The sequence below is a fragment of the Streptomyces lucensis JCM 4490 genome (assembly GCF_014650035.1).
Classification (GTDB): Bacteria; Actinomycetota; Actinomycetes; order Streptomycetales; family Streptomycetaceae; genus Streptomyces; species Streptomyces lucensis.
This window is the reverse complement of sequence record NZ_BMUE01000017.1, coordinates 1-57,671: the sequence shown is the minus strand read 5'-3', so window position 1 is coordinate 57,671 and position 57,671 is coordinate 1. Positions and strand designations below refer to the sequence as shown.

45 protein-coding genes, 1 pseudogene and 2 riboswitches (1 of these 48 running past the window's edge) are annotated in these 57,671 nt (G+C 71.6%); of the genes and pseudogenes, 28 read left to right on the top strand and 18 right to left on the bottom strand.

What is annotated here, in order from left to right; genetic code table 11:
• A protein-coding gene (locus IE177_RS29385) for an ABC transporter permease (protein WP_190018503.1) crosses the window boundary here: on the bottom strand, positions 1 to 447 show its beginning. 549 nt of this gene lie to the left of the window's left edge; the window shows 447 of its 996 coding nt (coding positions 1–447); it begins with the start codon at positions 445 to 447; the stop codon falls past the left edge of the window.
• A 506-nt stretch (positions 448 to 953) separates the two neighbouring features.
• Between IE177_RS29385 and IE177_RS29380 the strand changes: the two genes are divergently transcribed.
• Positions 954 to 1,499, top strand: a complete 546-nt coding sequence (locus IE177_RS29380) for a hypothetical protein (protein ID WP_190018502.1) — start codon at positions 954 to 956, stop codon at positions 1,497 to 1,499.
• A gap of 93 nt (positions 1,500 to 1,592) precedes the next feature.
• Here the strand turns inward: IE177_RS29380 and IE177_RS29375 are convergent, their stop codons facing one another.
• The 3 genes from IE177_RS29375 to IE177_RS29365 form a co-directional block, all read right to left on the bottom strand.
• Positions 1,593 to 2,360 (bottom strand): enhanced serine sensitivity protein SseB C-terminal domain-containing protein, encoded by a 768-nt coding sequence (locus IE177_RS29375; RefSeq protein ID WP_373305203.1) that lies wholly within the window; start codon positions 2,358 to 2,360, stop codon positions 1,593 to 1,595.
• A 211-nt stretch (positions 2,361 to 2,571) separates the two neighbouring features.
• Positions 2,572 to 3,363 (bottom strand): enhanced serine sensitivity protein SseB, encoded by a 792-nt coding sequence (locus IE177_RS29370; protein WP_190018500.1) that lies wholly within the window; start codon positions 3,361 to 3,363, stop codon positions 2,572 to 2,574.
• An 80-nt stretch (positions 3,364 to 3,443) separates the two neighbouring features.
• Complete coding sequence (locus IE177_RS29365; protein WP_190018499.1) at positions 3,444 to 4,112, bottom strand: AAA family ATPase; 669 nt, start codon at positions 4,110 to 4,112, stop codon at positions 3,444 to 3,446.
• Positions 4,113 to 4,290: 178 nt separating this feature from the next.
• Positions 4,291 to 4,383: riboswitch (glycine riboswitch) on the top strand.
• A riboswitch (glycine riboswitch) is annotated at positions 4,384 to 4,497 on the top strand.
• 43 nt (positions 4,498 to 4,540) lie between these two features.
• Here IE177_RS29365 and gcvT point away from each other — a divergent pair.
• From gcvT to IE177_RS29345, 4 genes are all read left to right on the top strand, one after another.
• Complete coding sequence (gene gcvT, locus IE177_RS29360; RefSeq protein WP_190018498.1) at positions 4,541 to 5,662, top strand: glycine cleavage system aminomethyltransferase GcvT; 1,122 nt, start codon at positions 4,541 to 4,543, stop codon at positions 5,660 to 5,662.
• A gap of 115 nt (positions 5,663 to 5,777) precedes the next feature.
• Positions 5,778 to 6,155 carry a glycine cleavage system protein GcvH gene (gene gcvH, locus IE177_RS29355; protein ID WP_190018497.1) on the top strand — a complete coding sequence of 126 codons (378 nt, stop codon included), beginning with the start codon at positions 5,778 to 5,780 and terminating at the stop codon, positions 6,153 to 6,155.
• A 14-nt stretch (positions 6,156 to 6,169) separates the two neighbouring features.
• Entirely contained in the window at positions 6,170 to 7,432 is a 1,263-nt protein-coding gene (gene glyA, locus IE177_RS29350; RefSeq protein ID WP_229816330.1) for a serine hydroxymethyltransferase, read from the top strand.
• 81 nt (positions 7,433 to 7,513) lie between these two features.
• Positions 7,514 to 8,881 carry an L-serine ammonia-lyase gene (locus tag IE177_RS29345; protein ID WP_190018496.1) on the top strand — a complete coding sequence of 456 codons (1,368 nt, stop codon included), beginning with the start codon at positions 7,514 to 7,516 and terminating at the stop codon, positions 8,879 to 8,881.
• A gap of 39 nt (positions 8,882 to 8,920) precedes the next feature.
• On the opposite strand, the gene IE177_RS29340 is transcribed toward IE177_RS29345, so the two are convergent.
• Positions 8,921 to 10,675 (bottom strand): M28 family metallopeptidase, encoded by a 1,755-nt coding sequence (locus tag IE177_RS29340; RefSeq protein WP_229816329.1) that lies wholly within the window; start codon positions 10,673 to 10,675, stop codon positions 8,921 to 8,923.
• Positions 10,676 to 11,123: 448 nt separating this feature from the next.
• Here IE177_RS29340 and IE177_RS29335 point away from each other — a divergent pair, with 448 nt between their 5' ends.
• The 3 genes from IE177_RS29335 to IE177_RS29325 all read left to right on the top strand — a co-directional run bounded on the left by IE177_RS29335 (position 11,124) and on the right by IE177_RS29325 (position 13,940).
• The gene (locus IE177_RS29335) at positions 11,124 to 12,131 is read left to right on the top strand and encodes a helix-turn-helix transcriptional regulator (RefSeq protein ID WP_190018495.1); all 1,008 of its coding nucleotides are present in this window, start codon (positions 11,124 to 11,126) and stop codon (positions 12,129 to 12,131) included.
• 122 nt (positions 12,132 to 12,253) lie between these two features.
• A complete protein-coding gene (locus tag IE177_RS29330; protein WP_190018494.1) occupies positions 12,254 to 13,285 on the top strand; it encodes a phosphatidylinositol-specific phospholipase C domain-containing protein in 1,032 nt (343 codons plus the stop codon).
• A 97-nt stretch (positions 13,286 to 13,382) separates the two neighbouring features.
• On the top strand, positions 13,383 to 13,940 hold the full coding sequence (locus IE177_RS29325) for a glycoside hydrolase family 25 protein (RefSeq protein WP_190018493.1): 558 nt from the start codon (positions 13,383 to 13,385) through the stop codon (positions 13,938 to 13,940).
• An 87-nt stretch (positions 13,941 to 14,027) separates the two neighbouring features.
• Here the strand turns inward: IE177_RS29325 and IE177_RS29320 are convergent, their stop codons facing one another.
• Complete coding sequence (locus IE177_RS29320; RefSeq protein WP_190018492.1) at positions 14,028 to 14,690, bottom strand: NADPH-dependent F420 reductase; 663 nt, start codon at positions 14,688 to 14,690, stop codon at positions 14,028 to 14,030.
• 207 nt (positions 14,691 to 14,897) lie between these two features.
• On the opposite strand from IE177_RS29320, the gene IE177_RS29315 reads away from it, so the two are divergent.
• A complete protein-coding gene (locus IE177_RS29315) occupies positions 14,898 to 15,686 on the top strand; it encodes an ABC transporter ATP-binding protein (protein WP_190018579.1) in 789 nt (262 codons plus the stop codon).
• Between the two features lie 63 nt (positions 15,687 to 15,749).
• Here the strand turns inward: IE177_RS29315 and IE177_RS29310 are convergent, their stop codons facing one another.
• Complete coding sequence (locus IE177_RS29310; RefSeq protein WP_190018578.1) at positions 15,750 to 15,962, bottom strand: EF-hand domain-containing protein; 213 nt, start codon at positions 15,960 to 15,962, stop codon at positions 15,750 to 15,752.
• Positions 15,963 to 16,134: 172 nt separating this feature from the next.
• Here IE177_RS29310 and IE177_RS29305 point away from each other — a divergent pair, with 172 nt between their 5' ends.
• Entirely contained in the window at positions 16,135 to 16,767 is a 633-nt protein-coding gene (locus tag IE177_RS29305) for a GNAT family N-acetyltransferase (protein WP_190018491.1), read from the top strand.
• Between the two features lie 6 nt (positions 16,768 to 16,773).
• Here IE177_RS29305 and IE177_RS29300 read toward each other — a convergent pair whose 3' ends face one another.
• From IE177_RS29300 to IE177_RS29275, 6 genes are all read right to left on the bottom strand, one after another.
• Positions 16,774 to 17,958: a YncE family protein gene (locus IE177_RS29300; RefSeq protein ID WP_190018490.1), complete on the bottom strand. Its 1,185-nt coding sequence runs from the start codon at positions 17,956 to 17,958 to the stop codon at positions 16,774 to 16,776.
• Positions 17,958 to 18,776, bottom strand: coding sequence for a polysaccharide deacetylase family protein (locus tag IE177_RS29295; RefSeq protein WP_190018489.1), 819 nt, complete (start codon positions 18,774 to 18,776; stop codon positions 17,958 to 17,960). The genes IE177_RS29300 and IE177_RS29295 overlap by 1 nt, the downstream gene beginning before the upstream one ends.
• A gap of 68 nt (positions 18,777 to 18,844) precedes the next feature.
• On the bottom strand, positions 18,845 to 19,366 hold the full coding sequence (locus IE177_RS29290) for an ATP-binding protein (protein ID WP_229816328.1): 522 nt from the start codon (positions 19,364 to 19,366) through the stop codon (positions 18,845 to 18,847).
• Positions 19,367 to 19,664: 298 nt separating this feature from the next.
• Entirely contained in the window at positions 19,665 to 20,432 is a 768-nt protein-coding gene (locus IE177_RS29285) for an enoyl-CoA hydratase/isomerase family protein (RefSeq protein ID WP_190018487.1), read from the bottom strand.
• A 244-nt stretch (positions 20,433 to 20,676) separates the two neighbouring features.
• A complete protein-coding gene (locus tag IE177_RS29280) occupies positions 20,677 to 21,915 on the bottom strand; it encodes a L,D-transpeptidase (RefSeq protein WP_190018486.1) in 1,239 nt (412 codons plus the stop codon).
• Positions 21,916 to 22,074: 159 nt separating this feature from the next.
• Complete coding sequence (locus IE177_RS29275) at positions 22,075 to 23,298, bottom strand: L,D-transpeptidase (RefSeq protein ID WP_229816327.1); 1,224 nt, start codon at positions 23,296 to 23,298, stop codon at positions 22,075 to 22,077.
• A gap of 199 nt (positions 23,299 to 23,497) precedes the next feature.
• Between IE177_RS29275 and glgX the strand changes: the two genes are divergently transcribed.
• The 5 genes and pseudogenes from glgX (at position 23,498) to IE177_RS29250 (ending at position 29,151) form a co-directional block, all read left to right on the top strand.
• Positions 23,498 to 25,741, top strand: a complete 2,244-nt coding sequence (glgX, locus tag IE177_RS29270) for a glycogen debranching protein GlgX (RefSeq protein ID WP_190018485.1) — start codon at positions 23,498 to 23,500, stop codon at positions 25,739 to 25,741.
• A 192-nt stretch (positions 25,742 to 25,933) separates the two neighbouring features.
• Positions 25,934 to 26,440 carry a SigE family RNA polymerase sigma factor gene (locus tag IE177_RS29265; RefSeq protein WP_190018484.1) on the top strand — a complete coding sequence of 169 codons (507 nt, stop codon included), beginning with the start codon at positions 25,934 to 25,936 and terminating at the stop codon, positions 26,438 to 26,440.
• An 11-nt stretch (positions 26,441 to 26,451) separates the two neighbouring features.
• Entirely contained in the window at positions 26,452 to 27,027 is a 576-nt protein-coding gene (locus tag IE177_RS29260) for a hypothetical protein (RefSeq protein ID WP_190018483.1), read from the top strand.
• Positions 27,028 to 27,133: 106 nt separating this feature from the next.
• Positions 27,134 to 27,883: pseudogene (locus IE177_RS29255) on the top strand (dolichyl-phosphate beta-glucosyltransferase); the annotation flags it as partial.
• Positions 27,884 to 27,933: 50 nt separating this feature from the next.
• On the top strand, positions 27,934 to 29,151 hold the full coding sequence (locus tag IE177_RS29250; RefSeq protein WP_373305202.1) for a putative hexosyltransferase: 1,218 nt from the start codon (positions 27,934 to 27,936) through the stop codon (positions 29,149 to 29,151).
• A gap of 33 nt (positions 29,152 to 29,184) precedes the next feature.
• Here IE177_RS29250 and IE177_RS29245 read toward each other — a convergent pair whose 3' ends face one another.
• Both IE177_RS29245 and IE177_RS29240 read right to left on the bottom strand, forming a co-directional pair.
• Entirely contained in the window at positions 29,185 to 31,044 is a 1,860-nt protein-coding gene (locus tag IE177_RS29245; protein WP_190018481.1) for an ABC transporter ATP-binding protein, read from the bottom strand.
• On the bottom strand, positions 31,041 to 32,882 hold the full coding sequence (locus tag IE177_RS29240; RefSeq protein WP_190018480.1) for an ABC transporter ATP-binding protein: 1,842 nt from the start codon (positions 32,880 to 32,882) through the stop codon (positions 31,041 to 31,043). Before IE177_RS29240 ends, IE177_RS29245 begins: the two co-directional genes overlap by 4 nt.
• A 268-nt stretch (positions 32,883 to 33,150) precedes the next feature.
• Between IE177_RS29240 and IE177_RS29235 the strand changes: the two genes are divergently transcribed.
• The 10 genes from IE177_RS29235 (at position 33,151) to IE177_RS29190 (ending at position 50,829) form a co-directional block, all read left to right on the top strand.
• Complete coding sequence (locus IE177_RS29235) at positions 33,151 to 34,899, top strand: ABC transporter ATP-binding protein (protein WP_190018575.1); 1,749 nt, start codon at positions 33,151 to 33,153, stop codon at positions 34,897 to 34,899.
• The gene (locus tag IE177_RS29230; protein WP_190018479.1) at positions 34,896 to 36,659 is read left to right on the top strand and encodes an ABC transporter ATP-binding protein; all 1,764 of its coding nucleotides are present in this window, start codon (positions 34,896 to 34,898) and stop codon (positions 36,657 to 36,659) included. The genes IE177_RS29235 and IE177_RS29230 overlap by 4 nt, the downstream gene beginning before the upstream one ends.
• A 287-nt stretch (positions 36,660 to 36,946) precedes the next feature.
• Positions 36,947 to 39,001 (top strand): M4 family metallopeptidase, encoded by a 2,055-nt coding sequence (locus IE177_RS29225; RefSeq protein WP_229816326.1) that lies wholly within the window; start codon positions 36,947 to 36,949, stop codon positions 38,999 to 39,001.
• A gap of 249 nt (positions 39,002 to 39,250) precedes the next feature.
• Positions 39,251 to 40,909 (top strand): M4 family metallopeptidase, encoded by a 1,659-nt coding sequence (locus tag IE177_RS29220; protein WP_190018477.1) that lies wholly within the window; start codon positions 39,251 to 39,253, stop codon positions 40,907 to 40,909.
• 332 nt (positions 40,910 to 41,241) lie between these two features.
• Positions 41,242 to 42,900 carry a M4 family metallopeptidase gene (locus IE177_RS29215; RefSeq protein WP_190018476.1) on the top strand — a complete coding sequence of 553 codons (1,659 nt, stop codon included), beginning with the start codon at positions 41,242 to 41,244 and terminating at the stop codon, positions 42,898 to 42,900.
• A 69-nt stretch (positions 42,901 to 42,969) separates the two neighbouring features.
• Positions 42,970 to 43,491 (top strand): DUF1990 domain-containing protein, encoded by a 522-nt coding sequence (locus tag IE177_RS29210; RefSeq protein WP_190018475.1) that lies wholly within the window; start codon positions 42,970 to 42,972, stop codon positions 43,489 to 43,491.
• A 74-nt stretch (positions 43,492 to 43,565) separates the two neighbouring features.
• Positions 43,566 to 44,828, top strand: a complete 1,263-nt coding sequence (locus IE177_RS29205; protein WP_190018474.1) for a DUF1266 domain-containing protein — start codon at positions 43,566 to 43,568, stop codon at positions 44,826 to 44,828.
• Positions 44,829 to 44,951: 123 nt separating this feature from the next.
• On the top strand, positions 44,952 to 45,458 hold the full coding sequence (locus tag IE177_RS29200; RefSeq protein WP_190018473.1) for a hypothetical protein: 507 nt from the start codon (positions 44,952 to 44,954) through the stop codon (positions 45,456 to 45,458).
• Positions 45,455 to 46,093, top strand: a complete 639-nt coding sequence (locus IE177_RS29195; RefSeq protein WP_190018472.1) for a hypothetical protein — start codon at positions 45,455 to 45,457, stop codon at positions 46,091 to 46,093. Before IE177_RS29200 ends, IE177_RS29195 begins: the two co-directional genes overlap by 4 nt.
• Positions 46,093 to 50,829: a putative T7SS-secreted protein gene (locus IE177_RS29190; RefSeq protein WP_190018471.1), complete on the top strand. Its 4,737-nt coding sequence runs from the start codon at positions 46,093 to 46,095 to the stop codon at positions 50,827 to 50,829. The genes IE177_RS29195 and IE177_RS29190 overlap by 1 nt, the downstream gene beginning before the upstream one ends.
• 556 nt (positions 50,830 to 51,385) lie before the next feature.
• On the opposite strand, the gene IE177_RS29185 is transcribed toward IE177_RS29190, so the two are convergent.
• Together IE177_RS29185 and IE177_RS29180 are read right to left on the bottom strand one after the other, a co-directional pair.
• Complete coding sequence (locus tag IE177_RS29185; protein ID WP_190018470.1) at positions 51,386 to 52,258, bottom strand: hypothetical protein; 873 nt, start codon at positions 52,256 to 52,258, stop codon at positions 51,386 to 51,388.
• A gap of 33 nt (positions 52,259 to 52,291) precedes the next feature.
• Positions 52,292 to 52,705, bottom strand: coding sequence for an ATP-binding protein (locus IE177_RS29180; protein ID WP_190018469.1), 414 nt, complete (start codon positions 52,703 to 52,705; stop codon positions 52,292 to 52,294).
• 205 nt (positions 52,706 to 52,910) lie between these two features.
• Between IE177_RS29180 and IE177_RS29175 the strand changes: the two genes are divergently transcribed.
• Together IE177_RS29175 and IE177_RS29170 are read left to right on the top strand one after the other, a co-directional pair.
• Complete coding sequence (locus tag IE177_RS29175; protein ID WP_190018468.1) at positions 52,911 to 53,762, top strand: helix-turn-helix domain-containing protein; 852 nt, start codon at positions 52,911 to 52,913, stop codon at positions 53,760 to 53,762.
• A gap of 8 nt (positions 53,763 to 53,770) precedes the next feature.
• Positions 53,771 to 53,980: a DUF397 domain-containing protein gene (locus IE177_RS29170; RefSeq protein WP_190018467.1), complete on the top strand. Its 210-nt coding sequence runs from the start codon at positions 53,771 to 53,773 to the stop codon at positions 53,978 to 53,980.
• A gap of 24 nt (positions 53,981 to 54,004) precedes the next feature.
• On the opposite strand, the gene glgP is transcribed toward IE177_RS29170, so the two are convergent.
• On the bottom strand, positions 54,005 to 56,623 hold the full coding sequence (gene glgP / locus IE177_RS29165) for an alpha-glucan family phosphorylase (protein WP_190018466.1): 2,619 nt from the start codon (positions 56,621 to 56,623) through the stop codon (positions 54,005 to 54,007).
• 337 nt (positions 56,624 to 56,960) lie between these two features.
• Here glgP and IE177_RS29160 point away from each other — a divergent pair.
• On the top strand, positions 56,961 to 57,671 hold a 711-nt coding region (locus IE177_RS29160), incomplete at its 3' end, for a maltotransferase domain-containing protein (RefSeq protein WP_190018465.1).

Below are 57,671 nucleotides of genomic sequence, written 5' to 3'. Positions count from 1 at the left end.
GCCGCCGAAGTAGCCCGCCATGATGCCGAACAGGGTGCCGAGGACGACGGCGACCACGGCCGCGAGGAAGGCCACCAGCAGGGAGATCCGGGCGCCGTAGACGATCCGGCTGAAGACGTCACGCCCCTTGTTGGGTTCGACGCCGAACAGGTAGTCACCGCTCACCCCGCCCCAGGAACCCTGCGGGAGGTTGGTCAGCGGGTCGAGCTTCTCCTGGTGGAAGTCGTTCGGCGGGTGGCCCAGCAGCGACACGATGAGCGGGGCGAATACCGCGACCAGCACCAGGAGGAGCACGGTGACTCCGCCCGCGAGCGCCACCTTGTCCTGCTTGAGACGGTGCCAGGCGATCTGCTTGAGAGACCGGCCCTCGATCTTCCTGCCGCCACCCGTCTCCGGCGGTGCGGTCGGGGCCGCGTCCGCGGTCGTGTCGTGCAATGGCGCCGTCATCTGGCAGGGACCCCTCTCAACCGGCGGTGGCCGGCCCACACTTGCCGCTGGTAGCGGTCTCAATCAGTCCTCGTACAAAGGGGCGAACCCCTTGGAGGGGGAGTCTTCAACGCCTTCGTGACCAGTCGCCAGACTTGACGATGAATGGATGCGCAACCGTGATCCAGGCTGGGGTTTTCCGTTATACGGACACGGAGTGGCGCCCGTCGTACGCCGACCGGTCCGCGATGTGACGCAGGTCACTGCATACGGGGGGCATGACCGCTTTGCGGTGCCGATCGGCAACTGTCCGCCCGACAACCCGGGGCAATCCGCAGGCGATTGAAAGATATTTGCTACAGCCAACGCCGACACTTGAGCCTCACTTGAGGTTACGGAGATCCGGCCGGTCAATTCCCGTGGCAGCACAGGATGTTGAAGCACTACGTTCCCGGTGTCCGACACCGGACGCCCAAGACTTCTTCACATCATGTGCGGTTGCTCGGGCACATTCGAACGGGGAAACCATGGCTGCACGCAGGAAGCTCACCGCGAGCGGCGCGGCGCTCGCCACGCTGGCCGGCTCGCTGACCATCGTCGCGATCTCGGCGGGCACCGCCTCGGCCGGCTGCCAGCCCGAGGGGGACGACCTCAAGCCGAAGTACGTGGCCGGCGCGGCCAAGAAGTCCAAGATCAAGACCGGCCTGGCCAGCGCGGCGGTCCAGGGCCCCGGCCAGGCCCGGTACCACGACACCAAGTCGGCCGCCACCACCGTGCAGGGCTCCGCCGAGGCCAGAGCGGAGGTCGGCAAGTGGATCGCCAAGGCCGAGGTCAAGGCCGGCGTGAAGCTCACCAAGAAGTGGTCCCACACGGAGGAGTGGGAGTACGTCCTCTACATCGACCGGGGCAAGACGCAGCGCATCCGCATGTGGCACCTCGCCAAGAAGCAGACGATCACCAAGTACATCTGGGACGTCGCCAAGTGCTCCAAGACGAAGGTGAAGTGGAAGCACACGATGGTCACCCCCATGAAGGGCAACTCCAACAACGTGTGGCTGCGCGAGAACGCGTGACAGAGCACGCCTGAGAACGGGGCCCCGAACCGGTGCGGGGCCCCGACCGGCGTCCCGTCCGCATGGGGCGGCCGGTGCGGGACGGCCGGTGGCTCAGTAGCCGCCCGGCACGGGCGGGTAGCCGTATCCGGCCGCCGGCGCCTGCGGCTGGGGCTGCGGCGGGGCCGCGTGCGCGTCGCGGTCGTAGAACGGGCGGGCGTTGGCCCGCAGCCACATCACCACCGGGTCGTAGTCGTCGCTCATCGCGACCGTCGACACCGGCAGCCCCTCCGGTACCGCTCCGACGGACTGCTGCATCATCGCGCGCACCGAGTCGACCGCGGCGGGTGAGGTGTCGTACACGTCCAGGCCGATGGCGAGGTACGGCTCCCCGAGCGCCGGCTGCACCCAGGCGCGGCGCAGGGAGCGCAGGGCCGGGGTGCGGTGGGCGTTCTGCGCGAGCAGGGCGTAGAACTGCGGGATCTCGATGCCGGGTTCGCTCAGGCGCAGCGGTCCGGCGGGCTGGCGGTCCAGGCCGGTGGCGATGCGGCGCAGGTCCAGCCAGGGGATGCCGACGCCGCCGCCGGGGGCGTGCGGGTTCAGCCAGAGGCCGTAGTGGTCGGGGTAGAGGGTGCGGGCGACGTCCAGTCCGTCGACGACCTCGTAGGAACGGTTCCAGCCGCTGGCCGACAGCTCCTGCGCGGAGGTCACACAGGGGGCGTAGTGGCAGCCGTCCACCTCCATGTCCCCGTACTGGGCGTCCGGGGAGCCGGCCTGGCCGCGCCACAGCAGCATCCAGATCTGGCCGGAGGAGGGGGTGGCCAGGGCGCGCAGCAGGGCCTCGTAGGCGTCGTAGCGGCCGGGGGTGACCTGGCGCAGCATGTGCTCGACGCTGCCGCTGTGGCTCGCGCTCACCTGTGGTACCGGCCCTTCTGGGAGTTCCCCTCGTTTGAGGACAGCTTAAGCGTCCACCGGCTCGAGGCCTCATGTTCGTGCGCGGGTGCGGCCGCGGGCGGGTTCTCGCGCAGTTCCCCGCGCCCCCTGGGCCGGCTGTCCTCGCGTCGGCTTCCGGGTGACCGTGTGCGTCGGTTCTCTAGTGACCGTGCTGGTAGAAGGGGCGGACGTTGTTCTTGAGCCAGTCGGAGACCGGGTCCTGGGCCACGTCCATGAGGACCAGGTTGACCGGCCACCGCACCGGGACCCGGCCGAGGGCGCGGCCCAGCGCCTCCAGGGGCAGGGCGCGCAGGTCGCCCTCCCACTGGGAGAGTTCCACGCCCACGAACATCACCGGGTCCGCCGTCTCGATGGCGGCCAGGCAGCGGCGGGCGGTGACGACGACGCCGGTCCCGGCGAACTCGGCGGAGGCGGCGGAGAGGAAGTCCACCGGGTCCTCCTGCCAGTCCGGCTCGAAGAGACGCACGCGTCCGCCGGTGCCGGGGCCGTCGAGCGGGGTGCGGCCCGCGCGGCACAGCTCGGCCACCGCCTCCGGCGGCAGCGGGATGCCGACCACGCCACCGGGGTTGACGGCCATGCCCGCCTGCGGGGGCAGCCCCTGGGCGAACTCCACGGCGGGGGCGATGGTGTACGACATGTGCGAACCGGTCGCCTGGCGCAGCTGCTCCTCGGAGCTGAACACCGGCACGTAGGCCTGGCCGTCGATGTCCATCGCCGGGAGGTCCAGCGGGCCGCTGTTCGGGCCGCCGCCGTTGGGCAGCGGTATCCACAGGAAGCTGCGGGCGAGGACCTCGACGATCCGGCCGCCCGCGGAGGGCACGCCGAGGGAGGCCGAGAGCACCTCCTCCAGCTCGTTGCCGGGCCAGCCGCCGTGCGGGTGGGGGTGCGCCTGTGCCGGGAGGTCCGCGGGAATGTCCGCCGGGATGTCCATCTGCCTACCGCCTGCTGGTAACCACTGCTGTGAGGATGAAGGCTAGCGGGTGGCGGGGACGGCGCACCCGGGTGACATGGTCAGCCGGTGAAGCCGACGCGGTTCAGGGTGTCCGCCGCGGCCCGGTCGAGCAGGACCGCCGAGCCGCAGCCGGCGGGCAGCTCACCCCGCTCGACCTCGCCGAGCAGGCGGGCGGTCGTACGCCGGTGGCGGCGGAAGGCGTAGCGGGAGACGCCACGGCCGCGTTCGCGCTGGCCGTCGCGGGCGGTCTCCGGCGAGACGTCGAGCAGCAGCAGCCGCAGGGTGCCGCCGCGGCGCCGGGCCTCGCGGGCCAGCCAGGCCCGCACCCACGGCTGGCTGCCGCAGTCGTGCACGACGACGCCCTCCGCGGTGCGCAGCGCGCGGCGCAGTGCGGCGTAGTGGGCGAGGCGGACCAGGGGGCGGTAGAGCGCGTAGGGCACGCGGGCCGGTACCCGGGCGTCCCAGCGGTCGCGCGTGTCCTGCGAGTCGACGCGGCGCCCGCGGACCACGCGCCGCATCAGCGTGGACTTGCCGCTGCCGGGCAGACCGGTGACCGCCACGACGTCGCGCGGGTCGAAGTCCAGCTCGCGGGGGGTGCGGCCGGCGCGCTCGCGCAGATCGCGGACGACCGGGGCGGGACGGTCCCCGCGGCGTCCACGGGCCTGAGCGGCGTGCTGCTCCGGCACCGCGATGCCGGTGTGGGCGGCGTAGGCCGTGGTCCTGTCCACCGTGATGGTCCTCCCCTGTGGCTCCGTCGTCCCTGTGCCCGCTGTACGTAAAGAGAAGGTAATGAGAAAGGGTAGGCGGTTCGTGCGCGTACGGCCACAGGCCGGTTACAGATGCGGGCCCTGACGGGCGGGGGTACGGCGTGCAATGATGTGCCCGTTCAACTGCATACCGGCCGTTTGAATCCGCGCGGGAGAGTCCCCAGCTCACTGGGGCGCCGAAGGAGCAAGTCCCTCCCTTGAATCTCTCAGGCACCGTTACCGCGCGGGCGAGGCACATCTGAAAAGCGGGCCGCTGTGTCAGTGGCTCCACCCAAGGTGCAAGCCGTGACCACTCCTCGTGGGGATCATGGCGAACCTCTCAGGTTCCGATGACAGATGGGGAGGAACGTTCCTCGCCTGTCATACGTGCCCTGGGAGACGACCGACCGATGAGCAGTACCGAACCCCTGCGCCACACCGCGCTCGACGCCGTGCATCGCTCGCTCGGCGCGACGATGACCGACTTCGCCGGCTGGGACATGCCGCTGCGTTACGGCTCCGAGCGTGACGAGCACCTCGCGGTGCGCACCAAGGCGGGCCTGTTCGACCTCTCCCACATGGGCGAGATCACCGTCACCGGCCCCGGTGCGGCCGCCCTGCTGAACTACGCCCTGGTCGGCAACATCGCCTCCGTCGGCGTCGGCCGCGCCCGCTACACCATGATCTGCCAGGCCGACGGCGGCATCCTGGACGACCTGATCGTCTACCGGCTCGCCGAGACGGAGTACATGGTCGTCGCCAACGCCTCCAACGCCCAGGTGGTGCTGGACGCGCTGACCGAGCGTGCCGCGGGCTTCGACGCCGAGGTGCGGGACGACCGGGACGCCTACGCGCTGATCGCGGTCCAGGGGCCCGAGTCCCCCGGCATCCTGAAGTCGCTCACCGACGCCGACCTGGACGGCCTGAAGTACTACGCGGGCCTGCCCGGCACGGTCGCCGGCGTCCCCGCGCTGATCGCGCGCACCGGCTACACCGGCGAGGACGGCTTCGAGCTGTTCGTGCGGCCGGAGCACGCCGTGGAGCTGTGGCAGGCGCTGACCAAGGCGGGCGAGGGCGCCGGCCTGGTGCCGTGCGGCCTGTCCTGCCGGGACACCCTGCGCCTGGAGGCGGGCATGCCGCTGTACGGGCACGAGCTGACCACCTCCCTGACCCCCTTCGACGCCGGGCTCGGCCGGGTGGTGAAGTTCGAGAAGGAGGGCGACTTCGTGGGGCGCGAGGCGCTCACCGAGGCCGCCGCACGGGCCGAGCAGAACCCGCCGCGCGTGCTCGTCGGCCTGGTCGCCGAGGGCCGCCGGGTGCCGCGTGCCGGGTACGCCGTCGTCGCGGGCGGCGCGGTGATCGGCGAGGTCACCTCGGGCGCCCCCTCCCCCACCCTGGGCAAGCCGATCGCCATGGCGTACGTCGACGCCGCGCACGCGGCGCCGGGCGCCGAGGGTGTCGGCGTGGACGTCCGGGGCAGTCACGAGCCGTACGAGGTCGTGGCGCTGCCGTTCTACCGGCGCCAGAAGTAGACACTGGGCGCGGTCCGCCCACGGAGCGTGACCCTGCGCACATCGCCGCTGCTCATCAGCGGTTCCGCAGTCCCCCCTTCATCAGCACTCCCGCGCGTACAGGAGAATTCAGGCCATGAGCAACCCCCAGCAGCTGCGCTACAGCAAGGAGCACGAGTGGCTGTCGGTCGCCGAGGACGGCGTCTCGACGGTCGGCATCACCGAGTTCGCGGCCAACGCGCTCGGCGATGTGGTCTACGCCCAGCTCCCCGAGGTCGGCACGACCGTGGAGGCGGGTGAGACCTGCGGTGAGCTGGAGTCCACCAAGTCGGTCTCCGACCTGTACTCCCCGGTGTCCGGTGAGGTCACCGAGATCAACGAGGACGTCGTCAGCGACCCGTCCCTGGTGAACTCCGCGCCCTTCGAGGGCGGCTGGCTGTTCAAGGTGCGCGTGACGGAGGAGCCGGCCGACCTGCTCTCCGCCGACGAGTACGCCGCCCACACCGCCGGCTGAGGAGTCGTAGCCGTATGACTGTCCTGAACACGTCCCTGCACGAGCTGGACCCGGAGATCGCCGCCGCGGTCGACGCCGAGCTGCACCGCCAGCAGTCGACCCTGGAGATGATCGCCTCCGAGAACTTCGCGCCGCTCGCGGTGATGGAGGCCCAGGGCTCGGTGCTGACCAACAAGTACGCCGAGGGCTACCCCGGCCGCCGCTACTACGGCGGCTGCGAGCACGTCGACGTCGCCGAGCAGATCGCCATCGACCGGATCAAGGAGCTGTTCGGCGCCGAGTACGCCAACGTCCAGCCCCACTCCGGCGCCTCCGCGAACCAGGCGGCCCTGTTCGCCCTCGCCCGGCCCGGGGACACCATCCTCGGACTGGACCTGGCGCACGGCGGCCACCTGACCCACGGGATGCGGCTGAACTTCTCGGGCAAGCAGTTCGACGTGGTCGCGTACCACGTGGACGAGGCCGGCCTGGTCGACATGGCCGAGGTCGAGCGGCTCGCCAAGGAGCACCGCCCGAAGGTGATCATCGCCGGCTGGTCGGCGTACCCGCGGCAGCTGGACTTCGCCGAGTTCCGGCGGATCGCCGACGAGGTCGAGGCCTACCTGTGGGTCGACATGGCGCACTTCGCGGGCCTGGTCGCGGCGGGCCTGCACCCGAACCCGGTCGAGTACGCGGACGTGGTCACCTCCACGACCCACAAGACGCTCGGCGGCCCGCGCGGCGGCATCATCCTCGCGAAGAAGGAGTTCGCGAAGAAGCTGAACTCGTCCGTCTTCCCGGGCTTCCAGGGCGGTCCCCTGGAGCACGTGATCGCGGCCAAGGCGGTGTCCTTCAAGGTCGCCGCCTCGGAGGAGTTCAAGGAGCGCCAGCGCCGTACGGTGGAGGGTGCGCGCATCCTCGCCGAGCGGCTGACGGCGGCCGACGCCCGCGAGGCCGGGGTCGACGTGCTGTCCGGCGGCACGGACGTGCACCTGATCCTGGTCGACCTGCGTGAGTCCGAGCTGGACGGGCAGCAGGCCGAGGACCGGCTCCACGAGGTCGGCATCACGGTGAACCGCAACGCCGTCCCGAACGACCCGCGTCCCCCGATGGTCACCTCGGGTCTGCGTATCGGTACGCCGGCCCTGGCGACCCGCGGCTTCACCGCCGAGGACTTCGCCGAGGTCGCGGACGTGATCGCCGAGGCCCTGAAGCCGTCCTGCGACGTCGAGGGTCTCAAGGCCCGGGTGAAGGCCCTGGCCGACAAGCACCCGCTGTACCCGGGTCTGAACAGTTAAGTCCGTTTCACCGGGCGCCGCGCACACTGGAACGTGTGCGCGGCGCCCGCCCACCGCTTCACCCCGTCTTGAGGAGTTCCCGTGGCCATCTCGGTCTTCGACCTGTTCTCGATCGGCATCGGCCCGTCCAGCTCCCACACGGTCGGCCCGATGCGCGCGGCGCGCATGTTCGCCCGCCGCCTGCGCAACGAGGAGCTCCTCGGCTCCGTGGCGTCCCTGCGCTGCGAGCTGTACGGCTCGCTCGGCGCGACCGGCCACGGCCACGGCACCCCGAAGGCGGTCCTGCTCGGCCTGGAAGGCGCCTCGCCGCGCACGGTGGACGTCGAGACGGCCGACGAGCGGGTGGACGCGATCAAGGAGACGGGTCGCCTGAACGTGCTCGGCGACCACGAGATCGCCTTCTCCTTCGACGACGACCTGGTCCTGCACCGCCGCAAGGCCCTGCCGTACCACGCCAACGGCATGACCATATGGGCGTACGACGCCGAGGGCGGCGAGCTGCTCTCCAAGACGTACTACTCGGTCGGCGGCGGCTTCGTCGTGGACGAGGACGCGGTGGGCGCGGACCGCATCGTGCTCGACGACACGGTCCTGAAGTACCCCTTCCGCACGGGCGACGAGCTGCTGCGCCTGACGCGGGAGACGGGCCTGTCGATCTCCTCCCTGATGCTGGAGAACGAGCGGGCCTGGCGCACCGAGGAGGAGATCCGGGCGGGCCTGCTGGAGATCTGGCGGGTCATGCGCGAGTGCGTCCAGCGGGGCATGTCCCGCGAGGGCATCCTGCCGGGCGGCCTGAAGGTGCGCCGCCGCGCGGCCGTCTCGGCCCGCCAGCTGCGCGCCGAGGGCGACCCGCTGGCGCACGCCATGGAGTGGATCACGCTCTACGCGATGGCGGTGAACGAGGAGAACGCGGCCGGCGGCCGGGTCGTCACCGCCCCCACCAACGGCGCGGCCGGCATCATCCCCGCGGTTCTGCACTACTACATCAACTTCGTGCCGGGCGCCGACGAGGACGGTGTCGTCCGCTTCCTCCTCGCCGCGGGCGCGATCGGCATGCTGTTCAAGGAGAACGCCTCCATCTCCGGCGCCGAGGTCGGCTGCCAGGGCGAGGTCGGCTCCGCCTGCTCCATGGCCGCCGGTGCCCTCGCGGAGGTCCTGGGCGGCTCCCCGGAGCAGGTCGAGAACGCGGCCGAGATCGGCATGGAGCACAACCTCGGCCTCACCTGCGACCCGGTCGGCGGCCTGGTGCAGATCCCCTGCATCGAGCGCAACGGCATGGCCGCGGTGAAGGCGGTCACCGCGGCGAAGATGGCGATGCGCGGCGACGGCTCGCACAAGGTGTCCCTGGACAAGGTCATCAAGACCATGAAGGACACGGGCGCGGACATGTCGGTGAAGTACAAGGAGACGGCCCGGGGCGGGCTGGCGGTGAACATCATCGAGTGCTGAGCCCCGGGCCGTCCGACCTGTGTCGTGCTGCGCGTGCGGTCAGCCGGTCGTCAGGGTGACGTCGTCGACGACGAAGCTGGTCTGGAGGCTGGAGTCCTCGGTGCCGGTGAAGGTCAGCGTGATCTGCTGGCCGGTGTACTGGCTCAGGTCCAGGGTGCGTTCGGTGTAGCCGGCGGCCGCGTTCGCGTTGGAGTACGTCTGCTTCACGCTCCCGTTGACCTTGACCTGGAAGGTGTCGTACGCCGTCGAGCCCGACTCGCCGGTGTCGATGTGCAGCCAGTACTTCAGCGTCGCCCTGGTGCAGCCGGCCGGGACGGTCACCGTCTGGGTCACCGTGTCGGTGGCCGAGTAGCCGTAGCCCGCCAGCCACGCGTACCGGGTGCCGGAGTGCGCGGACTGGCCGCTGAACGCACCGATCGCGCCCGTGCTGCCCGTCCACGGCGACGTACCGCTCTCGAAGCCGCCGTTGGAGACGACCTGCGAGGCCGTGCAGCCGCCCGCGCCCTTGACGGTCAGCGTGTACTGCGCCGTGTGCGTGGTGGAGCCGGTGCCGGTGATCGTGAGGTTGTAGGTGCCGGGCGCCACGGAGGAGCCGGCGGAGATCGTCGCCGTGGAGGAGCCCCCGGAGGTCACGGAGGCGGGGCTGAAGGAGACCGTGACGCCCGACGGGGCGCCCGAGGCGGAGAGGTTCACCGTCTGGGCGGAGCCGTTGGTGGTGGCCGTGGAGACGGTGGTGGTCAGGGAGGTCCCCGGGTCGGCGCTGCCCGTGGCGGGGCTCGCCGAGAGGGAGAAGTCGTCGGCCGGCACGGTGGCCGAGACGGCCTGCGTCCACAGCGTGTAGGCGACGCCGTCGGCGCTGCGGTTCAGCCCGGTGGCGTTGATGTTGGCGGTGGTGTCGCAGGAGGAGTGGTAGCAGCCGTCGTACGCGGCGTTCGCCGTGCCGCCCCACTTGGCCGCCTGCGCCGACGTCTTGCGGGCGCTCGCGCCCATCGCGTAGCCGGAGGTGGGGATGCCGTAGTTCTCGAAGGAGTAGTCGTCGGAGCGGCCCGCGCCCTCGGTGTTCTCCTCGGGCTGGAGGCCCAGCGAGTCCCAGTACGCCTTCATCGGCGTGGCCGCGGCGGAGGTGATGTGGTTGATGAAGTAGCCGCCGTTGGGCGAGGCGACCATGTCGAAGTTGTAGTACGCCTTGATCGCCGAACGCTGGGCGGAGGTGAGCGAACGGACGTAGAAGTCCGAGCCGTTGAGGCCCGCCTCCTCGTCCGTCCACCAGCCGAAGCGGACCCGCGCCGCCATCGACGGGTTGGTCTCGGCGAGTTTCAGCGCGACCTCCAGGAGGGTGGCGCTGCCGGAGCCGTTGTCGTTGATGCCGGGTCCGGCGGAGACGCTGTCGAGGTGTGAGCCGAACATGTACACCTTCGACGCGTCGCCGTGCGGCCACTCGGCGATCAGGTTCGGTCCCGCGCCGCTGGTGCAGCCGGAGGTGCAGGCCTGCTCGGTGACCGTGTAACCGGCCGCCTGGAGCTTGCCCTTCACGTACGCGACCGAGTCGCGGTAGCCCTGTGTGGTCGATCTGCGGTTGCCGCCGTTGCGGGTGGCTATGGCGTTCAGTTCGCTCAGGTGGGCCTGCACCTTGGTGACGTCGATGTCGGGTGCGGCGGCGGTCAGCGGGGCGGGGGCCGAGAGCGTCGCGGTGGGCTTGCCCTCGCCGGCCGGCTGGGCGCTCGCGGGCAGCGCCGCGAGGCCGCCCACGGCCGCGGCCAGGGAGAGGCCGGTCAGGGAGATTCTGCGAAGCACCGTGTCTCCTTGTGGGGTGAGAGGAAACGGGACGCGGGGCGTGGTGGTGCGCCGCCTCCCGGTCGATGCGCTGTCACCGCCGGCGCGCCGGCGATGGTGGACCTTCTTGGCACCGTGGCTCCTGTGGGGGTGGGGATCCCGGTGTGCGGTTCCACGGCGCTGCGTTAATCATGCGCATGCCAACAACGAGTCAAGCCTTGTCGCGTGGAACCGGCCGGATCAGCAGGGTTCGCGCCCGATCCCCCGACAGCTCCCGGCACGTCGTGGGTTCGGGGAGGCGTACCGGGACCAAGGGGAATCGGGCGGGCGGCGACGAGGCTAGCGGCAGGACGGCTCGTCCGCTCCTGTCCGAATTCGGCACGTCCGCTTCTGGTCAGTCGGCCGGTGGCCCCGTCCGGCCGGAGCCGCATCCCTGGCCTCCCCCGGGAGGGGCCCGTATGGTGCGCGCATGCATTCGGCGCAGAACCCGCCGCACGACCGCCGGCCGACGGCCTCCGAGGCGAAGCGGGCCTACCTGGCCATGGTCGAGCGGATCACGGTGTCGGGTGTGCGGGACGCCGCCGCCGAACGGGAGGAACTCCGGCGCATACCGGAGGAACTGGCGCGCTGGCTGGCGGACCACCGGCTCCTGGACCCGGGCGGCGAGCGGCTCAGCCCCCCGGAACGGGCCCTGAGGCACATCGTCGCGGAGCACGGGCGCCGCCTGCAGGAGACGGTCGAGGGGCTCGGCCGGGACGCCCAGGCCCTGGAGGACGTCCTGTCCGTGCTGACGGCCCCGCGCGCCGACGCGCGGGAGGCCGTGGAGATCGAGTACTTCACGGACCGCTCGCGCACCCGGCGGCGGCTGGAGGAACTGGACTCCTCCGGCATGGAGGAGTTCCTGGTGATGCGCAACGGCTTCCCCGGCGCGCAGGTCCTGGAGGCCAGCCTCACCGGCGACCTGGAGATGCTGACGGACGGGGTCCGGATGCGCATGCTGACGTCCCAGCAGGCCGTGCGGTCACACGTGGCGGCCCGCTACCTGAACGCGCTGATCGACGCCGGGGTCGAGGTGCGGGTCGCCCCGACGGTGCCGCTGCACATGAACATCCTGGACCGGGCGATCGTCGTCATCGGGGCGGGGCCGGGACCGCGGGGAGAGGGCGGCGACGTCATCCTGCACAGCACGCCCGTCGCCCAGTGCTTCTTCAAGGTCTTCACCCACGCCTGGGACCTCGCGCGGCCGCACGGCGGGCACCGGCCCGGACGCGGGCGCGCCGGAGGCGAACTGTCCGCGCAGGAACGTGAGGTGCTGGCACTGCTGGCCACCGGGGCCAAGGACGAGACCATCGCACGCCGGCTCGCCTGCTCCGACCGCACACTGCGCCGTCTGATGAACCAGATCATGGAGAAGCTCGGCGCCTCCAGCCGGTTCGAGGCAGGCGTGGCCGCCGCCCACCTCGGCCTGGTGAGCTGAGCCGGAGCCCGCCGCTCCCCCGCCCACGCGGTCGGGGATGATGTTCCTCCAGGGGCTACCGTGCGGTAATCACACGCCCCTACGCTTCCGCCAACTCGTCCGAAGCGAAGGGAAGTTGGCGGATGCGTGGAGTGAGACGGCTCGCGGTGCTCGCGGGCGCCGCCGCCCTGCTGGCGGTGGTACCGGGCAACGCGCACGCGGCGGAGCCGAAGTTCTCCGAGACCACGGCCATCGGGACGCACAACGCGTACGAGAAGGCCAAGTACACGTACTTCGCCCAGGCGCTGGACTCGGGCGCCTCGCTGCTGGAGCTGGACGTGTACGTGGACAGCCTGACCCACAGGTGGCGGGTCAGCCACAGCAACCCGCTCGGCAACGACAACAACTGCGAGGCCGCGAAGACCCCGGGCGAGCTGTACGGCAAGAGCCGCAACCAGGACCTCGGCAGCTGCCTGGACAACATCGCGGCCTGGAACCAGCTCCACCCCGATCACCCGCCGATCGTCTTCAAGGTGGAGATGAAGATGGGCTTCAACGACCGGGCGGGCCTCGGGCCGGACGAGTTCGACACCCTGGTCGCGCGGAAGCTGGGCAACAGCGTGTACAAGCCGGCCGACCTGCTGGGCGGGACGCACTCCTCCCTCGACGCCGCGGCGAGGGCGAACGCGTGGCCCACCCGGGACTCCATGAGGGGCAAGTTCCTCTTCGAGCTGATCCCCGGCACGGTGGAGCAGTCCAACCCGTTCGACAGCTACTGGACGGACGAGGAGTACGGGGACCATCTGCGGGACCTGTACGCGGCGGGGCGGATCGGCGAGGCGCGGGCCTTCCCCGCCGTGCTCGGCGCCGGGAACGGCGATCCGCGCACCAGCCGCTACGACGCCTCGATCCGGCCCTGGTTCGTCTTCTTCGACGGGGACGCGGCGACGTACGTGAACAACGGCTACGACACGTCGTTCTACTCCGCGAACCACTACATCCTGATCGCCACGGGCGCCGACGGGGTGTCCCCGGCGATCTCCTCGACCAACCCCACGGACGCCGAGGTGGCCGCACGCCTGTCCCTGCTGGCCGGGAAGCACGCGAGTCTCATCACCTCGGACTGGGCGGCGAAGCCGGCGTCCGTGCTGGGTTCGGTGATCGCCCGGGGCTGAGTCCAGGAATCCTGGCCATCGAGGGATCATCCGGGCCAAGGTGGGGCATACACCAGGCAACTCCATTCCCCACAACGGCACTTCCTGGAGTCCCCCCATGCTCCACGGCATCGACGTCAGCGCGTTCCAGTCCTCGTCCTACGACACGGACGGCCTCTCCTTCGTCTTCATCAAGGCGACGGAGGGCCGTTCGTACGTCAATCCCCGGCTGACCGCCCAGACGAAGACCGGCCGCGATGCCGGCCTGGTCGTCGGCTTCTACCATTTCCTGTGGCCCGGCAACCTCACGGCCCAGGCCGAGTACTTCCTCCGTCACGCCCCGGACCGCCCCGGCGACATCCTCGCCGTCGACTGGGAGACGACCGGCGACGGCACCCGCGCGAGCAACGCGGAGAAGGACCGCTTCATCCGCAAGCTCAAGGAACTGCGGCCGCACAACCGGGTCGTCCTGTACTGCAACCGCAGCTTCTGGCTGACCGTGGACACCACGTCCTACGCCGGCGACGGCCTGTGGATAGCCGACTACGTGCGTGCCGGTCACCCCCGCATCAAGGCCAAGTGGCGCTTCCACCAGTACAGCAGCGAGCCCCATGACAAGGACGTGGCCGCCTTCGCCGACAAGGCGGTACTGCGGAAGTGGGCCACGCCCCGCTGACGCCCGGATCTTCTCGACCAGGGTCTTTCTTCCGGATCAGGCCGGCTCCGGTCGACGGCACGTTCCGGCCGACCCGAGAGAGAGGCCCTAACCGCGGAAGGCCGCCGGCCGCTCCGGGGAGGCCTCGGCGAGGGCCTGCCGCACGGCGTCGACGCCTGCCTGCAGGCCGTAGACCGGGGTGTCCGGCTGCTGGCGCCAGGAGTCGTCGATGCCGCCCGCGTCGACCGTGTCGAAGCCCAGTTCGTCGATGAGGTCGCGTACGACCCGCTTGGCGGCCTCGTCGTCACCGGCGACCGGCAGGGCCATGCGCTCCGGGTCGCCGGCCGGGCGGGGCCGGTCCAGGATGTCCTGGGCGTAGGTGCCGTTGAACGCCTTGACCACGGGGTGCCCGAGGTGCCGCTCGGTCCAGCGGCTCTCGGTCAGGCCCTCGTCCTCGATCCCGGCGATCCGGCCGTCGCGCTGCTGCGGGTAGTAGTTGCCGGTGTCGATCACGGCCACGTCCGCGGCGGCGCCCTCCAGCAGGCCGGCGGGGAGGTCGGGGACCGCCTTCAGGGGGACGGTGACCACGACGACCCGGGCGTCCTTCGCGGCCTCCTCCGCCCGTACGGCCGTCGCGCCGGTCTCCTCGGCCAGCGCCTTGAGGGTTTCCGGGCCCCTGGAGTTGGCCACGGACACGTCGTGCCCGAGCGCGGTGAGGCGCCGGGTCAGGTTGCCGCCGATGTTGCCCGCGCCGATGATGCCGATCTTCATGTCACGCCCTCCATATCAATGCATGCGCATACTTCCGACGCGGGCGACAACCCGACCGCGCCCCGGGCTATTCCGGCGGGTACGCCGAACGGGTGCCCTTCCGGCGGCGGCGAGCGCACCGGTAACGTCCGTCCGGTGACCTCGACACCCGAATCCCGCACACGAGGAGACGCGCCGGACGGCACCGCGGAGCCCGGCGCCGGCCCGGTGACCGAGGTGCTGCGGGCGCGGGACGTCGATCTCGTCCGCGACGGGCGGCCCATCCTCCAGGAGGTGTCCCTGACAGTGCGGGCCGGTGAGCACTGGGCACTGCTCGGCGCGAACGGCGCCGGCAAGTCCACCCTGCTCGGGCTGCTCGGGGCCGTCGTCCATCCGACCCGGGGCTCGGTGGAGGTGCTCGGGCGCCGGCTGGGCAGGGTGGACCTGCGGGAGCTGCGGGCGCACGTGGGGCACGTCAACCCGCGCCACCCGCTGACCTCCGCGCTGCGGGTGCGGGACGTGGTGCTCACCGGGGTGACGAACTCCGTCGAGCCGGTTCCGCGGTGGCGGCCGTCCCCCGGACAGCTGGAGCGGGCCGACGCGCTGATGGCCACGCTGGGACTGGCCGCGCTCCGGGACGCGCGCTGGCCCACGCTCTCGCACGGGCAGCGCGGCCGGACGCTGATCGCCCGGGCGCTGATGCCCGAGCCGCGGCTGCTGCTGCTCGACGAGCCCGCCACGGGCCTGGACCTGCCGGGCCGGGAGCGGCTGATCGAGGCGCTGGAGGAGTTGCGCTCGGCGCATCCCGAACTGGCGACGGTGCTGGTCACCCATCACCTGGAGGAGCTGCCGGCGGGCACCACGCACGCCGTGCTGCTGCGCGACGGACGAGTACTGGCCTCGGGGCCGGTCGACTCGGTGCTCACCGGCGACCAGGTCGGCAAGTGCTTCGACCTGCCGCTGACGCTGGAGCGGCACGGGGGCCGCTGGAGCGTGCGGATCCGCCGGCCGGGGTGACGGCACGACGGAGGGGGCGCCGCTCCGCGCTTCGCGCGGGACGGACGCCCCCTCGCGGGTACGTCACTTGCTCAGGTAGGCCCAGAACTCGTCGAACGACAGGACCTTGTCGCCGTTGAGGTCACGGGTGCGGATGACGGCCTCCGCCACCGCGTCGGTGACGTTCCAGTCACCCCCCTGGGCGAGGGCGGACTTGAACTCCGCTGCGGTGATGAATCCGTCACCGTCCGCGTCGATCCGCTGGAACTGCTTGCGTGCTTCCTCGATGTCCGCCACCGATCCGCCCCTTTTGCTCGTGTTTCTCATGCCGTGCTGGCGTACTGACGCTGGTCAGATTAACGGCCCCGGCGGGCACGGAACGCCGCGCCCACCCGGGCCGGCGTCCCCGCCACCGGTCACGTCTGCGAGTCTGGACCCCGAAGTGGGCGCGAATCCGGGGAGTGTGGGCGTGGAGACCTTGCGGGACATCCTCGAAGCGGCGGCGCACGGCGTCTTCCCGCCGGCGGACGGCGCCACGACCGTGGTGGCGCAGCACTCGCCCCGGGACGCCGGGGTGCTGTCGTTCACCGCCCACTCGGTGATCTTCACGGACGAGGACCCGCGGTGGGTGCGCGAGGCCCTGGCCGCCGTGGACTGCGACCCGCTCGCCGCGGCGCTGAACCCCGCCTTCCTCGCCGCCTTCATGGCACGGACGGGACGGCGGACCGAGACCGTCGACGCCCTGCTGGCCGGCTCCCCCCTGCCCGGCGGGCCGCCGCTCGCCCTGACGGAGATCGAGGACGCCGGCCATCCCCGCATCGTCTACGCCCGCGGGCGGCGCGACGACGTGCGCGTCTGGACGGCGGACGGCGGTGTGCTGGTCGTGGGGCGCGGGGTCGGCGGCCGGCTGGAGGTGTCGGTCGAGGTGGACGAGACGGCACGGCACCGGGGCCTGGGCCGGCTGCTGGTGACCGCCGCCCGGCACCTGGTCACGGAGCCGCTGTGGGCGCAGGTCGCGCCGGGGAACGCCCGTAGCGTGCGGGCGTTCCAGGCGGCCGGTTACCGCGCGGTGGGCGCGGAGGCGCTGCTGCTGGCCCCCTGACCGGCCTCAGCGGAAGACGCCCGTGTGCCCGAGCGAGTAGCGGCCGGGCTGGGGGTAGACGGCGAGGCCGTGCGGGCCGCTGCCGACCTTGACGCGGGCCAGCTCGGCGCCGGTGCGGGTGTCGATGGCGTACACCTCGGAGTTGTAGCGCCCGGAGAGCCACAGGACCTTGCCGTCGGCCGAGACCCCGCCCATGTCGGGGCTGCCGCCGCCGGGCAGGCGCCACTTCTTGGTGAGCCGGTTCCGGCTGAAGTCGAAGATCGAGATCGTGCCCTCGCCCCGGTTGGAGATGTACATCTCGCGGGAGTCGCGGCTGACGTAGAGGCCGTGGGCGCCCTTGCCGGTGGCGAGGAACCGGGGCGGGGTGAACCGGTCGCCGTCGAGGATCCAGACCCCGCCCGCCACCATGTCGGCGATGTAGAACAGCTTGCCGTCCGGGGAGATCTTGACGTCCTGCGGCATGGCGCCCTGGTACGGCAGCCGCTCCTGTGCGACGACCTCCATCCTCGCGGTGTCGACCTTGAGGATCTCGCCGCTGAACTCGCAGGAGACGATGAAGTAGCGGCCGTCGATCGAGAAGTCGGCGTGGTTGACGCCGTAGCAGCTGACCGGCAGTGTCTTGGCGACCTTCATGGTGTGCGCGTCGCGGAAGACCAGCTGGCGGTCCATGGACGCCATGACGACCGCGTACTTGCCGTCCGGCGTGAAGTACAGGTTGTAGGGGTCGTGCACGTCGACCGGCTTGCCGGCCCGGCCGGTCCTCGGGTCGATCGGGGTCAGGCTGTTGCCGAGGTCGTTGTTGACCCAGAGGGTCTTGAGGTCCCAGGAGGGCACGACGTGCTGGGGCTGGCGGCCGACCGGGATGGTCTCGACGACCCGGTAGGTCGCTGGGTCGATGACGGTGACCGTGTTGGAGTTGGTGTTGGGCACGTACACCCGTGAGGGAAAGTCCCTGACGACGGGCGAGAGCCGGTTCGGCCGGTCGGCGGCGTAGAGGTCGGTCGGGTCCTCCACGGGCGGCATGCCGGGCAGCACGTCCACCTTGGCCTTGTCCACCCGCGGCCGGACCGGCGCCGTGGTGGTGCGGGCCCGGTCCGCCGGGTCCTCCCCGCCGCCGCAGGCGGAGAGCAGCGTCAGGGCGGTGACGGCGGCGCCGGTGGCCAGCAGGCGGGCGGCTTTCGTGGTTCGCATCAGCTCAGCAGCTCCGTGGTGGTGACCGCGCGCAGCCCGCGCCGGTCGAGTTCGTGGAGGATGTCGGGCAGGGCGGTGACCGTGCCCGGATATCCGAAGTGCAGGCTCACCACCGACCCGTTGGTGACGTCGGCGAGGACCTTGCGGGTGACGGCGGCGGGGCCGGGGCGGGTGTAGTCGAGCGAGTCGACGTCGTACGACAGCACGTGCGGGTAGCCCGCCGCGCGGGCCAGCCGGGCGACGAGCGGGGAGGCGGTGGGGGCCCGGGAGGGCCGGAACCAGGTGCCGATGGAACCGGTCAGCCGCCGCAGCCGGTCGGCGCAGTGGGTGATCTCCCGGCGCGCGTCGGCCTCGGACATGGCGTTGACGGCGGCGTGCCGCTGGGTGTGGTTGCCGAGGTCGTGGCCGCCGTCGAGGATGCGCCGGGCGATGTCGGGGTGCTCGTCCAGCCAGGTGCCGACGGCGAGCACGGTGAGCCGGGCGCCGTGCCGCTCGGCCTCGCCGAGCAGGGAGTGGGCCAGGGCGGGGTCTCCCTGGCCGTGGAAGGTCAGGGCGACCCGGGGGCGGGTGCGCGGGCCGTGGGTGATCTGGGCGGGCCGTCCGGGGTAGGCGCGGGGGGCGGGGGCGGCCTGTGCGGTGACCTCGGTGCGGCCGGACGCGCGGGCCGCGGACGGGGACGGGGACACGGGGGCGGACGCGGGGCCGGTGGGCAGGGCGGCCGGACCGGGACCGCAACCGGCGGCGAGCGCGCCGCCGGCGGCGAGCCCGGCGCCCGCGCGCAGCACCTCGCGTCGGTTGGTCGTGGTCACCCGCACCATTTAAGGGGTGATGGGCTGGAAAACCGCCGATTAGTCGGTTCGAGGGATATTCCCGGGTCGCGGGGGACTCACCCGGCGGAGGGGCCCTGACGGTCGGCGACCCGCATCTCGAACCAGGTGGTCTTGCCGCGCGGGAGCAGGTCCACGCCCCACCGGTCGGCGAGCTTGTCGACGAGGAACAGGCCCCGGCCGCTGACGTCCATCTCCTGGACCGGCATCAGGCAGGGCAACCCGCGCGACGGATCGCGGACCTCGATGCGGATCCAGCCGGGCCGGCGGCGCATCCGCAGGCCGAAGACGCGGGCGCCGGTGTGCCGTACGGCGTTGCCGACGAGCTCGGACACCAGTAAGACGACGTCCTCGGTGAGCTTGGGGGTCAGCCGCCAGGTGCGCAGCGCGACGACCTGGGCGAGCCGGCGTGCGGTGGCGGCGGACTCCGGGCGGGACGGCAGCGGCACCTCCGCCTCCGTGGGGTTCCCGAACAGTTCGAGCGCCTTCAGCGCCTGTTCGTCCTCGACCGCGGGCGACCAGCGTGCCGCGGCCGCACGGCTGTGTCCCCGCGGCTGTTCGATGCCCTCCAGCCCCGCCATGCCCCCATGATGGCGGCCCCGAACCGTGCCGGGGGCCGTTCCGAAGGAATGCGCCCCCCATGCGCCCCCTTCGCGCGCCGGTCGATCGGCATATGCCGACGACATACCGGCGTCCGGTGCGCCCGGGTTGACCTGCGGCGACGGCTCACTTCGGGGCAATCGTCAGGCTCCCTCGACGAGGCAGGGTCAAGGACACCCCAAGGCGCCCACAAACCGCCCCATCGAGGGATCCGGATAGGACAACGCGTCAATTGCAAGTCCCCCACAAGGAGTTACGGGGATGTCGCACCGCTGACGCTCAGAGGAACTTGGCCTTGCCCGGCCCCTCCTCCACGAAGCTGCGCATCCCCCGGTCGCGGTCCTCGGTGGCGAACAGCCCCGCGAACCAGTTCCGTTCGACGGCGAGCCCGGTGTCGATGTCGGTCTCCAGACCGGTGTCGATCGACTCCTTCGCCGCGCGCAGGGCGATCGCCGGGCCCTGGGCGAGCCTGGCGGCCCAGGCGTGCGCCTGCTCGTACACCTCGGCGGCGGGGACGACCCGGTCCACCAGGCCGATGGCGAGGGCCTCGTCGGCCTTGACCTGGCGGCCCGTGAAGATCAGGTCCTTGGCCTTGGAGGGCCCGACCAGCCGGGGCAGGCGCTGGGTGCCGCCGGCGCCCGGGACGAGGCCGAGCAGGATCTCGGGCTGGCCGAGCTTGGCGTTGTCGGCGGCGATGCGGTAGTCGGCGCACAGCGCCAGCTCGCAGCCGCCACCGAGCGCGTAGCCGGTGATGGCGGCGACGACGGGCTTGGGGATGCGGGCCACGGCGGTGAAGGAGTCCTGGAGGGCGCGGGCGCGCAGGATCATCGCGGTGTGATCCATGGCCTGCATCTCCTTGATGTCCGCGCCCGCCGCGAACACCCGCTCGCCGCCGTAGATCACCACGGCGCGCACGTCGTCGCGGCGCGTGGCCTCCTCGGCGAGTTCCTTCAGCCGGTCCTGGGTGGCCACGTCCAGCGCGTTCATCGGCGGCCGGTCCAGCCGCAGCGTTCCGACACCTTCGGCGACTTCGAGATTGACGGTCATGGTGAGCAGGTTAACGGGGGCTAACGGGCGCCGCCGTCGTGCCGTCGGTCACAACCGGCCGGGGGCCTGGGGGTCGCCCCCCAGACAGGCACAGCACGGGGGCTAACGGGCGCCGCCGTCGTGCCGTCGGTCACAACCGGCCGGGGGCCTGGGGGTCGCCCCCCGGACAGGCACAGCACGGGGGCTGACGCGGGTGGGCCCGGTGCCGTTCCTCACGGCACCGGGCCCACCCGACGGACGACGCCTACTTCTTCCAGTCGGCCCAGGACATGTTCCAGCCGTTGAGGCCGTTGGCCGGGTCCACCGTGCGGTCGTGGGAGTGCTTGACGACGACCACGTCGCCGACCATCGAGTGGTTGAAGAACCAGGCCGCCGGGACGTTCTTGTCGTAACCGCCGCGCACGTCGCGCAGGCCCACGCAGCCGTGGCTGGCGTTGTAGTTGCCGAAGGCGCCGCCGCCCCAGTAGTTGCCGTGGATGAAGGTGCCGGAGGTGGTGAGGCGGATGGCGTGCGGGACGTCCTTGATGTCGTACTCGCCGCCGTAGCCGACGGTCTCGCCGTTCATGCGGGTGACGGTCAGCTTCTCGCTCATGACCATCTGGCCGTTCCAGGTGTCGTAACCGGGCTTGCCGGTGGTGACGGGGATGGTCTTCACGACCTTGCCGTCCTGGGTGACCTTCATCGTGTGCTTCTTGGCGTCCACGACGGAGACCTGGTTGCGGCCGATGGTGAACTTCACGGTCTTGCGCTGCTTGCCGTAGACGCCGTCGCGGCCCTCGACGCCGTCCAGGTCGAGGTCGACGGTGACCTTCGTGCCTTCCTTCCAGTACTTCTCGGGGCGGAAGTCCAGGCGGTCGTTGCCGAACCAGTGGCCCTCGACGTCGACGGCCGGCTCGGTCTTGATGCGGACGGCCTTCTCGACCGCGTCCGGGCTGGTGATGCCCCGGGTGAAGCGTATGGAGAACGGCATGCCCACACCGACGGTGGAGCCGTCCTCGGGGGTGAAGTAGCCGGTGAAGGTGTTCTTCGGGGTCAGCGTCGTGAACGACGAGTCCTCGGCGGCCTCGCGGCCCTCGGAGTCCTTGGCGACCGCGTGCACCAGGTACTTGGTGCCGGCGGCCAGGTGGGTCGACGGCGTCCAGGAGGCGCCACCGCCGGATATGGCGCCGGCTATCTTCGCGCCCTTGGCGTCCTTGACGGTGACCTCGGTCAGCTTGCCCTTGGCGACGTTCACCTTCAGGGCGCCGCTGGTGTCCACGCCGGTGGCGCCGGCCTTGGGCGAGATGCTGACGGCGGCCACCGACTGCCCGCCCTTCCCGGCACCGCCCTTGCCCTTGCCGTCCCCCGAGCCCGAACCCGAACCCGAGCCGCCTCCCCCGCCGCACGCGGCGAGCGACAGCACGAGCGCGCCGGCCGTCAGCGCCAGCCCCCTACGACCTCGCCGCCCCGCCGCCGACGCCCCCGAAACAGGCCGCACGTTCAACTTGCTCTCCCCTCCCCGGACCAGCTCAGGCCCGCGCTCCCCACCACACCGGTGCGCGAATATTAACCGCCCGGTCAGGAGCGGGGCGTCCGGCGGATGTCACCGTTACGTCGCAACTTCCGCCCGGCGCCCGCTCCCCGAACCCCGCCCCTCACCTGGCTACTTCACCGCGCTGCCCGCTTTCCAATCCTTCCAGCCCATGTTCCACCCGCCGAGGCCGTTGTCGGGAGAGACCGTTTTGTCCTTGCTGTGCACGACTTCGACGACGTCGCCGACGAGGCTGCGGTCGAAGAACCAGCCCGCCGGGGTGTCCGAACTGCCGCCCTTGACGTCCATCAGCCCCACGCACCCGTGGCTGACGTTGACCTGGCCGGGGGCGTCCGGGGCCCAGTAGTTGCCGTGCAGGAAGGTGCCGGAGTCGGTGAGCTTCATGGCGTGCGGGACGTCGGGGATGTCGTACTCGCCGCCGAAGCCGACCGTGCGGCTGTTCATGCGGGTCACCTCCAGCATGTCCATCACCACCATCTTCCCGTTGTAGGTCGGGTGCTTGGGGGCGCCCGCCGTGATGGGCACGGTGGCGAGGAGCTGTCCGTCGCGCCGCACGTCCATGGTGTGCCTGGCCGCGTCGACCAGCGAGACCTGGCTGCGGCCGACGGTGAAGGAGAACGTCTTGTCCTGCAGACCGTAGACGCCGGGCGCCCCTTCGACGTCCCGCAGGTGGAGGTCGACGGTCACCTCGGTGCCGGGCTTCCAGTAGTGCTCGGGTCGGAAGTCCAGCCGGTCCTTGCCGAACCAGTGCGGGCGGATGTCCACAGGGGGCCGCGCGCTGACGTGAACGGCGCGTTCGACCGCGGCGCGGTCGCGGATCTCCCGGCTGAAGGCGAGGGAGACGATCATCCCGGTGCCGACGGTGGCGCGGTTCTCGGGGGTGACGTAGCCGATGAACCGCTCGTCGGGTACGTAGGTGGTGAAGGTGGTGTGCCGGGCCGAGCGGCGGCCCCTGGAGTCCAGCGCGACCACGTCGACGGTGTAGCGGGCGGCGAGCGCCAGCCGGTCCCGGTCGGGCCGCCAGGTCAGCCCGTCGTCGCTGATGCGCCCGGGGACCGGGGAGTTCTGCGCGTCCCGCGACTCGACGACGGTGACCTTCTCCAGGCGCCCGCCCGGCACCCTTACCCGCAGCCGGTCCCCCGGTCGTACGGCCTTGCTGCCGTCGTCGGGGGTCACCCGGATGACGTCCTCGGGGGCGGGGGGCCCGCCGACCGCCCCGCCCAGGCCCAGCGGGCCCGATCCGTCGGCGGTGCAGCCGCCCAGCAACCCTGTCCACATCACTGCCGCGGCCAGCGCGGCTCGCGCGCGCCGCGCGCGTCCTTGTACGTGCCTCACGCGGGACTCAACGACCGGGCACGCCCCGGGGAAACGTGAGTGCGACGCACGCACTGGGCAGAACAGAGGGAAGGACGACACGTTGGGGAGCCGCCGCGCGCAGCCGTACCGGGCGGCCGGGTGTGCCGCGGGGCACCACCGGCCCTTCCGCACGGCCGCTCGCCGCCCCGTGGCGAGCCACTGGAAGAGGGGCCGACAGGTGACGAGCGCAGCCGAGCAGCGGGCACCGGCCGGGGAGCCGGCAGCCAGGAGCGGGCAACCGGCGGCGGCGAACGGCGCCCGGCGGGCCGTACCGCCCGCCCCGGCCGTGTGGCCGGGTACGCCGACCCCGCTGGGTGCCCGGTTCCGGGTCGGCCCGGACGGTGTCGCGGGCACCAACTTCGCGCTGTGGGCGGCCGGGGCGGAGGCGGTCCGGGTGTGCCTGTTCGACGAACGGGGCCGGGAGACGCAGGCCCCGCTGACCGAACTGACGCACGAGATATGGCACGGCTTCGTGCCGGGCGTGATGCCCGGGCAGCGGTACGGCTACCGGGTGGACGGCCGCTGGGACCCGTGGACCGGCGCCCGCTGGAACCCGGCCAAACTTCTCCTCGACCCGTACGCCCGCGCGGTGGACGGCGACTTCGCCCTGCCGCCGGAGGTCTACGGCCATGTGCGGGACTGGCCCGAACAGCAGGTGGCGGACACCGTCCGGGACGAGCGGGACTCGGCGCCGTACGTGCCGAAGGGTGTGGTCGTCCACGACGACGACGACTGGTCGGACGACCGCCGGCCCAAGACGCCGTGGGCGGACTCGGTCATCTACGAACTGCACGTCCGGGGCTTCACCAAGCTGCACCCGGGCGTCCCCCCGGAACTGCGCGGCACGTACGCCGGTCTCGCGCACCCCGCGGCGATCGAGCACCTCGTCGCTCTCGGCGTCACGGCCGTCGAACTGCTTCCCGTGCACCAGTTCGCCCACGAGGACCACCTGCTGCGCCGTGGCCTGCGCAACTACTGGGGGTACAACTCCATCGGCTACTTCGCCCCGCACGCGGCCTACGCGGCCACCGGGACCGCGGGCGGGCAGGTCGGCGAGTTCAAACGGATGGTGCGGGCCCTGCACGCGGCGGGCATCGAGGTCATCCTCGACGTGGTCTACAACCACACCGCCGAGGCGGGCGAGCTGGGTCCGACGCTGTCCCTGAAGGGCATCGACAACCGCGGCTACTACCGGCTCCAGGACGACCCCCGCCGCTACGCCGACTACACCGGCTGCGGCAACACCCTGCACGTCGTCCAGCCGCAGGTGCTGCGCCTGATCACCGACTCGCTGCGCTACTGGGTGACGGAGATGGGCGTCGACGGCTTCCGCTTCGACCTCGCCGCGGCGCTCGCCCGCTCCATGCACGACGTCGACATGCTCTCCCCGTTCCTGGCGGTCATCGCCCAGGACCCGGTGCTGCGCCGGGTGAAGCTGATCGCCGAGCCGTGGGACGTCGGCTCGGGCGGCTACCAGGTGGGCGCCTTCCCCCCGCTGTGGACGGAGTGGAACGACCGGTACCGCGACACCGTCCGGGACTTCTGGCGGCACGCCCTGCCCGACGTACGGGAGATGGGCTACCGGCTGTCCGGCTCCAGCGACCTGTACGCCTGGGGCGGCCGGCGCCCCTACGCCTCGGTCAACTTCGTCACCGCGCACGACGGCTTCACCCTGCGCGACCTGGTGTCGTACGAGCGCAAGCACAACGAGGCCAACGGCGAGCACAACCGGGACGGCACCGGCGACAACCGCTCCTGGAACTGCGGGGCGGAGGGCGACAGCGACGACGAGGAGGTGCGGGCCCTGCGGCGCCGGCAGCTGCGCAACCTGCTGACCACCCTGCTCCTGTCCACCGGCGTGCCCATGCTGGTGGCCGGTGACGAACTGGGGCGCACGCAGCGCGGCAACAACAACGCCTACTGCCAGGACAACGAGATCAGCTGGCTGGACTGGTCGCTGCTCGAGGAGCCCGGCTGGCGGGCGCTGTCCGACCTCGCCTCCCGGCTGATCGCGCTGCGCCACCGGCATCCGGTGCTGCGCCGGCGGGCCTTCTTCTCCGGCCGGGCCCACTCGGCGGACGGGCTGCGGGACCTCGCCTGGTTCACCCCGCACGGCACGGAGATGACCGAGGGCGACTGGTACGCGCCCGCGGCCACGCTCGGCATGTACCTCTCCGGGCGGGACATCCCGGGCCGCGACGAGCGGGGTGCGCCGGTCGTGGACGACAGCTTCCTCGCGGTCCTGCACGCGGGCGACCGGCCGACGCGCTTCGTGCTGCCGGGCCCGCCGTGGGCCGAGCGGTACGAGGTGGCCGTGGACACCTCGCGGGAGGAGCAGGCCGGGGAACCGGGAACGATCCACCCCGCCGGCGGCGAGATCACGGTGCCCGCCCGGGCCGTGCTGCTGCTGCGGGTCGCCTGACCTGCCCGTCCGCCGGTCCCCTCACCGCCGCCCGGGGCCGCCCGAACCCGTGCCGGGGGCCGTGCGAGACACTCCCCTGGGCCTGTGCGACAGCTGTGCGTGACGCGGATCACGCACGCCGAGTGCAGCGCGCGAGGGGGTCCAGGGACTTTTCCCTGATGGAGACAGCCGGCGAGGACGGGAACCGTGAGGATGGAGCAGACTCGGGCCGGTGAGTACGACGCGTTCGTGGCGGCCCGCTGGTCGGTGTTGTTCCATCTGGCCCGTCTGCTCACCGGAGGGGATCGGCACCGGGCCGAGGACCTGTTGCAGGAGTCCTTGGTCAAGCTGTGGTTCGTCTGGCCGAAGGTCGCCGACGAGGCGCCGGAGGCCTATGTGCGCAAGGTGCTGGCGCGGGCCGCGGCCCGCTCGGCCCGGCGGCGCTGGTGGGGGGAGCGGCCCGTGGCCGAACTGCCCGAGACGGCGGCGGCCGGCGACATGTCCGCGACCGTCGCGGAGCGTTCCCGGCTGGAGGCGGCGCTCGCACAGCTGACGCCGCGCCAGCGGGCCGCCGTCGTCCTGCGCTACTACCAGGACCTGCCCGACCGGCAGGTCGCCCAGACGCTGGGCTGCCCGGTGGGCACGGCCCGGTCCCACGCCGCGCGCGGGGTGGCCCGGCTGCGCCGGCTCCTGGCCGACGTCATCGAGCCGGTGGGGTGAGGGAGAGACCCATGGACCACATGGAGCACCTGACGCCGGACGGTGCGGACCACCTGGACCGTCCGGACCACTTCGAGCGGCAGCTGACGCTGCTGATGCACGGCACCCGGGAGCAGTCGCCGTTCGACGCCCGCCGCCGCGAGCGGCTGCGGGCGGGGGTGCGGACGCACCGCCGGGTGCGGGCCGCACGCCGGGCCGCCGGTTCCGTACTGGCGGTGGCCGGTCTCGGCCTGGGGCTGTTCCTGTGGCCGCACGGCCACACCGAGGACCGGCCCAGCGCACCGCGGCCGCGGCCCGCGAGCAGTCCGACGTCCGTACCGGACGCGCCGTCCTCGCCACCGGTGTCGCCGAGCGCGCCGCCGACGGTGCCCGCGACGTCGCTCTCCGCGCCACCGGACGAGGGCCCGGCCACCTCCGAACCCCCGATCACCAGCGGGAGTTCGGCCACCACCGGCTACCGGCCGCCGACCGCCACGGCGACGGCCGGCTCCCCGGACACCGGCACCACACCGCCGGCCGGGGCACGGGTGAGCGAGACGGCCGTGGCGTCGGACGACCGCTCCTCGCCGGCCGGCCCGAACGGCTAGCGCGCCCGCCCCACCGCCTCCGCGACCCGCGTGCCCCGGCACGCCCGACCACTGACGACACACAGGGACTCACGTGACAGACATCCGACCGGGCCGGCCGCCGGCCGTGGCCCCCGTGCCCCGGCGCGCGCCCCTGCCGACGCACCACGATGAGCCCGTCCTGGACGTGGTCGTGCCGGTGTTCAACGAGGAGAAGGACCTGGAGCCGAACGTCCGGCGGCTGCACACACACCTGCGGGACACCTTCCCGTACCCGTACCGGATCACGGTCGCCGACAACGCGAGCACCGACCGCACCCCGCAGATCGCCGCCCGGCTCGCCGCCGAGCTGCCCGAGGTGACCTCGCTCCGGCTGCCCGAGAAGGGGCGCGGCCGGGCGCTGCGGGCGGCCTGGTCCGGCTCCCGGGCACCCGTGCTGGCGTACCTGGACGTGGATCTGTCGACCGGGCTGACGGCCCTGCTGCCGCTGGTCGCCCCGCTGATATCCGGCCACTCCGACCTGGCGATCGGCACCCGGCTGGCACCCGGCGCGCGGGTGGTGCGCGGGGCCAAGCGCGAGGTCATATCCCGCTGTTACAACGTCCTGCTGCGCTGCACCCTCTCCGTCGGCTTCTCGGACGCGCAGTGCGGGTTCAAGGCGGTGCGCCGCGAGGTCGCCGAGCGGCTGCTGCCGCAGGTGCGGGACGGGGAGTGGTTCTTCGACACCGAGCTGCTGGTGCTCGCCGAGCGAGCGGGCCTGCGGATCCACGAGGTCCCGGTGGACTGGGTCGACGACCCCGACAGCAGCGTCGACATCATCGCCACCGCACTGGCCGACCTGCGCGGGATCGCCCGCATGCGCCGCCGGCTGAGCCGACGCCGGCCGCGGCCGAAAGCGATGACCTCGTGACCGCGACCCTGCCCGACGTGCAGGCCCCGGCTCCCGGACCCGTGCCCGAGGCCCGCCTCGCGGCCGCCGCGCGCCGGCACGGTCCCGTCCTCGCCCTGTACGGCGCGCTGAAGCTGGCCGGCTTCTGCTCCTTCATGTACCTGCTGTCCTCGGCAGGGGACTACCGCACCAAGCACCCCCGGTTCGGCGGCGGGGCGCACGCCTGGGACGTGCTGGCCACCTGGGACGGCTGGTGGTACCAGCAGATCGCCCTGCACGGCTACGACCCGAAGCTCGTCCCGATCCCGGGCGCCCACGGCCTGATCACGCTGGAGGGCAACTCGGCGGCGTTCTTCCCGCTGTACCCGGCCCTGATCCGGCTGACCTCCGCGGTCACCGGACTCGGCACCTACGGCGCGGGGCTGCTGGTCTCGGTCGTCGCCAGCTTCGCCGCGGCCCTCGGCATCTACGCCGTGGCCGAGCGGATCGGCGGCCGGCGCGCCGGTCTCGCCGCGGCCGGGCTGTGGGCGGTGTGGCCGGGTTCGGGCGTGGAGTGGGCGGTCTACTCCGACTCCCTCTACGTGGCGCTCGCCGCGTGGGTCTGCTACGCCGTCATGACCCGCCACTGGCTCACCGCCGGCGTCCTGTGCTTCGCGGCCGGTCTCAACCGGCCCACCGCCGCCGCGCTGATCGCCGCGCTCGGCGTCGCCGCGCTGCTGTCACTGCGCCGCCGCGAGGACGGCGTCCTGCGTCCGCTGCTCGCCTCCGCGCTGGCCCCGCTCGGGCTGTTCGGGTACCTGCTGTGGGTGGGCGACCGCATGGGCGACCTGGGCGGCTACTTCAAGCTGCAGTCGGGGGCCTGGGCGCACAGCTTCGACTACGGCGAGCAGACCCTGGACGTGCTGACGTCCGTGCCGGTGGGCAAGAACGACTACCTCTTCGCGTATCCCTTCGCGGACGTCATCTCGGTCGCCGTCATCCTGCTCGCCTGTGCGCTGCTGCCGCTGCTGCTGCGGCTGCGCCCGCCGGCGGTGCTGGTCGTCTACACCGTGCTGACGCTGGTCCTGGTGCTCGGCAGCCAGCAGATCGTCGCGAACATCTCCCGCTACCTGCTGCCCTGCTTCCCGCTGTTCCTGCCGCTCGCGTGCGCGCTGCGCCGCCTGAGCCTGCCCCTGCAGTGCACGCTCCTCGGCATCGCCGCCATCGCCTCCGGCTCGTACGCGGGGTACGCCCTGTTCGAGCTGGGGGTGCCGTGATCCCGCCCGGAGCGCCCGGGCGGGACCGCGGGATCACGCCAGGCTGTCCCGCCACGCCTTGTGCAGGTCGGCGAATCGGCCCGTGCCGGCGATGAGTTCGTCCGGGTGGCCGTCCTCGACGATGCGGCCGTGCTCCATCACGAGCACCCGGTCCGCGATCTCCACGGTGGACAGCCGGTGCGCGATCACCACGGCCGTACGGCCCCGCAGCACCGTCGCCATGGCCCGCTGCACCGCCCGCTCGCCGGGGACGTCCAGGGAGCTGGTCGCCTCGTCCAGGATCAGCACCGCCGGGTCGGCGAGCAGCGCGCGTGCGAAGGCGACCAGCTGGCGCTGGCCGGCCGAGATGCGCCCGCCGCGCTTGCGGACGTCGGTGTCGTAGCCGTCGGGCAGCGCGCTGATGAACTCGTGCGCGCCGATCGCCTTGGCGGCCTGTTCGATCTCCTCCCGGGTGGCGTCCGGCCGGCCGATCGCGATGTTGTCCGCGACCGTGCCGGAGAACAGGAAGGCCTCCTGGGTCACCATCACCACCCCGCGCCGCAGTTCCGGCACGGACAGCTCGCGCAGGTCGGTGCCGTCCAGCAGGACGCGGCCCTCGGAGGGGTCGTAGAAGCGGGCGAGCAGCTTGGCCAGGGTCGACTTGCCCGCGCCGGTGGTGCCGACGACGGCGACGGTCTGCCCGGCCGGCAGGGTGAGGTCGAAGCGGGGCAGCACCTCGCCGCCGGTGCGGTAGGCGAAGCGGACGCCGTCGAAGACGACCTCGCGGCCCGGGAACCCGCCCTTCGGCGCCGGCAGCTCGCGCGGCCGAGCCGGTTCGGGCACCGACGGGGTCTGCGCCAGCAGGCCGGCGATCTTCTCCAGGGAGGCGGCGGCCGACTGGTAGGAGTTCAGGAACATCCCCAGCCGGTCGATGGGGTCGTACAGCCGGCGCAGGTACAGCACCGCCGCCGCCAGGACGCCCAGCTCCAGCGAGCCGGACGCCACCCGGTGGGCGCCCCACAGCACGATGCCGGCCACCGCCGTGTTGGCCACGAGCCGGGACCCGACCACGTAGCGGGCCATCTCCAGCAGCGCGTCCCCGTTGGTGCGCTCGTGCCGCTGGTTGAGGACGGCGAACTCGGACTCGTTGGCGGCCTCCCGGCGGAAGGCGCGCACCGGGCGGATGCCGTTCATGGTCTCCACGAACTTCACGATCACCGCGGCGATCGCCGTGGACCGCGCCCGGTACACCCGCCCAGCGCGCCGCTGGTAGAGCCGGACCAGCAGGTACAGCGGCACGAAGGAGGCCACCGCGACCGCGCCGAGACCGAGGTCCAGCCACAGCAGCATCGCCGAGATGTAGACGAAGGACAGCACGACGGTCACCAGTTCCTGCAGGCCCTCCTCGAGGAGTTCGCGCAGTGACTCGACGTCGGTGGTGGAGCGGGAGATCAGACGGCCGCTCGTGTACCGCTCGTGGAAGTCGACGCTCAGTGCCTGCGCGTGCCGGAAGATCCGGCCGCGCAGGTCGAGCAGCACGTCCTGGCTGACCCGCGCGGAGGCCTCGATGAACGCGAACTGCAGCGCGCCGGAGGCGAGGGCGCACAGCAGGTAGCCGGCGCCGACCGCGACCAGCGGGCCGTCGCGGCCGTCCCGGAAGGCGGGTACGGCCCGGTCGATGGCGTACGCCACCAGCAGCGGGCCGGCCTGCACGGCCGCCTGCTGGAGCAGGAGCAGCAGGACGGTGAGGCCCGTGCGTGCCTTCATGGGCGCGAGCAGCGAGCGCAGCAGGGCGGCGGTGGCGCCGGGCGGGGTCGGCAGGACGTCCTGGTCGAAGGGGTCGCCGGTGTCCTTCGGGCGGGTGGGTTCGTCGTCCTCGGTGACGGCGGGGGTGGAGGCGGTCGTGGTGGTCAACGGGATTCCTCCTGTTCCCCGGACGTCAGGTGTTCCCCGGACGTCAGATGTTCCCCGGACGTCAGATGTTCCCCGGACATCAGGTGGGCGTACTCGGGGTTGGTGCGCAGCAGTTCCTGGTGGGTGCCGACGGCGGCGATCCGGCCGCCGGACAGCAGGGCGACCCGGTCGGCGAGCAGCACCGTGGACGGGCGGTGGGCCACGATCAGGGCGGTGGTGTCGGCGAGGACCTGCCGCAGCGCCGCCTCGACGGCGGCCTCGGTGTGCACGTCCAGGGCGGACAGCGGGTCGTCCAGCACCAGGAACTCGGGCCGGCCGACCACAGCGCGGGCCAGTGCCAGACGCTGGCGCTGGCCGCCCGAGAGGCTGAGGCCCTGTTCGCCGACGCGGGTGTCGGTGCCCCGCGGGAGGGCGTGCGCGAACTCGGCCTGCGCCACGGCCAGGGCCCGGTCGAGGTCCGCCTTCCCCGCGCCGTCCGCGGCTCCCATGAGCACGTTCTCGCCGACGGCGGCGGAGAAGAGCGTGGGTTCCTCGAAGGCCACCGCGACCTTCGCGCGCAGTTCCTCGCGGGGCATCGTGGTGATGTCGACGCCGTCGAGGGTGATGCGGCCGGAGGTGACCTCGTGCAGGCGGGGCACGAGGGCGGTGAGGGTCGTCTTGCCGCTGCCGGTGGCGCCGACGAGCGCCAGGGACTCGCCGGGGCGGATGTGCAGGTCGATGCCGGTGAGCAGGGGCGGGGAGCCGGGGTCCGCGTCGGGGTAGCGGAACCGTACGTCCTCGAAGCGCAGTCCCCGTGCGGCCGCGGGCGGTGGTGCGGGGGCGGTCCGGGTGGACCCGGCCGGGTCCTCCGGCGCCTCGTCCATCACCTCGAAGTACCGCTCCGTCGCCGTCGCCGCCTCCTGGCTCATCGCCAGCAGGAACCCGATGGAGTCCACCGGCCACCGCAGCGCGAGTGCCGTGCTGAGGAAGGCGACCAGTGTGCCCGCCGACAGGTCCCCGTCGGCCACCTGGACCGCTCCCAGCACCAGGGCCGCCCCGATCGCCGTCTCGGGCAGCGTCACGATGACACCCCAGATGCTCGCCAGCAGCCGCGCCTTGCGCAGTTCGGTGCCGCGCAGGGTGCCCGACAGCTCGCGGAACGCCCGCGCCTGGCTGCGGTGGCGGCCGAAGCCCTTGATGATGCGGATGCCGAGCACGCTCTCCTCGACCACCGTGGTCAGGTCCCCCACCTGGTCCTGGGCGAGCCGTGCCACCTTCGCGTAGCGCCGCTCGAAGACCGCGCAGGTCCACATCACGGGGATGGCGGGCCCGAGGATGACCAGGCCCAGCATCCAGTCCTGCACCAGCATCAGCACCACGCCGACGAGGATCGTCACGGCGTTGACCAGCAGGAAGGTCAGCGGGAAGGCCAGGAACATGCGCAGCAGCATCAGGTCGGTGGTGCCGCGGGAAAGCAGCTGGCCGGACGCCCAGCGGTCGTGGAAGGCGACCGGGAGCCGTTGCAGGTGCCGGTAGAGGTCCGCCCGCATCTCCGCCTCGACGTGCGACAGCGGCCGGGCCACGAGCCAGCGTCTTATGCCGAACAGGACCGCCTCGGCGATGCCGAGCAGGAGGAGGTACAGCGCGCCGAGCCAGACGCCCGCCGGGTCCCGGTCGGCGACCGGGCCGTCGACCATCCACTTCAGCACGAGCGGGATGACCAGCCCGGTGCAGGAGGCGACGACCGCGACGAACGCGGCGGTGAACAGCCGGGCGCGGACGGGGCGGACGTACGGCCACAGGCGCAGCAGGGTGCGCACGGCGGACCGGTCCTCGGGGGTTGCACGTGTCGTGGTCATCATCGCGAGCCTACGGACCGGCACCGACGACGCCCACCGAGTTTCGGCCGGACGGCGCTCGGCCGTTGGTCCTACGACCTGCGCGTTCGAAGGCGCGCGCCGGGCCGGTGCGAGCTGGCGCGTGCCCGCGCCCCGGCGTGCGCCCGAAGCCCCTCACGTCCCCGCCGCTGCCCCCTTTATTCGATGGAGCGGCGGTCGCCACCCTGGATAGGTTCGACGTTTGCCGCCGGGCCGCGTTCCCGGTGAGGCCGAGCGGATCGGGGGACGGATGATCGACGCCTACGCGGACCCGGGCACGCCCGACACCCGGGGCGGCTGGCGCTATCTGTGGTGGCTGGTGCTGCGCCAGCCGGGGCGGTCGGCGGCCGGGGCGCTGCTGGGCAGTACGTGGATGGTGCTGCTGGCCGCGCAGCCGTACATGACGGCGCGGGCCGTGGACGACGGTCTGGTGCCGGGGCGGCTGGGGGTGCTGGCCGGGTGGGCCGGGGCGATGTTCGTGGTCGGGGCGGTGAACGCCTGGCTGAGCATCATGCGGCACCGCACGATGACCCGGGTGCGGATGGACGCCAACTTCCGCACGGTCAAGGTGGTCGTGGGACATGTGACGCGGCTCGGGGCCGCGCTGCCGCGCGGGGCGGGGGCCGGCGAGGTGGTGACGATCGGGGTCGGCGACGTGCAGACCCTCGCGCAGGCTCTGACCGTGGTCGGGCCGGGTGTCGGCTCGGTCGTGGTGTACGCGGTGGTGGCCGGGCTGCTGTTCACCCTCTCCGCGCCACTGGCCGCCGTGGTGCTGCTCGGGGTGCCGGTGGTCGCGCTGCTCACCGGACCGCTGACGCGGCGTCTGCAGGGCGCGGAGGGCGAGTACCGGGAGCGGCAGGGGGTGCTCACCGCGCGCATCGCGGATCTCGCGGGCGGCCTGCGCGTCCTCAACGGCCTGGGCGGCAAGGGCCTGTTCGCGGACGCCTTCCGCGCGGACTCGCAGCGGCTGCGGGCGCAGGGCTACCGGGTGGGGGCGGTGGCCAGCTGGGTGCAGGCCCTCGGGGTGGGCCTGCCCACCCTGTTCCTGGCGGTGGTGACCTGGCTCGCGGCCCGGCTCGCGGCCCAGGGGTCCATCACCGTCGGCGAGTTGGTGTCGGTGTACGGCTATGTGGCGGTGCTGATCGGGCCGGTGGCGTTCTTCGTGATGATGGCCTACGACCTGAACCGGGGCGTGGTGGCCGCGCGCCGGGTCGTGGGGCTGCTGCGGCTGGAGCCGGAGCCGGACGAGGGCGGCCTGCCCGCGCCCGACGGACCGGCCGAGCTGCACGATCCCGCCTCCGGGGTGCGGGTGCCGCCGGGCCGGCTGACGGTGCTGGCCGCCACCCGCCCCGCCGAGGCCGCCGCCGTGGTCGACCGGCTCGGCCGGTACGGTCCGACCGACGCCACCTGGGGCGGGGTACGGCTCGACGCGGTCCCGCTGGACGCGGTGCGCGAGCGCATCCTGGTCGCGGACAACGAGGCCGACCTGTTCGCGGGGCCGCTGCGGGAGGTGGTGGCCGCGGCGCGTCCGGCCGACGACGCGGCCCTCGGCCGGGCGCTGTACGCGGCGGCCGCCGAGGACGTCGTACGCGGGCTGCCCGAGGGGCCGGACTCGCCGGTGGCCGGGCAGGGCCGCAGCCTCTCCGGCGGGCAGCGGCAGCGGATGCGGCTGGTCCGGGCGCTGCTGGCCGACCCCGAGGTGCTGCTCGCCGTGGAGCCGACCTCGGCGCTGGACGCGCACACGGAGGCGACGGTCGCCGAACGCCTCCGCCGGGCGCGGGAGGGCCGTACGACGGTGGTGACGTCCACCTCCCCGCTGGTGCTGGACCACGCGGACACGGTCGTGTTCCTGGCCGACGGCAAGGTGGCCGCGAGCGGCCCGCACCGGCTGCTGCTCGCCAAGGAGCCCGGGTACCGGGCGCTGGTGTCACGGGACACGGAAGACGCGAAGGACAGGGGCGCCGTGGACGCGGTGGACGCGGAGGAGGCCGTACGGTGACGGCGGGCGAGGGACTGCTCCCGGTCGCGGACCGGGCACGGGTGCGGCGGGCCGCGCTGCGGCTGGTGCGCGGCGACGGGCGGGCGTTCGCCGCCACGCTGGTGCTGAACGTGCTGGCGGCGGCAGCGGGGCTGGCCGGCCCGTGGCTGGTCGGGCGGATCGTCGACGACGTGCGGGCCGGGCGCGGGGCGGACGCGGTGGACCGGCCGGCGCTGTTCATCCTGGTGTGCGCGCTGGCTCAGTTGCTGCTGGCCCGCTGGGCGCGGTACGTGGGCCACCGGTTCGGGGAGCGGACGCTGGCCCGGGTGCGCGAGGAGTACGTCGAACGGGTGCTGGCGCTGCCCGCGTCCGTGGTGGAGCGGGCCGGCACCGGGGACCTGACGGCGCGCGGCACGGCGGACGTGGCCACCGTCGGCACCACGCTGCGGGACGTCGGCCCGGACCTGCTGGTGGAGACCGTGCAGGCGGTGTTCCTGCTCGCCGCGGTGTTCGCGCTCGATCCGCTGCTCGGGGCGTTCGGGCTGCTCGGTCTCACCCCGATCTGGCTGGCGCTGCGCTGGTACCTGCGACGCGCCCGGGACGGCTATCTCGCCGAGGGCGCGGCGACCTCGGAGGTCGCGGAGATCGTCGCGTCGACGGCGGCCGGGGCCCGCACCGTCGAGGCGTTCCGGCTCCGGCGGCGGCGCGTCGCGGCGAGCCGGGACGCGCTGGAGGCGTCCCGCCGTACCCGCTTTCGCACCCTGTTCCTGCGGACGGTGTTCTTCCCGGCGGTCGAGGTGACGTACACGGTCCCCGTGGTGGGGGTGCTGCTGCTGGGCGGATGGCTGCACGCCCGGGGCGAGGTCGGGGCCGGCGCGGTGGTGGCGGCGGCGCTGTACCTGCGGCAGTTCACCGAGCCGCTGGACCAGATCCTGATGCGGGTGGAGCAACTGCAGTCCAGCAGTGCGTCGTTCGCCCGGGTGGAGGGCCTGGCGCAGGCGCCGCGCGAGGACGCCGGGGGTGCGCCGGCGGTCCCGGCGGACGACCGGATCGACGTGCGCGGGGTGCGGTACGCCTACGAGCGCGGCGGTGAGGTGCTGCGCGGGGTGGACCTGACGGTGCGGCCCGGGGAGCGGCTGGCGGTGGTGGGGCCCTCCGGGGCCGGCAAGACGACCCTCAGCAGGCTGCTCGCGGGCATCGACCGGCCCGGTACCGGCACGGTGACGGTGGGCGGGGTGCCGGTCGCGGAACTGGAGCCGGAGGTGCTGCGCCGCCAGGTCGTCCTGGTCACCCAGGAGCACCACGTCTTCCTCGGCACGGTCCGCGACAACCTGCTGATCGCCGAACCGGCCGCTACGGACGCCGACCTGTGGGCGGCGCTCACCGCGGTGGGCGCCGACGACTGGGTCCGCGCCCTGCCGGACGGCCTCGGCACCCTGCTCGGGCCGTCCGGCAGACCCACGGACGGCTCCCAGGCACAGCAACTCGCCCTGGCCCGCGTGGTGCTGGCCGACCCGCACACCCTGATCCTCGACGAGGCGACGGCCCTGCTGGACCCCACCACGGCCCGGCACACCGAGCGCGCCCTGGCCGCGGTCCTGCGCGGGCGCACGGTCATCGCCATCGCCCACCGCCTGCACACGGCCCACGACGCGGACCGGGTCGCGGTGATGGAGGACGGCCGGCTGACGGAACTGGGCACGCACGACGACCTGGTGAAGGCCGGCGGGGCGTACGCGGGGCTGTGGCGGACGTGGCACGGGGACGCGCGGGCGCGCTGACACGAGGTACCCGACGGGGCGGCCGACAATCCGTATATCGAACATGAATATCCGGACAACGGGGCTTTTCCGGCCAAGTTTGTGACGCGGTCCTGACAGGTGCGGTGATCCCCTGTCACCCTTCCCTGGCCGACTCACAGCAACCTCACAGCTTCCGCGCACCGCGCGTGAGCCGGCTCCGCACCCGCACGTGGTTCCGCGTAACGCCCTGTTCTGCCCGGACGCCCCAACCCACCGTCCGGTCTCCCCTGGCCGCGCGACCCGCGGTCATGCAGAAGGAGTCAGTGTTGAGAAGCATTTCCTCTCGCGGACGCACCTCCCACGCAACGCACCACAGCGCCTCACGCCGCCGCACCGCCACCGTCGCCCTCGCCGGCGTCGCCGCCCTGATCGCCGCCGCCGTCCAGTCCGGCGCGGCCAGCGCGGCACCGGCGAAGCCGCAGGCGGGCAAGGTCGACCCGGCCCACGTGGCCGTCAAGCTCACCCCCTCGCAGCGCGCCGAGCTGATCCGGCACGCCGACGCCGCGAAGGCCGCCACCGCCCGGCAGATAGGTCTCGGCGCCAAGGAGAAGCTGGTCGTCAAGGACGTCGTCAAGGACGCCGACGGCACGCTGCACACCCGCTACGAGCGCACCTACGCCGGCCTGCCGGTGCTCGGCGGCGACCTGGTCGTCCGCACCGCCGGGTCGGGCAGGACGACGGAGGTCCGCAGGGCCACCGGCGCCACGCTGAAGGTCGCCGGTCTCACCCCGGCGGTGTCGAAGGCCGCGGCCGGGAAGCAGGCCGTGGCGCGGGCCAAGGCGCTCGGCGCCGCCAGGCCGGCGGCGGAATCCGTGCGCAAGGTGATCTGGGCGGCGAGCGGCAAGCCGGTGCTGGCGTACGAGGCGGTGGTCGGCGGCCTCCAGGACGACGGCACCCCGAACCAGCTGCACGTCGTCTCGGACGCGGCCACCGGCAAGAAACTGTTCGAGTACCAGGGCGTCAAGAGCGGCGTCGGCAACACCCAGTACAGCGGGCAGGTCACGCTGACCACGACGCAGTCGGGCTCCACGTACACCCTGAACGACGGGGCGCGCGGCAACCACAAGACGTACAACCTGAACCACGGCAGCTCCGGCACCGGCACCCTGTTCTCACAGTCCTCCGACACCTGGGGCAACGGGACCAACTCCAACGCCGCGACCGCGGGCGCGGACGCCCACTACGGCGCCGCGGTCACCTGGGACTTCTACAAGAACACCTTCGGCCGCAGCGGCATCAAGAACAACGGCGTCGGCGCCTACTCCCGCGTCCACTACGGCAACTCGTACGTGAACGCCTTCTGGGACGACAGCTGCTTCTGCATGACCTACGGCGACGGCAGCGGCAACGCCAAGCCGCTGACCGCCATCGACGTGGCCGGCCACGAGATGAGCCACGGCGTCACCTCCAACACCGCGAACCTCAACTACAGCGGTGAGTCCGGCGGCCTGAACGAGGCGACCTCCGACATCTTCGGCACCGGCGTGGAGTTCTACGCCAACAACTCCTCCGACGTCGGCGACTACCTCATCGGCGAGAAGATCGACATCAACGGCAACGGCTCCCCGCTGCGCTACATGGACAAGCCCAGCAAGGACGGCGCGTCCAAGGACAACTGGTACTCGGGCATCGGCGGGGTCGACGTCCACTACTCGTCGGGTCCCGCGAACCACTTCTTCTACCTGCTGAGCGAGGGCAGCGGCACCAAGGTCATCAACGGCGTCAGCTACAACTCGCCGACCGCGGACGGGCTTCCGGTCACCGGCATCGGCCGCGACAAGGCGCTGCAGATCTGGTACCGGGCGCTGACCACCAAGTGGACGTCCACCACCAACTACGCGGGCGCCCGCACCGGCACCCTCGCGGCGGCCGGTGAGCTGTACGGCACCACCAGCGCCGAGTACAAGGCGGTGCAGGACGCCTGGGCGGGCGTAGGGGTCGGCTCGCGCTCCGGTGGTGGCGGTGGCGGGGGCACGTCGTACGAGAACACCAGCCCCGTCTCGATCCCGGACAACGGGCCCGCCGTCACCTCGGACATCACCGTCTCCGGCCGGACCGGGAACGCTCCGAGCAACCTCCAGGTGAGCGTCGACATCACCCACACCTGGCGCGGCGACCTGGTGATCGACCTCGTCGGCCCGTCGGGCACCGCCTACCGGCTGAAGAGCTTCTCCGGGTCCGACTCGGCGGACAACGTGAGCGAGACCTACACCGTCAACGCCTCGTCCGAACCGGCCAACGGCACCTGGAAGCTGAGGGTGCAGGATCAGGCCAGCTACGACACCGGCAAGATCAACAGCTGGAAGCTGACGTTCCCGTAAACCGCACACCACGAGCCCGGAAACAGGGCGTCGCCGGGGGGTTCGTCACCTCCCGGCGGCGCCCGTTCACATGTGCGCAACACGAACCGGACAGCCGGGTTTCAGCCAACATCACTTCAGGGTCCTGACATGTACGCGCCCCGGGTGTCACTCTTCCCTCACCCGCCGCGCAGGACCACAACTTCACATCGCCTCACTCTCCGGCAGTAACCCCACGCTGCCCGGACTCCCCCACAAGAAGGAGCCCCTGTGAGCCCCCTCTATGCGCGTCACAAGCGCACCACGCTGGCCGTCGCCACCGCTGTCGCCGCCGGAGCCCTGCTCTCCACCGGTCTGACCACCAGTGCCAGCGCCCACACCTCGGCCGGGACCGCCGCCAAGCCCCTCGCGGCCGCCCCGACCACGCTGTCCGCCGCGGCCCGTACCACCCTGATCAAGAACGCCCAGGCCGACGCGGCCGGCACCGCCCGGCGGATAGGCCTCGGCGCCAAGGAGAAGCTGGTCGTCAAGGACGTCGTCAAGGACGCCGACGGCACGCTGCACACCCGCTACGAGCGCACCTACGCCGGCCTGCCCGTCCTCGGTGGCGACCTGATCGTCCACACCGCCAAGTCCGGCAAGGCCGAGGGCGTCACCAAGGCGACCAAGGCGACCATCAGAGTGGCCTCGCTCAAGCCGCAGATCACCGCCGCCAAGGCCGAGAAGCAGGCCGTGAGCGCCGCCAAGACCCTCGGCTCGGCCAAGACCGCCGCGGACGGCGCGCGCAAGGTGATCTGGGCCGGCTCCGGCAAGCCCGTCCTCGCCTACGAGACGGTCGTCGGCGGTTTCCAGGACGACGGCACCCCGAACCAGCTGCACGTCATCACCGACGCCGCCACCGGCAAGAAGCTGTTCGAGTACCAGGGCGTCGAGAACGCGACCGGCACCGGCAAGACCCTGTACTCCGGTTCCGTCAGCCTGACCACCAACCTGTCGGGCTCGACGTACCAGCTGTACGACACCAGCCGGGGCGGTCACAAGACCTACAACCTGGCCCGAAGGACGTCCGGCACCGGCACCCTGTTCACCGACGCCGACAACGTCTGGGGCACCGGCGCGGCCTCCAGCTCCTCGACGGACCAGACGGCCGCCGCGGACGCCGCCTACGGCGCGCAGGAGACCTGGGACTTCTACAAGAGCACCTTCGGCCGCAGCGGCATCAAGAACAACGGCGTCGGCGCCTACTCCCGCGTCCACTACGGCAGCTCGTACGTGAACGCCTTCTGGGACGACAGCTGCTTCTGCATGACCTACGGCGACGGCAGCGGCAACACCCACCCGCTGACCTCGCTGGACGTGGCCGGCCACGAGATGAGCCACGGCGTCACCTCCAACACCGCCGGCCTGAACTACAGCGGTGAGTCCGGCGGCCTGAACGAGGCCACCTCGGACATCTTCGGCACCGGCGTCGAGTTCTTCGCCAACAACGCCGCCGACAAGGGCGACTACCTCATCGGCGAGGAGATCGACATCAACGGCGACGGCTCGCCGCTGCGTTACATGGACAAGCCCAGCAAGGACGGCGGCTCCGCCGACAACTGGTCCTCGACCGTCGGCAACAAGGACGTGCACTACTCGTCCGGCGTCGCGAACCACTTCTTCTACCTGCTCGCCGAGGGCAGCGGTTCGAAGACGATCAACGGCGTGACCTACAACTCGCCGACGTACAACGGCTCCACGGTCACCGGCATCGGCCGCGCCAAGGCGCTGCAGATCTGGTACAAGGCGCTCACCACGTACATGACGTCGACGACCAACTACAAGGCCGCCCGCACGGCGACCCTGAACGCGGCGTCCGCGCTGTACGGCTCCACCAGCACCGAGTACAAGGCGGTGGCCGCGGCCTGGGCCGGGGTCAACGTCAACTAGTCGCAACGGGCTCGGAGCGGGGCGGTACCCGGAGGGAGGTTCACCGGGTACCGCCCCCTTCCCGTGGCCGGAAGACATTGCTCTCGTAGGCCATATGTTTTGGCCCTCTCCACCGGGCGCCACCTGAGAATTCGCACCCTCGGGCGGCGCCCGCACGCATTTCTGAAGCGCTTTCCGGACAGACGACTTCCGGCCAACATCACGTCAGGGCATGACATGCACGCGCTCTCCAAGCGAGGCTGTCCCCACCGCCGCGGCATCACGACACCTTCACGCCGCCGATCCGGCCGGCCCCCGCGCCGCCGGACACCCCCCACGCACAAGGAGCTTCAGTGAGCCCCGTCCACGCGCGTAAGAAGCGCACCAAGCTGGTCATCGCCACCGCGGTCGTCGCCGGCGCCCTGATCACCACCGGTGTGGCCCTCAACGCCAACGCCGACACCGCCCACGAGCCCACCGGCGCCGATTCCCTGTCGGCCGCCCCGCTCACGCTCTCCGCCGGGGCCCGCAGCACACTGATCCAGCAGGCCCAGGCGGGAACCGACGACACGGCGCGGCGAATAGGCCTCGGCGCCGAGGAGAAGCTGGTCGTCAAGGACGTCGTCAAGGACGCCGACGGAACCGTGCACACCCGCTACGAGCGCACCTACGGCGGCCTGCCCGTGCTCGGCGGCGACCTGATCGTCCACACCGCGCCGTCCGGCAAGGCAGAGGGCGTCACCCGGAACACCGAGGCCGCCATCAAGGTCGCCTCGCTCACCCCGAAGATCGCCACCGCCAAGGCCGCGACGCAGGCGCTGACCGCGGCCAGGGCCGCCGGTTCGGAGAGCACCTCCGCCGACACCGCCCCGCGCAAGGTGATCTGGGCGGCCGGCGGCAAGCCCGTCCTCGCCTACGAGACGGTCGTCGGCGGCCTCCAGGACGACGGCACCCCGAACCAGCTGCACGTCATCACCGACGCCGCCACCGGCAAGAAGCTGTACGAGCACCAGGCGATCGAGACGGGCACCGGCAAGACCCGGTACTCGGGCACGGTGTCGCTCAGCACGGTCAAGTCCGGTACCAAGTACCAGCTGAAGGACACCTCGCGCGGCGGTCACCAGACGACCAACCTGGCCCGCAAGGAGAGCGGCAAGGGCACGCTGTTCACCGACGCGGACAACGTGTGGGGCACCGGCAGGTCCTCCAGCTCCTCGAAGGACCAGACGGCCGCCGCCGACGCCGCCTACGGCGCCCAGGTCACGTGGGACTTCTACAAGAAGACCTTCGGCCGCAACGGCATCAAGAACAACGGCAAGGCCGCGTACTCCCGCGTCCACTTCAGCACCAACTACGTCAACGCCTTCTGGGACGACGACTGCTTCTGCATGACCTACGGCGACGGCGAGGGCAACACCCACCCGCTGACGGCGCTGGACGTGGCGGGCCACGAGATGAGCCACGGCGTCACCTCCAACACCGCCGGTCTCGAGTACAGCGGCGAGTCCGGCGGCCTGAACGAGGCCACCTCGGACATCTTCGGCACCGGCGTGGAGTTCTTCGCCAAGAACACCACCGACAAGGGCGACTACCTCATCGGCGAGAAGATCGACATCAACGGCGACGGCACCCCGCTGCGCTACATGGACAAGCCCAGCAAGGACGGCGCCTCCGCCGACTACTGGTCCTCGACCGTGGGCAACAAGGACGTGCACCTGTCGTCGGGCGTCGCGAACCACTTCTTCTACCTGCTCTCGGAGGGCAGCGGCGCGAAGACGATCAACGGCGTCAAGTACAACTCGCCGACGGCCGACGGCTCCAAGATCACCGGCATCGGCCGCGCCAAGGCGCTCAAGATCTGGTACAAGGCGCTCACCGAGTACATGACGTCGACGACGAACTACAAGGGCGCCCGCAAGGCGACCCTGAGCGCGGCGAAGGGCCTGTACGGCTCCACCAGCACCGAGTACAAGACGGTCGCGGCCGCCTGGGCAGCGGTCAACGTCAAGTGACGGCGACGCGTTAGGCAGGGCGGTACCCGCGGCGAGGCCGCCCCGGGTACCGCCCTACTCTTGTGTCCCATGTCCCCGGCGCCCTTCACCTACGAGCCGGTCGGCGCGACCCGCGACGACCCGGCCTTCTGCCCGCCCGGCTTCCACCCGCTGCTGGTGCGCACCCGCCTCGGCGAGGGCGAGGAGGTCTTCCGCCGCGCCGCCGAGGCGGTGCTCACCTGGGAGATGCACCGCGCCCTGGGCGTCGGCATCGACGCCGGCGCCGACCGGGCGGCCCCCGGTGTCGACGTCACTGTCACGCTGGCCGCCCTGGTCAAGGCCCCCTGCCGCGTCGTCTGGACGGTCGAGGAACCCCGCCGGGCCGGCTGGGCCTACGGCACCCTGGCGGGCCACCCCGAGTGCGGCGAGGAGGCCTTCGTGGTCGACCGCACGGGCGACGGCACGGTCTGGCTCACGGTGGCCGCCTTCAGCAAGGCGGCCAAGTGGTACGCGAAGGCGGGCGGCCCGGCGACCCGGGGCCTGCAGCACGCGTACGCCCGCCGCTGCGGGACGGTCCTGCGGAAACTGTGCGCGGGTCTGTCGGAGGCCTGACGACACCGGGGGCGGAATCCGGCCGACCCTCGGCGCTCCACTGAATGCCGGAAATGAGAGGGGCAGCGAGGCTCATGTCGTTCGGTCCGTCACCCGCCGGATTCGGCGCTCCTCCACCGCCTCAGGCGTGGCCCCCACCGTCGGACATCGAGCAGGCGTTGTTCGAGGCCAAGGCCCGTGACGACTGGGCGACGTACTTCGAGGAGCTCGCGCAGTGCAGGCTGTTCTTCGAGATACGGAAGGACAGGGCGGACGCCGCACCCGGCAAAGCCCCGTACGCCGTGTTCGGATACGACCCGCGAGTCGCCGGTGGGCGGATCTGGGCCCTGTACACCGAGGGCATGCTGCCGGCGCCGGAACCCCACCGCGTGTTCGACTGGAACTTCCTCGAGTGGTTCGCCAAGGTGTGGACGCCGACCGATCCACCGGTGATCGTCATCAATCCGGGGAGCCCCTGTGAGGCGTTCCTCCCCTCGGCGCCGCCGCACTCCGCGAGCTGGGCCCAGTACGGGGACCGGGCGCCCGCCCGGGATCGGTCGATGCGACTGCGGACCCTCCGCATCGGCGCTCCCCGGCAGGGCGCCGTCGCCCACGGCCTCGCGTGCGGCGCACTCCTGTGCGTCAACAACGGCTCCTTCTGGAACGGCATGGCCTGGCACGGCACGGGATATCCGGACGAGCGGAAGCGGCTTGCGGAGTGGTGGGGCATCACCACTCGCGAGGAGTGGCAAGGCTGCCTCCGCGACCTCATCGCCTGCGAGCAGCGCAGCCCGGTCTGGGACTTCGCCCTGGGTGTACGCCGCGCCATCGCCCGGGACTTCGGCGGGTACGTGGACGCGGGGTACTGGCGGCAGGCGGTCGCCAACGTCATCCGGGCCAACTCCGAGGGCTCGGTCACGGTCACCGAGAGCGGCGTCACGAAGACCGATCCCCGGCCGGAGCCCGAGGTCCAGGCCCGGATCGAGGGCGTGCAGAGACTCATCGGACGCATCACCCGCTACGAGGCCCGGATGCGTGCCGACGGCGTACTCGACGAGAACCAGTACGTCAGCTCCGTCGACGCCTGGGACCTGGGACGCGCCTCGAAGATGGCCCGGTGGGGTCTCGGCGCACGGTACGGGACGCTGCAGGAGGCCGAGTCCGCCGTCCTCCAGGCCGGCCGTGCCGCCGCCCAGTCCTACAAGTCGTGGCAGGCCTTCTCCGCCGGCTACATCCTCGGCCGCTGTCTTCACTTCGACGACGAGGAGTTCGGCGACTGGTACCAGGACGTGGTGGAAGCGCACCGCATCCTGATGTCGGAACCGGGCAGTCCGTGGCTGGACATCCCGTTCCGGTGACCGTCCGCCCGACGACGCGCTGACGGGGGAACGACCGTACCCGGGTCGGAATTCGGCCGACCTGGGCGTCAAGGGCACCTATCACGTTGAAGCCGAGGATGCGTCGATGTGAGGATCGAACGCATGACTGAACACGGGGGCGACGCCGGCGCGGTGTCACGAACACCCAGGTCACGGCTGTACGACTACGTGGACGCGCCCCGCCCCGACCAGCGGGCCGCGTCCGGGCCGGAGGCGGCCGCCTCACCCACCGCCGAGCGTGCACGCAGCGACTTCGCCGCCCTGCTGGGCGAGTTCCGGCGAACGGCCGTACTCGTGCCGCTCGACGCGGACGAGGAGGGACTGCTGACAGGGGACTTCGGCGGCGTTCGCTGGATCTACGCCTTCTCCGGCGAGCAGGCGCTGGCCCGTTTCGCGCTGGCTCGGGGTGAGGGCGACCGGGAGTGGACCTACCAGCGCTGGCTCGGGGCCCGTCTGCTGGACGCCGGTGTTCCGGCCGTGGGCGTGCCGTGCGGGGTCGCACTGGACGTGGGCAGTGAGGGCGAAGGCGTTGTGTTCCCGCCGGTGCACGGGGTCGTGCCGGACGCGGTGGCGGTGGACGCCGAGACGGAGACGGGGGATGTGAAGTGAGCGGTGCGGACCTGACGACGCAGGGGCTCGGCCTGATAGCCAAGGGCCTGACCGACGCGCTGGGCGAGCTGAAGGAACTCGGCATGATCGGGGAGGCCGGCGCCGGGCGCGGTTTCGACAGCATCGGCCTGTCCGGGCTGGAGCTGGGGCACGGCGGTCTGACGGACGAGTTCAAGTCGTTCTGCGAGCGCTGGGAGTGGGGCGTGCGCTCGCTGATCAACGAGGGCAACGGGTTCGCGGTGAAGACGGGACTGGCGGCCGGGACGTACTACGAGACCGACCAGTACGTCGGGGGCACCCTCAAGGTCGCCGAGAACGCGGTGATCGGCAACCCGTACGCGTCCGAGGAGGACGTCGAGAACATGGGCTACGGCGAGATCGCCAAGTCCGGCCCGTGGGGTGGCGACGTCGACTACAGCAAGGAGTCCTTCGAGCAGGCCTGGGACAACAGCAAGCAGGGCTGGAAGGACACCTTCCGGGACGTGGCGACCTCGCAGTCCCTGGGCCCGCTGAGCCCGGGCCCGGACATGTTCGGGATGACGGACGCCGAGTACGCCGCATACCTGGACGACCACTTCGGACCCTCCCCCGAGGAGCGCGCCAAGGCCGCCGGCCGGCAGGGCGGTGAGGGCTGATGGGCATCCTCGGCGACCTCGGGAACGGCCTGGAGAAGGGCCTCAACAAGGGCCTGGAGGTGAGCGAACACCTCTACGACGAAGGCAAGAAGAAGGTCGGCTGGGGCATCGACCACGCCACGGACGTCGTGGGCGGCGGTCTGGACTACGTCGGCCTGCACGACTGGGCCGACGCGGTCGAGGACTACGGTGACGGCCTCGCCTCCGACCTGGGCGCCACCCCCGGTGAACAGCAGCTGGGCCAGAGCGACGAGGCGAACGAACTGATCCACGGCAGCCCGGCGAAAATCCGCGAGAGCGCGGGGCACCTGCGGGACTTCCACGGTGCCTTCGACAAGGTCGGCCAGGGCCTGAAGAAGGTCGACTCCTCCGGCTGGAAGGGCGAGGGCGGCGACGCCTTCCGCAAGAAGTTCGGCGTGCACCCCACCAAGTGGGCACAGGCGGCCGAGGCGTGCCACACGGCGGCCGGCGCCCTGGAGTCGTACGCCGAGACCGTCAAGTGGGCGCAGGGCCAGGCCAAGGAAGCGATCGCCCTGTGGGACAAGGGCGTCAAGGCCTCCAACGCCGCGGCCGAGGCCTACAAGAAGAAGGTCGAGGCCTACAAGGCCAAGGCCGAGACGGACGAGGACCCCGGCCCGAAGCCCGCCCCCTTCGACGACCCGGGCAAGGCCGACGTCAGAGCGGCGCTCCACAAACTCGCCCAGGCCCGCAAGCAGCGCAACACCGCCGCCTCCGAGGCCCAGGCCAAGGTGAAGGCGGCCCTCGCCCACGCCCCGGCCGAGCCCCCACCCCTGGACCGCCTCGACAGCAACGTCTCCGACGGCCTGCAGGCCACGACCACCGAGCTCACCCACTTCGGCGGCGGCATCGTCAAGGGCACGGCGGGCCTCGTCAACTTCGTCCGCGGCCTGAACCCCGTGGACCCCTACAACCTCACCCACCCGGCCGCCTTCCTGCAGAACGTCAGCATGACCCTCTCGGGCCTGGGCTCCACGACCGCCCACCCGGAGCGGACGGCGAAGTCGATGTGGGAGGACTTCAAGAAGGACCCGTCGGAGTTCGGTGGGCGGATGGTCCCGGAGATGTTCGGCACGAAGGGCGCGGGGCTGGCGCGCGGCGGGCTGCGGGCCGGGTTGAAGGACGGCATCAAGGGAGCCGTTCGACGGAAACTGCGCAAGTCCGCCCGAGACTCGGTCGAGGAAGGCGCGGAGGACGTCTCACGGCGACCGCTGCAGAAGGTGTGCGAGAGGGACCCCGTCGATGTCGCGACCGGTCGCATAGTGCTGCCGCAGACCGACGTCTCGCTCCCGGGCACTCTGCCGCTGGTTCTCAAGCGCCAGTTCGAGTCGTCGTACCGGCTCGGCGGATGGTTCGGCCCGACCTGGTCCTCCACGCTCGATCAACGCCTGGAGATCGACGCGGAGGGTGTCGTCTTCGTCGGCGAGGACGGCCTCACGCTCGCCTACCCCCATCCGGCCCCCGGCGTGCCGACCCTGCCCACCCACGGCCCTCGCTGGCCGCTGGACCGCACGGACGACGGCTACACCCTCGCCGACCCCGAGTCCGGCCAGGTACGGCACTTCACCGACCGCTCCCCCGCCCTCGCGCTGCTGGAGCAACTCGATGACCGCAACGGCAGCTGGATCACCTTCGAGTACGACGCCGCCGACGCCCCCGTCGCACTCACCCACAGCGGCGGCTACCGCCTGCTCCTGTCGACCACCGACGGCCGGGTGACGTCCCTGCACCTCGCGGGCGCGGCACCGGACGGCACCGACCAGGAGCTGATCCGGTACGACTACACCGACGGCCACCTCACGAAGGTCGTCAACTCCTCCGGCCGCCCCATGTGCTTCGGGTACGACGGAGACGGCCGCATCACGTCCTGGACGGACACCAACGGCAGTCACTTCGCCTACGTCTACGACGACGAAGACCGCTGCACCCACCAGTCCGGCGCCGCGGGCCACCTGCGCTCGGAGTTCACCTACGGCCCGGCCGACCCGGAGACGGGTGAGCACACCACAACCATCACGGACTCCCACGGTCACACCGCCAGCTACCTGGTCAACCGCCGCTGCCAGGTGATCGCCGAGACGGACGCCGTGGGCGCGACCACGCGCTTCGTCCGCGACCGCTACAACCGCCTGCTGTCCGTGACGGACCCCCTGGGCCACATCACGCAGTACCACTACGACGAGGCGGGCAACCTCGCACGGGCGATCCGCCCGGACGGCCGCGAGGCGAAGGCGGAGTACAACGGTCCAGGTCTGCCGGTGAAGGTGGTGAACCCGGACGGCACGGTGATCCGTCAGACGTACGACGAGCGGGGCAACCGCACGTCGGTGACGGACCCGGCCGGCCAGACCACCCGCTTCACCTACACACAGGCCGGCCACCTGACATCGGTGACCGACCCCCTGGGCAACACCACCACGGTCGTCTGCGACCGGGCGGGCCTCCCCCTGGAGATCACGGACCCACTGGGCGCGACCACCCGCTACGAGCGCGACGCCTTGGGCCGCCCGGTCACGATCACCGACCCGACCGGAGCGGCGACCCGCCTCCAGTGGTCGACCGAAGGCCGCCTCACCCAGCGCACCGCGCCCGACGGCACGACCGAGACCTGGACGTACGACGGCGAGGGCAACTGCACCACCCACACCGACACACTCGGCGGCGTCACCCACTTCGAGTACACCCACTTCGACCTGCTGACCGCCCGCACCGGCCCGGACGGTGTCCGGTACGAGTTCACCCACGACACGGAACTGCGCCTGACGAAGGTCACGAACCCGCAGGACCTGACGTGGACGTACGAGTACGACCCGGCCGGCCGCCTGCGGACGGAGAAGGACTTCGACGACCGCACCCTGACGTACGAGTACGACGCCGCCGGCCGCCTGACGTCCCGGGCGAACGTCCTCGGCGAGACGGTCTCCTTCCAGCGCAACGAACTCGGCCAGGTACTGCGCAAGGAAGCAGCAGGCCAGGTAACCACCTACGCCTACGACCTGACGGACCAGCTCGCGCAGGCGGCGGGCCCGGACGGTACGACCCTGACCCTGCTCCGCGACCGTCACGGCCGCCTCCGCTCGGAGACGGTCGACGGCCGCACACTGAAGTACACGTACGACGTCCTGGGCCGCCGCACCGGCCGCACGACCCCGACCGGGGCCGAGACGACCTGGACGTACGACGCGGCGGGCCGCCGCACGGGCATGGTGGCGTCGGGCCGCCCGATCGACTTCACCTACGACGAAGCGGGCCGCGAACTGACGCGCACCGTCGCCGGCGCGCTCACCCAGCAGCACACCTTCGACCTCCTCGGCCGCCTGACGACCCAGTCGGTGACCGGCGCTGAGGGCCGCACGATCCAGCACCGGGCCTACACCTACCGGGCCGACGGCAACCTGATCGGCATGGACGACCACCTGTCCGGCCCCCGCCGCTTCGACCTGGACGCGACGGGCCGCGTGACGGCGGTGCACGCGTCGGGCTGGACGGAGCGGTACGCCTACGACGAGGCGGGCAACCAGACGCAGGCGAGCTGGCCGTCGGACCACCCGGGAGCCGAGGCGACGGGACTCCGCTCGTACGTGGGCACCCGAATCACCCGCGCAGGCAACGTCCGCTACGAACACGACGCCCTCGGCCGCATCACGCTCCGCCAGAAGACCCGCCTGTCGAGAAAGCCGGACACTTGGCGCTACGAGTGGGACGCGGAGGACCGCTTGACCTCGGTCATCACCCCGGACGGCACCCGCTGGCGCTACACCTACGACCCCCTGGGCCGCCGCACGTCGAAGCTCCGCATGGCTGGGGACGGCGAGACAGTGCTGGAAAGGGTGGACTTCACCTGGGACGGCACGACACTCTGCGAACAAAGCACGACGTCCGAGGACCTCCCGAACCCGGTCACCATCACCTGGGACCACCAAGGCCTACGCCCCCTGGCCCAAACGGAACGCATCACCGCAGCCGATGCACCCCAGGACGAGATCGACTCCCGCTTCTTCGCCATAGTCACCGACCTGGTCGGCACCCCGAACGAACTCATCGACGAACAGGGCGAGATCGCCTGGCGCACCCGCAGCACCCTGTGGGGCACAACGGCGTGGGCAACGGACAGCACGGCCTACACACCCCTACGCTTCCCGGGCCAGTACTACGACCCGGAAACCGGCCTCCATTACAACTACTTCCGCCACTACGACCCCGAAACTGCCCGCTACCTCACAGCAGACCCACTCGGGCTCATCCCGACACCAAACCCTGCCACTTATGTAGAGAACCCACACGTTTGGAGTGATGCCCTTGGGCTAGCACCGGACTGCCACCCGAACGAACCATCCTCGGGCTTGGAGCGCCGAACTGCGAACACCGGCCCGTTCTCCGAGCTGCAAGTTGCCATGCAGAAGCGAGTGGTGCGCCAGGTGGCCGAGCAAGCTGGAGTGGGGCTTGATGGAGTAAAGATAAAGATTAACCGAGACACAGACCTAATAGGGCGCGGACTTTACGGACACACATCACCTGACCGCACCATCACTTTGTATCCCGATGCATTCACCTCTAAGGAAGACCTGGTTCGGACGATCGGGCACGAACGGATGCACGTCATGCAGATTGATCTATACGGCAGCGCCTCCTCATTGGAGCAAGAGGCCGCATGGGAGCGGGCCGCCTATAAATCAGAAGACCAGTTTTGGCACTACTACAAGGGAAGTAACAGTTAGTGGCTAGCCGCACTGCCTGGCTGAACACGCTTTCGCGAGTATCTCTCCATACCAATGACACAGCCACCGAACCCTGCCCGCATTGCGGCAGGCATCAGCTAAGAATACGGTATGTTGTGGACCCGGAAAGCCGCCTAGGCTACCTCCTATTTTGGTGCGATGCGTGTCTACACGGTGTTACCGTATCTCGGGTACGAGCTCCTGACAGAGCACCGATCTACCCTATCGACGACCCTGCTTCGGTGGCCGGGATTCCAAAATTCGAGCGTGATGAGTGAGCCCTCTGACCCAACATTCGCCAATTACCCCGTCACCTAATTCCGGTCGACCCCCGCCCCATGCCGACCAGGTGAACCCCGCCAACTCAGGGGCCCGACACCGCCCAAGCCCACCGCCCCTCCGGGCCGCTCGCTCGCTCCTCTCTCCCCCCGTGCTGGAGTGAGCCGAGTCAAGGGTGGCTCGGAGGGCCATCGCCGGAGGCGACGCCCAGCGCCCTTTACTCGGCTCACGGAAGCACGACACTGGCCGAGAAGCGAGTGGCCCAACGGTCACCCGTTCACTCCCCGGTGAACAGCTCCGCCGCGTCCAGGGCGTGCACCGCCCGCTGGGCCCAGACCTCCAACTGGCCCAGATCCGAGCACGCCTCGACCCGCTCACGCACAGCGTCGGGCACTGGGATGCCGCGCCACTCCAGAATTCGGAGTGTCATCTGCTGGCATTCCTGAATCCGCCCCTCCTCGCGCACCTGCTCCGCCAGCGGGTGTCGCCAGAAGTACTGGATCGCTGTCATCAGGTCCCTCCACATCTGCTTCGCCTGGGGGTCGGCCAGGCAGGAGTCGACGAACTGCACGAAGACCGCGGCACTGTCGGGGTCGATGGTCCGCAGGGCGGTTGCCAGGCCTTCCAGTATGGCCGGAGCCTGCGGCCCACGCCCGTGTGTCATCGCCGACAGCACCGCAAGAGGTACGTCCCGTTCCGCCTGCCGCTCATCCGCGATCACCGGGACGTTGTCCGGACCCAGCACCAGCGGACGCACCGTCAGCGAGTGCCAGTCCCGGAAGCCCAGCCGAATCGGGCGGGATGCCCACCGCGCCGTAGCGCTGCTCTGCGTGATCACGATGAGCACCGGTTCACACCGGTACTTCTCGTACAGGTACGACAGGTAGTACGGCCAGCTGCCCCGCTTGCGCTCGTCCACCTTCCCCTGCGACTCCACCACCAGCAGGTACGTGCCCTCGCCCGTCTCCGCTCGCAGCAGCGTGTCCACCCGCCGCTCCACCGGTTCGATCTCGGTGAGGTCCACGTTCAGTGCCGCGATCTCCCTCGGTTCCGGGAACGGCACATGCAGGACCCGCTGTAACGCCCTCGTCAGCAGCGCCGGGTCCTTCTGGAAGATCCGGTGCAGCGCCTCGTGCGACGAGCCGACCATCAGCTCTCCTTTCCGTACGACCTGATCAACGAGCTACGCCGCCGCAAGTTCGCACCACACGAACTTCCCCCGGTCCCCGAACCGCGCCGACGGCTGCCAGCCCCACCCGTCGGCACACGCCCGCACCAGACCCAGGCCCCGCCCCTCCTCCTCCAGCCCCGCCACCCGGCCCAGCGTCCGGGGCGGAGGCGGCGGTGCCGGGTCCGTGTCCCACGCCCCGATCCACACCACCCCCTCCCGGGACCGGCGCACCCTCAGCGCCGCCGGCCCCTTCGTGTGCCGCACCGCGTTCGACACCAGCTCCGTCGCCAGCAGCTCCGCCGTGTCCACCAGCCCGATCAGCCCGTGCATCGTGAGGATCAGGCGCAGGGTGCGGCGGCACACGGTCACCGCTCTCACGTCGTTCGGGATGTAGAGCGTGTAGTCCCAGGGCTCGTTTTCGGGCATGCGTCAGCAACTCCGTTCGGTGACAGGGGATTCCGCGCGCGGTGGCGTTGCCGCGGGCGCCATGACAGGGCGGCGCGGTGCACTTCCGCTCCGTGTGCGCTACGTCACCGACGGTAGGGCATAAATTTCATCCGCCGCAAGCAGGTCCCGTAATCTTGCCCTCGAACGAGCAGCCTCACCGAGGCCGTTGAGGAAAGAGGGCACCGTGCCGGCACGACGGAATCCCACAGCACGACAGGTTCGCCTGGGGACGGAACTGCGGAGACTGCGCGAGGCCGCCGGGCTCAAGGCGACGGAAGCGGCAGCCCTGCTCGGGGTGAACTCGGTGCAGATGAGTCAGATCGAGTCCGGGATCGCCGGAGTGAGCGAGCAGCGGCTCCGGCGACTGGCTGCCAACTACGCCTGCTCGGACGAAGCGTTGATCGACGCCCTGGTGGCCATCGCGACCGACCGTAGGCGCGGTTGGTGGGAGGAGTACCGGGGCGTCCTCCCTGCCGCCTACCAGGATCTGGCCGAGCTGGACCACCACGCGAGGTTTCGCAAGGACGTGGCCGTCATCCACGTGCCGGGGCTCCTGCAGACGGAGGAGTACGCCCGCGCCCTCTTCGCCTACATGAACCCCGAGTTCCCGGACGACGAGGTCGGCCTTCGTGTCGAACACCGGATGAGGCGGAGGGTCGTCATCGACGGGCCGGACCCCATCCCGTACGAGACCGTGATCCATGAGGCGGTGCTCCGCATCAGGGTGGCCGGGCGCGCTGCCTCCCGGGCACAGCTCGACCGCATCCTGGCCGTGTCCGAAGCCGATCACGTCACCGTCCAGGTGATCCCCTTCGCATTGGATGACTTCGCCGGTGCCGGGAGCACCATGGTGCACCTGGGAGGAGCGGTTCCCCGGTTGGACACCGTCGTGCGCGACGCACCGCACGGCACGGCGTTCGTCGACTCGGAAGCCCAGCTGGAGCACTTCCGGAAGCTGTTCCTTAGGGTGAGGGAAGCCGCGCTACCACCCGAGCGGTCGCGCGACCTCATCCACCGGCTGATGAAGGAGCTGTGAGGGCAGGCATGATCACCCACGCCTCTTGGAAGAAGTCGTCCTTCTCCGGCGGAGGTGAGGGAAACGACTGCGTCGAGGTAGCGGACCTGGACACCCATATAGCCGTCCGCGACTCCAAGGACCCCGCCAGAACCCCCCTCACCTTCCCCACCACCGCCTTCGCCCCCTTCCTCCAGGCCCTGAAGGGCACCCCCGCCCCAGGAACGCACGCGTTCTGAACCGAAGGTGCCCCGCCCCTCACCTCACCGCAGCAGCACCCCCGCCCCCTCCACCACGTCCCCCGACGGCACCGCCACCAGCCCCAGTTCCGCGCCCGAGGCGAGGAGGCGGTGGGTGGGGAGGATGCGGACCGTGTAGCCGTAGGGGCCCGTGCGGTCCAGGGACAGGGGGCCCTCGTAGACGCAGCGGCCCTCCAGGCCGGGGGCGCCCGCCGGTTTCAGCGGGACGATCGTGGCGTCCGTGATGCGGTCCTCCGCGTCCACCCGGCCCGACACCGCCTGCACCTCGACGTCGTCGGGGGTCAGTTCGCCCAGGCCGACCCGGACGCGGAGGCCCACCGTCGTGCCCAGCTGCGCGGTGGCCGTCGTCGCCGTCGTCTCCACGTGGTCCACGCTCACCGCGGGCCACGCGGACCGCACCCGGGCCTTCCAGGCGGCCAGGTCCCGTGCCGCGTCGGGGGTCAGGGCGCGGTCGGCCTCCGCGGCGGGGGCGTAGAGCCGCTCGACGTACTCCCGGACCATGCGGCCCGCCAGCACCTTGGGGCCCAGGTGGCCGAGGGTCTGCCGGACCATCTGGATCCAGCGGTCGGGCAGCCCGCCACGGCCCCGCTCGTAGAAGCGGGGGGTCACCCGCTGTTCCAGGAGGTCGTAGAGGGCCGCCGCCTCGATGTCGTCGCGGCGGTCCGGGTCGGTGCCCGCGCCGTCCGCGGTGGGGATGGCCCAGCCGAAGTCCGGCCGGAACCACTCGTCCCACCAGCCGTCCAGCACCGAGAGGTTGAGGCCGCCGTTGAGGGCCGCCTTCATCCCGGAGGTGCCGCACGCCTCCAGGGGGCGGAGCGGGTTGTTCAGCCAGACGTCGCAGCCCGGGTAGAGCTTCTGGGCCATCCCCATGCCGTAGTCCGGCAGGAAGACGATCCGGTGGCGGACCCGCGGGTCGTCGGTGAAGCGGACCAGTTCCTGCACGAGGCGCTTGCCGCCGTCGTCCGCCGGGTGGGCCTTGCCCGCGACGACGAGCTGCACCGGGCGGTCCGGGTGCAGCAGCAGTTCCATCAGGCGGTCGCGGTCGCGCAGCATGAGGGTGAGGCGCTTGTACGACGGGACGCGGCGCGCGAAGCCGATGGTCAGGACGTCCGGGTCGAGGACTCCCTCGATCCAGCCCAACTCGGCGTCACCGGCGCCGCGTTGCCGCCAGGACGCGCGCAGCCGCTCGCGCACCTCCAGCACCAGCTGTTCGCGCAGCGTGCGGCGTAGTTCCCAGACCTCCTGGTCCGGTACGTCCGCGACCGAGTCCCAGCGTTCGCCGCCGCCGACGGTGAGCGCGTCCTCCGTCCGCTGGGCGCCGACCTGCCGGGCGCCGAGCCGCAGCACCTCCGGCGCCACCCAGGTCGGCGCGTGCACCCCGTTGGTCACGGAGGTGATCGGCACCTCCTCGGGGTCGAATCCCGGCCAGAGTCCCGCGAACATCTCCCGGCTCACCTGCCCGTGCAGCAGCGACACCCCGTTGGCCCGCTGGGCCAGCCTGAGGCCCATCACGGCCATGTTGAACAGGTTGGGCTCGCCGCCCGGGTAGGTCTCCATCCCGAGCGCCAGGACGCGCTGCACGTCGATGCCGGGGAGTTCGGCGTCGGGACCGAAGTGCCGGGCGACCAGTTCCCGGTCGAAGCGGTCGATGCCGGCCGGGACGGGGGTGTGGGTGGTGAACACCGTGCCGCCGCGCACGGCTTCCAGTGCCGCGTCGAAGTCCAGCCCTCGCGCGCACAGTTCCGCGATCCGTTCCAGGCCGAGGAAGCCGGCGTGCCCCTCGTTGGTGTGGAAGACCTCGGGCTCCGGGTGCCCGGTGAGCCGGCAGTACGTCCGCACCGCCCGGACACCTCCTATGCCGAGCAGCATCTCCTGGAGCAGCCGGTGCTCGCTGCCGCCGCCGTAGAGCCGGTCGGTGACCCCGCGTTCGCCGTGGTCGTTCTCCTCCACGTCCGAGTCGAGCATCAGCAGCGGCACCCGGCCCACCTGGGCCAGCCAGATCCGGGCGTGCAGCGCCTTGCCGCCGGGCAGCGCGAGGGAGAGCCGGGCCGGGGAGCCGTCGGCGTCCTTGAGCTGGGTGACGGGCAGCTCGTTGGGGTCGAGCACCGGATAGTGCTCCTGCTGCCAGCCGTCCCGGGACAGGCTCTGCCGGAAGTACCCGTGCCGGTACAGCAGTCCGACGCCGATCAGCGGGACGCCGAGGTCGCTGGCCGCCTTCAGGTGGTCGCCGGCGAGGATGCCGAGCCCGCCGGAGTACTGCGGCAGCGCGGCCGTGATGCCGAACTCCGGGGAGAAGTAGGCGACGGCGGCGGGCAGGCCGTCGTCCTGGGCCTGGTACCAGCGGTCGCCGGTCAGGTAGTCGTCGAGATCGTCTGCTGCGGCGGCCAGGCGGCGCCGGAACCGCCGGTCGCCGGCCAGCTCGGTCAGCCGTGCCGGTCGTACGGTGCCCAGCAGCCGAACCGGGTCGCCTCCGGCGGCGGCCCAGGCCTCGGGGTCGACGGACTGGAACAGGTCGCGTGTTTCCGCATGCCAGGACCAGCGCAGATTGCGCGCCAGGTCGTTCAGCGGCCGGAGGGGGGCGGGGAGAACGGGACGGACGGTGAACCGACGGATCGCCTTCACTTGCCACCTCGACGCGTCGCGGGTGAGACGCACGGCGTTGTACGTCTCGTCGTCACCTTCGACGGTAGTGGTTACCCGGGCGTCGGTGGGGACCTGCCCGACGGGGTGTCGGGGCGTCAAGAGGGCGACTCAGGGCACCCGGAAAGAGGAGGCCGGTCTTGTGTGTGGACGTACGAGTGAGTAGTTAACAGAGTGCCGGGTTGCCCACCCGAGCCGGGTGGGCAGGCTCCTCCGGTACACACCCCCACATGCGTACCGACGTATAGAGCAGGACCAGCAGGACCCACCTCCCCACAGCCATCCGCCCACACCTACGTTGACGCGGACAGGAGCGGTCATGCCCGCCACGCACCACTCGTCAGCACCCCCGACAAGCAGCAAGGCCAGCAAGGCCACCAAGGCGACAGGTAAGAAGTCAACCGGCGGGAAGGGCAAGGGGCCTGCCGCGGGCGTTACCGGCCAGCCGCCCTCCGGGGAGGGGCCCGCCCCGGAGACGGCCACCGCCGTGGGCCGCATCCCCGTCCTCGACGTACGTCCGGTGGTCCAGCACGGGCGCCGGCCGGCCAAGGCGGTGGCCGGTGAGTCGTTCGAGGTGTCGGCCACCGTGTTCCGGGAGGGCCACGACGCCGTCTCGGCGAACGTGGTGCTGCGCGACCCGGCGGGCCGGGCCGGCCCCTGGACTCCGATGCGCGAACTCGCCCCGGGCACCGACCGCTGGGGCGCCACCGTGACCGTGGGCGAACCCGGCCGCTGGACCTACACGGTGGAGGCGTGGTCCGACCCGCTGTCCACCTGGCGGCACCACGCCCGGATCAAGATTCCGGCGGGCATCGACACCGAACTGGTGCTGGAGGAGGGTGCGCGGCTGTACGAACGCGCGGCCGCGGCTGTGCCGGAGGAGCAGCGGCCGGTCGTCCGCGACGCGGCGGCCGCCCTGCGCGCCGAAGACCGGCCGGCGGCCTGGCGGCTCGCGGCGGCGCTGGCGCCCGAGGTGGAGGCGGTGCTGGCCCGGTATCCGCTGCGGGAGCTGGTGACCTCTTCCGACGCG

Coding starts and splice junctions, on each gene's coding strand:
- IE177_RS29380 (WP_190018502.1), top strand. CDS start 954: ATGGCTGCACGCAGGAAGCTCACCGCGAGCGGCGCGGCGCTCGCCACG.
- IE177_RS29375 (WP_373305203.1), bottom strand. CDS start 2,360: ATGCTGCGCCAGGTCACCCCCGGCCGCTACGACGCCTACGAGGCCCTG.
- IE177_RS29370 (WP_190018500.1), bottom strand. CDS start 3,363: ATGGACATCCCGGCGGACATTCCCGCGGACCTCCCGGCACAGGCGCAC.
- gcvT (WP_190018498.1), top strand. CDS start 4,541: ATGAGCAGTACCGAACCCCTGCGCCACACCGCGCTCGACGCCGTGCAT.
- gcvH (WP_190018497.1), top strand. CDS start 5,778: ATGAGCAACCCCCAGCAGCTGCGCTACAGCAAGGAGCACGAGTGGCTG.
- glyA (WP_229816330.1), top strand. CDS start 6,170: ATGACTGTCCTGAACACGTCCCTGCACGAGCTGGACCCGGAGATCGCC.
- IE177_RS29335 (WP_190018495.1), top strand. CDS start 11,124: ATGCATTCGGCGCAGAACCCGCCGCACGACCGCCGGCCGACGGCCTCC.
- IE177_RS29330 (WP_190018494.1), top strand. CDS start 12,254: ATGCGTGGAGTGAGACGGCTCGCGGTGCTCGCGGGCGCCGCCGCCCTG.
- IE177_RS29325 (WP_190018493.1), top strand. CDS start 13,383: ATGCTCCACGGCATCGACGTCAGCGCGTTCCAGTCCTCGTCCTACGAC.
- IE177_RS29320 (WP_190018492.1), bottom strand. CDS start 14,690: ATGAAGATCGGCATCATCGGCGCGGGCAACATCGGCGGCAACCTGACC.
- IE177_RS29300 (WP_190018490.1), bottom strand. CDS start 17,958: ATGCGAACCACGAAAGCCGCCCGCCTGCTGGCCACCGGCGCCGCCGTC.
- IE177_RS29295 (WP_190018489.1), bottom strand. CDS start 18,776: ATGGTGCGGGTGACCACGACCAACCGACGCGAGGTGCTGCGCGCGGGC.
- IE177_RS29290 (WP_229816328.1), bottom strand. CDS start 19,366: ATGGCGGGGCTGGAGGGCATCGAACAGCCGCGGGGACACAGCCGTGCG.
- IE177_RS29285 (WP_190018487.1), bottom strand. CDS start 20,432: ATGACCGTCAATCTCGAAGTCGCCGAAGGTGTCGGAACGCTGCGGCTG.
- IE177_RS29265 (WP_190018484.1), top strand. CDS start 25,934: ATGGAGCAGACTCGGGCCGGTGAGTACGACGCGTTCGTGGCGGCCCGC.
- IE177_RS29260 (WP_190018483.1), top strand. CDS start 26,452: ATGGACCACATGGAGCACCTGACGCCGGACGGTGCGGACCACCTGGAC.
- IE177_RS29240 (WP_190018480.1), bottom strand. CDS start 32,882: ATGACCACGACACGTGCAACCCCCGAGGACCGGTCCGCCGTGCGCACC.
- IE177_RS29235 (WP_190018575.1), top strand. CDS start 33,151: ATGATCGACGCCTACGCGGACCCGGGCACGCCCGACACCCGGGGCGGC.
- IE177_RS29210 (WP_190018475.1), top strand. CDS start 42,970: ATGTCCCCGGCGCCCTTCACCTACGAGCCGGTCGGCGCGACCCGCGAC.
- IE177_RS29205 (WP_190018474.1), top strand. CDS start 43,566: ATGTCGTTCGGTCCGTCACCCGCCGGATTCGGCGCTCCTCCACCGCCT.
- IE177_RS29200 (WP_190018473.1), top strand. CDS start 44,952: ATGACTGAACACGGGGGCGACGCCGGCGCGGTGTCACGAACACCCAGG.
- IE177_RS29190 (WP_190018471.1), top strand. CDS start 46,093: ATGGGCATCCTCGGCGACCTCGGGAACGGCCTGGAGAAGGGCCTCAAC.
- IE177_RS29185 (WP_190018470.1), bottom strand. CDS start 52,258: ATGGTCGGCTCGTCGCACGAGGCGCTGCACCGGATCTTCCAGAAGGAC.
- IE177_RS29180 (WP_190018469.1), bottom strand. CDS start 52,705: ATGCCCGAAAACGAGCCCTGGGACTACACGCTCTACATCCCGAACGAC.
- IE177_RS29170 (WP_190018467.1), top strand. CDS start 53,771: ATGATCACCCACGCCTCTTGGAAGAAGTCGTCCTTCTCCGGCGGAGGT.